General features: G+C 67.3%; 32 protein-coding genes and 1 pseudogene. 5 read left to right on the top strand and 28 right to left on the bottom strand.

Going from position 1 to position 43,423, the window contains the following annotated elements:
* The 13 genes from ALA01S_RS19040 to ALA01S_RS18980 form a co-directional block, all read right to left on the bottom strand.
* A partial coding sequence (locus tag ALA01S_RS19040) for a nucleotide sugar dehydrogenase (RefSeq protein WP_157119119.1) occupies positions 1-600 on the bottom strand: 600 nt, incomplete at its 3' end.
* Positions 601-664: 64 nt separating this feature from the next.
* Positions 665-1,978 (bottom strand): nucleotide sugar dehydrogenase, encoded by a 1,314-nt coding sequence (locus ALA01S_RS19035; RefSeq protein WP_066339593.1) that lies wholly within the window; start codon positions 1,976-1,978, stop codon positions 665-667.
* Positions 1,979-2,059: 81 nt separating this feature from the next.
* Positions 2,060-3,997, bottom strand: a complete 1,938-nt coding sequence (locus ALA01S_RS19030; protein WP_066339587.1) for an XrtA/PEP-CTERM system amidotransferase — start codon at positions 3,995-3,997, stop codon at positions 2,060-2,062.
* Positions 3,998-4,002: 5 nt separating this feature from the next.
* Positions 4,003-5,277, bottom strand: a complete 1,275-nt coding sequence (locus tag ALA01S_RS19025; protein ID WP_238455858.1) for a TIGR03088 family PEP-CTERM/XrtA system glycosyltransferase — start codon at positions 5,275-5,277, stop codon at positions 4,003-4,005.
* Positions 5,278-5,496: 219 nt separating this feature from the next.
* Complete coding sequence (locus ALA01S_RS19020) at positions 5,497-6,588, bottom strand: GNAT family N-acetyltransferase (protein WP_066339581.1); 1,092 nt, start codon at positions 6,586-6,588, stop codon at positions 5,497-5,499.
* 91 nt (positions 6,589-6,679) lie between these two features.
* A complete protein-coding gene (gene xrtA, locus ALA01S_RS19015; RefSeq protein ID WP_066339579.1) occupies positions 6,680-8,251 on the bottom strand; it encodes an exosortase A in 1,572 nt (523 codons plus the stop codon).
* A 56-nt stretch (positions 8,252-8,307) separates the two neighbouring features.
* Entirely contained in the window at positions 8,308-9,345 is a 1,038-nt protein-coding gene (locus tag ALA01S_RS19010; RefSeq protein WP_066339578.1) for a FemAB family XrtA/PEP-CTERM system-associated protein, read from the bottom strand.
* Complete coding sequence (locus ALA01S_RS19005; RefSeq protein WP_066339606.1) at positions 9,342-10,199, bottom strand: XrtA system polysaccharide deacetylase; 858 nt, start codon at positions 10,197-10,199, stop codon at positions 9,342-9,344. The genes ALA01S_RS19010 and ALA01S_RS19005 overlap by 4 nt, the downstream gene beginning before the upstream one ends.
* 33 nt (positions 10,200-10,232) lie before the next feature.
* Positions 10,233-11,285 (bottom strand): XrtA/PEP-CTERM system-associated ATPase, encoded by a 1,053-nt coding sequence (locus ALA01S_RS19000; RefSeq protein ID WP_066339575.1) that lies wholly within the window; start codon positions 11,283-11,285, stop codon positions 10,233-10,235.
* A gap of 5 nt (positions 11,286-11,290) precedes the next feature.
* Positions 11,291-12,877, bottom strand: coding sequence for a TIGR03016 family PEP-CTERM system-associated outer membrane protein (locus ALA01S_RS18995; protein ID WP_084267718.1), 1,587 nt, complete (start codon positions 12,875-12,877; stop codon positions 11,291-11,293).
* Between the two features lie 30 nt (positions 12,878-12,907).
* Positions 12,908-14,098 carry an XrtA-associated tyrosine autokinase gene (locus ALA01S_RS18990; protein WP_307189681.1) on the bottom strand — a complete coding sequence of 397 codons (1,191 nt, stop codon included), beginning with the start codon at positions 14,096-14,098 and terminating at the stop codon, positions 12,908-12,910.
* A 4-nt stretch (positions 14,099-14,102) separates the two neighbouring features.
* A complete protein-coding gene (locus ALA01S_RS18985; RefSeq protein WP_066339572.1) occupies positions 14,103-15,680 on the bottom strand; it encodes an XrtA system polysaccharide chain length determinant in 1,578 nt (525 codons plus the stop codon).
* Positions 15,681-15,758: 78 nt separating this feature from the next.
* Entirely contained in the window at positions 15,759-16,385 is a 627-nt protein-coding gene (locus ALA01S_RS18980; protein WP_066339570.1) for an XrtA/PEP-CTERM system exopolysaccharide export protein, read from the bottom strand.
* A 404-nt stretch (positions 16,386-16,789) separates the two neighbouring features.
* Here ALA01S_RS18980 and ALA01S_RS18975 point away from each other — a divergent pair, with 404 nt between their 5' ends.
* The gene (locus ALA01S_RS18975) at positions 16,790-17,797 is read left to right on the top strand and encodes an NAD-dependent epimerase (RefSeq protein WP_066339561.1); all 1,008 of its coding nucleotides are present in this window, start codon (positions 16,790-16,792) and stop codon (positions 17,795-17,797) included.
* Between the two features lie 204 nt (positions 17,798-18,001).
* On the opposite strand, the gene prsR is transcribed toward ALA01S_RS18975, so the two are convergent.
* The 13 genes from prsR to ALA01S_RS18910 all read right to left on the bottom strand — a co-directional run bounded on the left by prsR (position 18,002) and on the right by ALA01S_RS18910 (position 34,099).
* Positions 18,002-19,366: a PEP-CTERM-box response regulator transcription factor gene (prsR, locus tag ALA01S_RS18970; protein ID WP_066339554.1), complete on the bottom strand. Its 1,365-nt coding sequence runs from the start codon at positions 19,364-19,366 to the stop codon at positions 18,002-18,004.
* The gene (prsK, locus tag ALA01S_RS18965; protein WP_066339552.1) at positions 19,363-21,435 is read right to left on the bottom strand and encodes an XrtA/PEP-CTERM system histidine kinase PrsK; all 2,073 of its coding nucleotides are present in this window, start codon (positions 21,433-21,435) and stop codon (positions 19,363-19,365) included. Before prsK ends, prsR begins: the two co-directional genes overlap by 4 nt.
* A 55-nt stretch (positions 21,436-21,490) precedes the next feature.
* Positions 21,491-22,840 carry a TIGR03013 family XrtA/PEP-CTERM system glycosyltransferase gene (locus ALA01S_RS18960; protein WP_259375531.1) on the bottom strand — a complete coding sequence of 450 codons (1,350 nt, stop codon included), beginning with the start codon at positions 22,838-22,840 and terminating at the stop codon, positions 21,491-21,493.
* A gap of 810 nt (positions 22,841-23,650) precedes the next feature.
* Positions 23,651-25,147, bottom strand: coding sequence for a nitrogen regulation protein NR(I) (ntrC, locus tag ALA01S_RS18955; protein WP_066339548.1), 1,497 nt, complete (start codon positions 25,145-25,147; stop codon positions 23,651-23,653).
* Between the two features lie 25 nt (positions 25,148-25,172).
* Positions 25,173-26,252 carry a nitrogen regulation protein NR(II) gene (gene glnL, locus ALA01S_RS18950; RefSeq protein ID WP_066339546.1) on the bottom strand — a complete coding sequence of 360 codons (1,080 nt, stop codon included), beginning with the start codon at positions 26,250-26,252 and terminating at the stop codon, positions 25,173-25,175.
* Positions 26,249-26,803 carry a hypothetical protein gene (locus ALA01S_RS18945; protein WP_066339545.1) on the bottom strand — a complete coding sequence of 185 codons (555 nt, stop codon included), beginning with the start codon at positions 26,801-26,803 and terminating at the stop codon, positions 26,249-26,251. Before ALA01S_RS18945 ends, glnL begins: the two co-directional genes overlap by 4 nt.
* 119 nt (positions 26,804-26,922) lie before the next feature.
* The gene (gene glnA, locus ALA01S_RS18940; RefSeq protein ID WP_066339543.1) at positions 26,923-28,338 is read right to left on the bottom strand and encodes a type I glutamate--ammonia ligase; all 1,416 of its coding nucleotides are present in this window, start codon (positions 28,336-28,338) and stop codon (positions 26,923-26,925) included.
* 245 nt (positions 28,339-28,583) lie between these two features.
* Positions 28,584-29,378 carry a competence/damage-inducible protein A gene (locus ALA01S_RS18935; RefSeq protein WP_066339541.1) on the bottom strand — a complete coding sequence of 265 codons (795 nt, stop codon included), beginning with the start codon at positions 29,376-29,378 and terminating at the stop codon, positions 28,584-28,586.
* Positions 29,375-30,283, bottom strand: a complete 909-nt coding sequence (locus ALA01S_RS18930) for an EI24 domain-containing protein (protein ID WP_084267716.1) — start codon at positions 30,281-30,283, stop codon at positions 29,375-29,377. Before ALA01S_RS18930 ends, ALA01S_RS18935 begins: the two co-directional genes overlap by 4 nt.
* Before the next feature lie 80 nt (positions 30,284-30,363).
* On the bottom strand, positions 30,364-31,308 hold the full coding sequence (locus ALA01S_RS18925) for a sterol desaturase family protein (RefSeq protein WP_066339539.1): 945 nt from the start codon (positions 31,306-31,308) through the stop codon (positions 30,364-30,366).
* A 22-nt stretch (positions 31,309-31,330) separates the two neighbouring features.
* Positions 31,331-32,110 carry a polysaccharide deacetylase family protein gene (locus ALA01S_RS18920; protein ID WP_066339537.1) on the bottom strand — a complete coding sequence of 260 codons (780 nt, stop codon included), beginning with the start codon at positions 32,108-32,110 and terminating at the stop codon, positions 31,331-31,333.
* Positions 32,094-33,113, bottom strand: a complete 1,020-nt coding sequence (locus ALA01S_RS18915) for a YncE family protein (RefSeq protein WP_084267715.1) — start codon at positions 33,111-33,113, stop codon at positions 32,094-32,096. Before ALA01S_RS18915 ends, ALA01S_RS18920 begins: the two co-directional genes overlap by 17 nt.
* A gap of 161 nt (positions 33,114-33,274) precedes the next feature.
* The gene (locus ALA01S_RS18910; RefSeq protein WP_066339534.1) at positions 33,275-34,099 is read right to left on the bottom strand and encodes a TIGR00266 family protein; all 825 of its coding nucleotides are present in this window, start codon (positions 34,097-34,099) and stop codon (positions 33,275-33,277) included.
* Positions 34,100-34,285: 186 nt separating this feature from the next.
* Here ALA01S_RS18910 and ALA01S_RS18905 point away from each other — a divergent pair, with 186 nt between their 5' ends.
* The 3 genes from ALA01S_RS18905 to ALA01S_RS18895 all read left to right on the top strand — a co-directional run bounded on the left by ALA01S_RS18905 (position 34,286) and on the right by ALA01S_RS18895 (position 37,964).
* On the top strand, positions 34,286-35,503 hold the full coding sequence (locus ALA01S_RS18905; RefSeq protein WP_066339528.1) for a diguanylate cyclase domain-containing protein: 1,218 nt from the start codon (positions 34,286-34,288) through the stop codon (positions 35,501-35,503).
* An 86-nt stretch (positions 35,504-35,589) separates the two neighbouring features.
* Positions 35,590-36,594, top strand: coding sequence for a metal-dependent hydrolase (locus ALA01S_RS18900; protein WP_066339522.1), 1,005 nt, complete (start codon positions 35,590-35,592; stop codon positions 36,592-36,594).
* A 185-nt stretch (positions 36,595-36,779) separates the two neighbouring features.
* The gene (locus tag ALA01S_RS18895; protein WP_066339519.1) at positions 36,780-37,964 is read left to right on the top strand and encodes an acetyl-CoA C-acyltransferase family protein; all 1,185 of its coding nucleotides are present in this window, start codon (positions 36,780-36,782) and stop codon (positions 37,962-37,964) included.
* Positions 37,965-38,089: 125 nt separating this feature from the next.
* Here ALA01S_RS18895 and ALA01S_RS18890 read toward each other — a convergent pair whose 3' ends face one another.
* Positions 38,090-39,028, bottom strand: coding sequence for a sigma-70 family RNA polymerase sigma factor (locus ALA01S_RS18890; RefSeq protein WP_066339516.1), 939 nt, complete (start codon positions 39,026-39,028; stop codon positions 38,090-38,092).
* Positions 39,029-39,074: 46 nt separating this feature from the next.
* On the bottom strand, positions 39,075-43,010 hold the full coding sequence (locus ALA01S_RS18885) for a response regulator (RefSeq protein WP_066339511.1): 3,936 nt from the start codon (positions 43,008-43,010) through the stop codon (positions 39,075-39,077).
* 213 nt (positions 43,011-43,223) lie between these two features.
* Between ALA01S_RS18885 and ALA01S_RS18880 the strand changes: the two are divergent.
* Positions 43,224-43,423, top strand: a pseudogene (locus ALA01S_RS18880) (energy transducer TonB); the annotation flags it as partial.

Raw genomic sequence — 43,423 nt, 5'->3', positions numbered from 1 at the left:
GAGCTGCAGCCGCTCGTGGTTGCGCGTGAACGAGGCGTACAGCGCGCGCATGAGCAGCACGGCGCGCTCGTCGTCGGCACCCACGATGATGCGGTCCGGCCGCATGAAGTCGCCCACCGCCGCGCCTTCCTTGAGGAACTCGGGGTTGGACACCACGGCGTAGGCCACGTCCACGCCGCGGCGCGCCAGCTCCTGGGCCACGGCCTCGCGCACGCGGTCGGCCGTGCCCACGGGCACCGTGCTCTTGTCCACGATGACCTTGTAGTCCGTCATGTGCGCGCCGATGCTGCGTGCCGCGGACAGCACGTGCTGCAGGTCGGCCGAGCCGTCCTCGCCCGGGGGCGTGCCCACGCCGATGAACTGCAGCGTGCCATGCGCCACCGCCTGGGCCACGTCGGTGGTGAACTGCAAGCGGCCCATGGCCGCGTTGCGCTGCACGATGGCCTCCAGCCCCGGCTCGTGAATCGGGATGCCGCCGTCCTGGAGCACGCGAATCTTGCGCTCGTCCACATCCAGGCACACCACGTGGTTGCCCATTTCCGCCAGGCAGGCGCCCGTGACCAGGCCCACGTAGCCCGTACCGATGACAGTGACCTTCATTGATTGCTTTCCTTGATGATTCTTCGCGCCCGGCACCACCGTGCCGGGCCTGGGCGGCAGCGGCTTACCAGCAAAGCCCTTCGTAGGCCGGGCCGACGGCGCGCAAGGCCTCGTAGCCCGCAAGATCGATCACGCGGCGAGCACCGGCATGCGCCAGGATGGCCTGGCGCGCCTCGGGGTCGGCATGGCCCACCACGATCACGTCCGCGCCCTCCATCGCCTCCTCGGCGGAGTTGCGCAGCAGGTGTTCCAGGTGCGGCACCTCGCGCTCGATGTATTCCTTGTTCTTGCCCAGCAGCCGCGCCAGCTGCACGTTGGGGTCGAGGATGGCCAGCGGGAAGCCCTTGCCTATGAGCCGCTCGGCCAGCACCACCAGCGGCGAGTCGCGCATGTCGTCGGTGCCGGGCTTGAAGGCCAAGCCGAACAGCGCCACGCGGCAGCGGCCCTTGGCGGCGATCACGTCGAAGGCACGGCCGATGTGGGCGTCGTTGCTGTCGAGCAGACCGGCCATGGTGGGCACGGCCACGTCGGCCTGGCGCGCCAGCGTCAGGAAGCCCTTGACCTCCTTGGGCAGGCACGAGCCGCCGAAGGCAAAGCCCGGCTTGAGATAAGCCGGCGAGATGTTGAGCTGCCTGTCCTGGCAGAAGATGCGCATGACCTCGCGCGAGTCCACCTCCAGTGCCTTGAGCACGGCGCCGGCCTCGTTGGCGAACACGATCTTGAGCGCATGGAACACGTTGCAGAGGTACTTGACGGCCTCGGCCACGCGCACGCTGGTGCGCACGAACTCGCCGGGCACACCGGCGTAGAGCTGCTCCATGGCCACGTAGCCCGCCTCGTCCAGGCTGCCCACCACGGTCTGCGGCGGCTGGTTGAAGTCCTTGACCGAGGAGCCCTCGCGCAGGAACTCGGGGTTGAACACCAGCGACAGCCGGTCACCCACCTCGCGTCCGGCGGCCTTGGTCAGGATGGGCAGCAGCCGCTGCTCGGTCGTGCCCGGCGGCAGCGTGCTGCGCAGCACCAGGGTGTGGGCGCCGGGCTTGTCGCGCAGCACCTCGCCGATGTCGCGCACCACCGCCTCCACCGCGCTCAGGTCAGGCACGAAGTTGGGCAGCGCGGGCGTGGCCACGGAGATCAGCGACATCTCGGAGTTCATCACCGCGTGCACCATGTCGTCGGTGGCGCGCAGCCGGCCGGCGGCCACGTTGGCTTCGATGAGCTCGTTGATGCCCTCCTCCACCACCGGAGAACGCCCCTCGTTGATGAGCCGGACCTTGGTCGGGTTGGTGTCAACGCCGATCACTTCGTGACCCATTGCCGACAGGCAGCCGCACGAGACGGCGCCGACATAACCCAGGCCAAAAACGGAAATCTTCATGTGTGCTCTTTCGATGACGGGTGTCCCGCTGGGGTGAACACGTATTGCAATACGACAGGTATTAAAGCTGCGTGACGGGTCTCAAGCCGGCGCCAAGTCGAGGCCGCGAACCTCGCTGGCGGCACCGACGCCGGCCACGTTGCGCAGGAAGGCGTCGAACATCAGCAGCGTCCACAGCGCGCGGCTGTGATCGCCGGCCCCGGACTCGTGCTGCGCAATGAGCTGGCCGATCGCGCGGGCATTGAACCAGCCCGTGGCAGCCATGGCGCCGCCCAGCAGCGAGTCGCGCACGCGCTGGCGCAGCGGGCCGCGCAGCCAGCGCGCCAGCGGCACCGAGAAGCCCATCTTGGGCCGGTACAGCACGTCGTGCGGCAGCCGCGGCTCCAGGGCCTTCTTGAAGAAGTGCTTGCCTTCCTGGCCGCTGATCTTGAGCGCCGAGGGCAGCGAGGCGCACCACTCCACGAGCTCGTGGTCCATCAGCGGCTCGCGCACCTCCAGCCCATGCGCCATGCTGGCGCGGTCAACCTTGGTGTTGATGTCGTCGATCAGCCAGGTCTTGAGGTCGATGTACTGGATGAGCGCCAGCGGGTCGTCCGTGCCGGCCTTGCGCGCGTGGCGCTCGAACACCGCCTCGGCCGAGTAGCCGCCGAGCTCGCGCTTGAGCGCGTCGCTGAAGATCTGGTCGCGCTGCGGCTGGCGCAACTGCGCGAGGCTGTGGAAGTAGGCCTGCACGGCGCTGCGCGACATGCCTTCGAACGTGGTCTTGGCGCGCAGCACGCGCGGCGCCCAGTCGGCCTTGGGATACATGCGCGCCAGCAGGCCGAACATGGGCCCGCGCAAGCCCTGGGGCAAGGCGCGGCGCATGCGCTCTTCCATCAGGTGCATGCGGTAGCGGCGGTAGCCGCCAAAGGTCTCGTCGCCGCCGTCGCCCGACAGCGCGACTTTCACGTGGGTGCGCGCCAGCTGGCAGACGCGGTAGGTGGGAATGGCGGAAGAATCGGCGTAGGGCTCGTCGTACAGCCGGGCCAGCGTGTCCACGAGGCCAAAGTCCTCGCTGTCCACCATGTCCACATGGTGGTTGGTGTGGTAGCGCTCGGCAACCATCCTGGCGAACTCGGCCTCGTTGTAGGCCGGGTCCGCGAACGCCATGGAGCAGGTGTTGACCGGCGACTGCGACAGCCCGGCCATGTGCGCCACCACCGCGCTGGAGTCCACGCCGCCGGAAAGAAAGGCGCCCAAGGGCACGTCGGCAATCATGCGCAGCCGCACCGACTCCTTGAGCCGCGCATCGAGCTCGGCACAGGCCTCCTCCAGGCCCACGCGCCGCTGCAGCGTGAAGCGCAGGTCCCAGTAGGGCTTGGGCGCGGGCAACGGCTGGCCGCGACGCAGCAGCAGCGTGTGCCCGGCTTCGAGCTTGCGGGCCTGGCGGAAGATGCAGCGCGGCTCGGCGACGTAGCCCAGCGCAAAGTACTCCTCGACCGCCAGCGGGTCCAGCTCACGCCTGAGCCCGCCGTGCGCCAGCAGCGTCTTGAGCTCCGAGCCGAAGACCAGCGTGCCATCGTCCAGCAGCGCGTAAAACAGCGGCTTGACGCCCAAGCGGTCGCGCGCGATGAAGAAGCTCTGCTGGTTGCGGTCCCACAGCGCGAAGGCAAACATGCCGCGAAAGCGCTGCACGCACTCCGCCCCCCAGGACTCCCAGGCATGCACGATCACCTCGGTGTCGCTGTGCGTGCGAAACACATGGCCCAGCGCCTGCAACTCGGGCACCAGCTCCTGGTAGTTGTAGATCTCGCCGTTGAAGACCACGACCACCGAACCGTCCTCGTTGAACAGCGGCTGCTGCCCCGTGGCCAGGTCGATGATGGACAGGCGCCGGTGCCCCAGCCCCACCCCGGGCTCCAGATGCAGATCGCCTGCATCGGGGCCGCGGTGAAACTGGGCATCGTTCATGCGCTGCAGCGTCGCGCGCTCGAAGTTGCGCACGCCACGAGTGTCAAAAAGGCCGGTGATGCCGCACATGTCGTTCAGTTGCTCCGAGCTCGGTGCCGGTCGTAAAGGCGCTGGTAGTCCGCCACCATGGCCTGCTGGCCGTAATCCTTCTCCACGCGCAGCCGCCCGGTGCGCCCCATGCGCCGCGCCTGCCCGGGGTCGCCGGCCACGCGCGCCAGCGCGCTGCCCAGGGCCTGTGGGTCGTTGGGCGGCACGGTTTCACCGGTGACGCCGTTGGCGATGAGCTCGGGGTTGGCGCCCACGGCGGTGACCACGGCGGGCAGCCCGCTGGCCATGGCTTCAAGCAGCGTGTAGGAAAGCCCTTCGGCCTTGGACGGCAGGGTGAAGCAGTGCAGGCCCCGCATCACCTCCGGCACGTCGCTGCGCTCACCGGGCAGCCAGGCCAGGTCGGCCAGCCCAAGCTCCTGCAGCAGCGCCTGCGCCTGCGCGCGCAGCGGGCCATCGCCCACCATCACCAGCCGCATGCGCTCGCGCAGCGCCGGTTGCTCGCGCAGCGCGTGGGCAAAGGCCCGCACGAGGTTGAGCTGGTCCTTGACCTCCTGCATGCGGCCCACGGTGCCCACCAGCCAATGCCGCTGGGCCGAGAAGGGACAGCCCGGGATCGGCGTGGGCTGCTCGCCTTCCACCGGATGGAAGCGCACGGTGTCGACGGCGTTGTGTATCAGGCTCACGCGGCCTTGCGGCACGCGCACCTTCTCCACCAGGTAGCGCTGGATGTCAGAGGCCACCGCGACGAAGTGGGAGACGAAGGGACGGTACAGGCGGCGCACCTTTTGATAGCGCGGATTGCTGCCGTGAAGGTCCGACACGTCCCAGCCATGCTCGCTGTGAATGCGCAAGGGCACGCCGGCGGCCCAGGCGGGCACCGCGCACTCCAGCGCGGCAATGTTGTTGGTGTGCACGACGGCTGGGCGCAGCTCGCGGAAAAGACGGTACATGCGCGGATACAGGCCAATGGCATGGCCCGGTCCCTTTTGAAGCGCGATGAACGACACGTCCTTGCGCTGCACACGGCGGCTGAAATCCGTGACCGCCGTCAACGACAGCACGGCATGCCGGTAAGCCTGCAGCGGCATGTGGTTGATGAGGTTCACGATCCCGTTTTCCAGGCCCCCGGTGTCAAAGCGGTAGACCACGTGCAACACCAGCGGCCGCACAGCGCCTTGTGGCCGCAGATCCGTCCGCTCAAGGGCGTGCACGTCGGTCACGTCCGTCACCCGTGCGCCCCTTTGCTCCAGCCCAAGCAGCCCGTTGCGGTCTTTGCCATCACCAAACTCGACTTTCTCCACGCCACTGCGGCACCCGGTCACCAGCCAGCGGAAACGCGCCCAAGCACGCCCCCTCCAAAGCCACGCGCAGCGCAACCACTCAGCGCCCACGCACACTTGAAAGCTGGAATTCTAATTTGTAACACCCATGAAACAGACCCGAGCATTGCACCGGAGAAATAGGAAGGCGTGAACGATTGCGCCGGCAACCGGGCCAATAAGTAACCAAGTTGACACAATTCAGGCGTGAAAAGGTGCTGGCGGCTGTTTTCTGCCGCGAAGCTTGAGCAGCCATGGGCGCAACAGCGTCGTCAAACCCTCCCGCGCCGCACCCACCAAGCCGGGCACCGTGTGCAGGTTGTAGGCGCGCAGCCCCCGCCGCTCCCGGCGATGGCTCATCCAGTGGCGCTTGTAAGGGTCGTCGCCCATGAGGTAGTCCACCTCCGCGACGCCATCGATTTCCAGCACATGCCGCATCAAGCGCGCGGTCAGCACCGTGCCGGAGCCCAGCGCCTTGAAGGCTTCGTCGTAAGCAAGCTTGTAGATGGCTGCTTTGCCGTGGGCGACTATCCACACTTGTGCCGCGATGGGTTGCCCCTCCAGCCAGACCACGCCCAAGCGCAGCCACTCCTGCCGGGCGCAGCAGCGTATGAGCTCCTGCATGAAACCGGGATGAGGCTCGGCCTGTTTCCAGCTGGCGGCATAGACCTGCTCGTAGGCCCGCAGGGCCGCTGCCAGCCGCTCGCCACCGCAGACGATCTCGATCTGGGCGCCGGCTTTGAGCAGGCGCTTTTCACTGCGGCGCAACGTGTTGCGCAGCTCGCCGGGCCGCTGCGCGAGGTAGCCGGCCCAGTCCGAGCTCACCTGCAGGTACCAGTTGCCGAAGGCCAGGAAATCCCAACGTCCCCAACCGGCCAGACGCAGCGCGTCCTGCATGAGGCTCCAGGCGCGCGAGCCGGGATCCATGGGGGCGAAATGCAGGCTGTGTACCGGCGCGTGCCAACGCGCCACATGGCGCAGCAGCTCGGCCAGCAGCTCCGGGGTGAGGGCCGAATCCAGCGCCGGCGCCCAAAGCGCGCTGTAGTAGTTGGCCAGCGACTGCACGCGTCCTCGCGGCACGGCGGGCTGCCCATGCCGTGCGGCCAGCACAGGCAGTACCGCCACCGCACGCCCCGCCTGCCGCAGCACATGGAAATGCGCCAGCGCCCCCAGCTCAGGCAAGCTGGCAACGAAGTTGGCATACCAGGCCGCACCCAGCTCCACGCCCGCGTGTTCGGCCTGCGCCAGCAGTGCCAGGGCATCGGGCGCAAGCTCGTCCGGACGGCGCACCACCAGGACGTCCGTCAGGAGGGCTGCCGGCGATGACGGCTGGAGCCGTTGCCGAACCGTCTGCTGGGCTTGGCCTGCCGGGCCCGGCCCTGGGTCAGCTGCGCTCACCATGGCGCGCCTGGCGCAGCCCGGCCAGCAGCGCGTCCAAGTGGTCGCGGACGAAATCCTGCAGCGTTTGCGTCGCCTGATCCGCCGAGATGCGCTCCGTGTACACCATGATGGCCGCGCCATCGCCACCACGACCGGCCAGGCGGTTGAGCGCCAGCAAGGCCTTGGCCCAGGCTTCGCTTGCGGTGAGCTCCCCGTTGACCCAATAGAGCTGCCACACCAGCACGCGGCCGCTGTTCTGGTCGTCCAAAGCAGCGCTCACATGGCGCAGCTCGGCGGTACGCCAGGCGATGGAGCGGCCGCCCACCTGCGTCGTCTGGCTGCCGCGCTGTACTTGGGCCCAGGGGCCGTCCTTCCCTTGCCCCAAGGCATTGGCCGAGCTCACGAGCTTGCTGTCAGGCGTTTCGGCGGCGTAGTAGGCCAACTGCAGGCCGACATGCCGCCCATCGCGCACGAAGTTGCGCTCCAGCCGCAGGGTCGGGTTGACGTAAAGGTTTTGCCAGTCGGCCGGCGCTTGCGTGGTCGAAGCCCACCCCTGGGCCGGCGCCACCAGGGCTGTTGCGCCTGACAGGCTGGGCGCCGCGACATCCTGCACCCGGGCCAACAGTCCATGGGGCAGCGCCAGCACGGCCAGCACACCTGCGACCGCCACTGACAGGCTGACCCCCACATCACCGGCGGACTGCGCGGGCGGCGCCGGATCGCTGGCCTCCAGCGCATGCTCCGGCTGCGACCAGAACGCGCCTATGGAGAGCATCAGCAGGATGACGATGCCAAAGAAAAGCCAGCCGTAGACCAGGTGATCGGCACCCGTGGCGATCTCGTTGCCGCTGAGATGCCCAACCAGCACGATCAGGTACGCCCTCATCCAATTGGCCAGGATGGGCACCACGATGGAAACGCCCACGAACACGCAGCGCCGCAGCGTGGACGTGTAGTTCAGGTACGCAAACAGCACGCCCACCATCAGGGAAGCCATCAGGTAGCGAATGCCGCTGCATGCCGTTTCGACCGACCAGTGGCCGCTGGGGATGGTGAACTGCAAGCCGTCACGCAGCACCGGGATGCCCGACAGCTGCAATGCCTTCACGGTGAAGTCCGCCGTTCCGTCCATGAGCAGCGGGATGAGGAATTCGCCGAACGGTACGCAAAAATACAGGAACAGCAGCGGGAAGCGAATGTCGCGCGCCACCTGCCATCCCAGCACCGCAGGCACGCTGAGCACCACCAGCGTGACCAGCGCGAACTGCGTCAGCGCATTGACCGCAGCCAGGTATCCGAGCAGCCATGCCAGCGCCACGGCGGCCATGGGCGCGAGCAGCCATGGCACCGGCTTGGGCAACATCGTCGCCAGCCGCGCGCGCCGCCTCCAGATCAGCCACAAGGCAATCGGAGGCACGGTGAAGGCATGTGTGAACGTCTCCGAGCGCAGCCAGATCCCCACCATGCCCAGAGCCGTATCGCGGTAAAGCCACAGCAGCGCAGCCAGCACCGCAGCCAGCGCCAACAGCGCGCGCAGCCAACGCTTGCGCTCAGGCAGCGAAAACACGGCGCTCATAGTCGTTGCTCCGACAACGACCTGCGCAGGGCCTGGAACCACAGTACGAGCACGGCTCACCCCAGGCTGCGCACCACGAGCGGCCCAAGCCGGTTGGCCAGCGCGATGGGCATGCGGCGCCAAGCTTCAATGAACAGCTTGTACTTGGCGTTGGAAGGATTGTTCTGCGGCACCGAATCGCGCTTGTAGAGACGGTATTCGTAGTGCAGCGGCGTGGGCTCGAAACCCCAGTTCTTCTTGAAGGCAAAAGAGCCCGTGCCCTGCTTGCTGCGCCCGTAGTCGAAAACCTTGGCGCCGCGCGCCAACGCATGGCGCATGAGCTCCCAGTACTTGAAGTCGTTGGCAGCCAGATCGCGCGCGGCAACGGCATCGCCTGCGTAGTACGGGAGGATTTCGTCGCGAAAGTAGAAGCTCAGCACGCCGCTCAATGGTTGCCCATCCGGGCCATTGACGGCCATGAGCTCCAGTGCATCGCCGAACTCGGCCTGCAGCAGCTGAAAGTAGCGGCGAGGCAACGCCGGGGTGCCATGGCGGTGGACGTTGTCGGCGTAGAGTCCGAAGAAGCGGCCTACGTCCCGGTGCACCTCGCTGGTCAGGCCGTTCTTGATGCCCTTGCGCACCATGGCCCGCTGCTTGCGCGGAATGGCCAGCATGTTGGCCTCCTCGTCTTCCAGCAGTTCCTTGCGGAAAGTGACGTAGAGGTCCTGCGCCGGCCAGTCGGGATGCCGCTGCGACGTGTGGCGAAGCTCCAGGTGTTGCACGCCCAGCTTGCGGCCCAGCTGGTCGGCATGCTCCTCAAGCGCCTGTGCAGCGTCGTTGCTGGTGGCGGCCACGCCGCCGTACACGGCAAAGGGCAAGCTGGTGAGCGAGCTGCCGAACAGCCAGCTGCGCACATGCGCCAGGGGCAGCACGCCCTCGATGGCGCCGGCCCGCCGCGCGAGAAGAAAATGCGTCTGGTGGCCGAACGCCTCTTGCAGCACGCGTTGCCACCCGGCGCGATGAAAAAACGTGGCCTGAGGACAGGCAAAGACGAACTCGTCCCATTGCGCCGCGGCGCGCTTGTCGCCTGCGGCGAGCAATTCGATTTGAATCATGCGTTGAGGGAGCCCGTGCCCAGAAAAATGCGGTCCATGCGGCCCCAATGAAAATCAGCCAGCAGCCGCTCCAGCCGAGACTCCATGCGCTGCAGGTTCAAGTAATGGCGAAAGCGCGCCTTGGCGCCCACGCCGTCCACGCGAGGCTGATCGGGATCTATTTCCCACGGATGAAAATAGAAGATCGCAGACTGGCGCTCGGCCTCGTTGACATGCCTCAACATCCGGCGCGAGACGCCGTAAGGCAGCAGCCGGAAATAACCGCCCCCGCTGCACGGCAGGTTGCGCGAGAGCAGGCGCAGCGTGGTGGGCGGCACCTCCATGAAGCCACGCGTGGTGGCGTCGAACGCAAAGCGCGGGGCCTCGGGCATGCCGTAATGGTCGTGCACGATGGGATAGACGCTGGAGCTGTAGCGGTAGCCTGCGCGCTCGAGTTCGTCAAAGGCCCAGGGATTGGCGCGCCCTATCGAAAAGCTTGGCGCCCGGTACCCCAACACCGGCACGCCCCCGAGGTCCTCCAGCAGCGCCTTGGCACGGCGAACGTCCTCGAAAAACGCCTGCGGCGTGAGATCGCTGGCACGCTGGTGGTCCCAGCCATGGCTGGCAAGCTCATGGCCGCCAGCCACGATGGCTTGCACGAGATGCGGATAGCGCTGCGCAATCCAGCCCAGCGTGAAGAACGTCGCATGCACCTTGCGCCGCCGCAGCATGTCCAGAATGCGCTCGACGTTGCGCTCGACTCGGCATTCGCGCAGCTCCCATTCACTGCGCGGAATGTGCGGAGCAAATGCCGAGACCTGGAAATAGTCCTCGACATCGATGGTGAAGGCGTTGGTAACAGGGGCTTGTCGCATGTTGTTGTTGGCCCAATGACGCACAGGCTGGTTTCAGTCCTGGTTTTCCTCAGGCTTGCCGGCATTGCGCTGCTCGCCCTCTCCCAATAGTCGCTGCAGCAAAGTCAGCGTCTGCAAATTGATGTGCTCCAGGCGCAGCAGACTTTGCTCAAGCCGCTGCAACCTTTCGCCATGCTGCAACGCGATCAGCCGAGCAACCTCTTCTGACATCGGCTGAACGGCGCCAAACTGAAGCCCTGTCGCCATCCCCGCAGGCGTGCTGCCAGGCAACGCGGCTTCGCTGGCGAATTCCGCCACGACTTGTTCGATGTCCTTGAGCGTCAAGCGCGTGCTGCCCGAGAGGTATCCCAGCAACAGCAGCCTGTCGCACAGCGCATTGATGCGCCGCGGAATTCCGGCACCGGCCTGATGCACGGCCTCGATGACACCAGACTCGAACTCAGGCACACCGGGAGCAGCACCGGCGCAGCGCAGCCGGTGTTCGATGTAGTGTTGCGCGTCTTCCAAATCCAGCGGGCCGATGTGGCAGGTGGCGGCCACGCGCTGGCGAAACTGCTCCATCTCCGGGCGCTGCAGGATCTGCCGGAACTCGGGCTGCCCAAGCAGGAAACTCTGCAGCAGCGACTGATTGCCAAGCTGGTAGTTGGAGAGCATGCGCAGCTCTTCCACCGCGCGCATCGACAGGTTCTGGGCCTCGTCCACGATCAGCAAGCAGCGTTTGCCTTCCTGCGCCATGCTCAGCAGGAACGCCTCCAGCGCAATGAGCAGCTCCGACTTGGGCACGTCCTTGACGCGCAGGCCAAAAGCCGCGCCCACCATGCGCAGCGTGTCTTCGGCATCGAGCTGCGTCGTCACGAGCTGGCCAACCACCACGTTGCTCTGGTTCAGCCCCTCCAGCAATCCTCGCAGCACCGTGGTCTTGCCGGCACCGATTTCACCAGTGATGACGATGAAACCTTCGTTGCGCAGCACACCATAGTCAAGATAGGCCTTGGCACGCCGGTGTTGCTTGCTGGCGAAATAGAAAGCAGGGTCGGGATTGAGCTGGAATGGCTTGCAAGTCAGCCCAAAGAATGCTTCGTACATGATGGTCAGAACGTCATCGCAAACGTGCACACCAGCGCCGACTCGGTGTATGGCTGCGAACTGCCTTTAGAGCTTGCCCGTCGGGCCAGCAGGGAAAAACTGGTACGGGGGCCCAGCTTGGTCGAAAGCTGGGCCGTCATCGAGCGCAGCTTGCTGCTGTTCACGTCGCCAATGCTGCGCCGCTGGGTCAGCCCCAGCGTGAGCGTAGACAAAGGCGTGAGCCTGTGGGCCAGCGACATCGACAAGCCACGCTGCCGGATGCCGCTGTTGACCGAGAAGGGATCGCCGAAGACCTCTCGATTGTCCACTCGCCGGCCCGTGGTTTGCTGCAGTGAAACAGTGAATGTGTCACGCACGCCCGTCCAGCCATAGGTCATTTGCTGCGCCCGCTGCAGCGTCACCGACGAGCTCAGGAACGCAGGAAGCAGGTTGGTCGCGTCGGTTGCGGAATACCCGTTATCACGAAGCACCTGCAACACCTTGGCTTCACGCGCGCTGGCATCGGGCTCACTGGAGGTGTAGAGCTGATCGAAAAAATCATAGACCGTGCTGTGCCCCACCGTGAGCGGTTGCCCCAATCCGTAGGAAATCGTTCTCGTGTCGCTATAGCTCACCAAGGAGCGGGCCATGCGATGGGAGAAGCGGAGTGTGTGGGCATTGCCGAAGAACCGCTTCTCCGTTTCCGCAAACAAATTCGTGCGCTCGCTGGGGGCCCAGCCCGCGCGAAGACCGTAAGTTGCCCGCCCCTGCATGTCCTCGCTGGCGACGTCGCTGGACTCGTAACCCGCAATGACACCAGCAAACACATCCTGAGCGAACCGCCAGTCCACCACGCCACGAGCAATGTCGTTCGCAGTACGGCGGCCAAGGCTGAAGTCCTGCACGTTGTGCGAGAGCTGTGCCGTCCAACTCGTTGTGGTCCGCTGTTGCGCGGCGTTGCCAACCTGCAACCGCCATTGCGTGGACGAAGAATCGGAAGAGGACGCGGAGACGCTGTGCGTGGCGCGATGCGACACGCTCGCATCCCAGTTAGCCAAGTCGCCCAGGCGCCCTTCCACGCGAGGAGCCAGCTGTACGGTCCTGACTTCCGAACGGTTGCTGCGTCCCAGCTGGCTGTCCTCGGAGTCGACCCCGAGCGGATTGACGGCTTGCTGCATGATCGATGCCTTCGCATCTATATACGCGCGCCGCTCCAACAGTTCCGCGCTTGCGTTGGCGCTTAACTGGTGGTTCAAGCTGTTGGAGCCACTGGTGCGGGCGTAGGCCACCCCTGCAAGGGCATAGTTCAAAAAGCCCTGCACTCTGCCGGAGTGGCTGCTGACGTACAACCCGGGCGAAATGCGCGTTATGGCATCGCTGTCCCCGCCGCTTTTCAACGCCACGTTGCTGGTGATCGTCTGCCCCAAAGTCAGCTTGGCCTCGACGAAAGTCGTGGGCTGAGAAGCGGAAGTCTGCTCCAGCTGCGGCACCGGCGACGGCTGCACGACACCGGATGCAGGCTGGGCAAGCTGTTGTGCGCACAACGGCATGCTCGCTGCGGCCAGACACCCAAGCACAGGCAAGGCCGCTCGGCGATGCGCAAAGGATTTCATCGCCGTGCGCTCCGCGGTGAAACACAGGTCTCAGGCCGCCTGATCACCATGCTCCTGACCATATCCGTAGCCATACCCATACTTGTATCCTGTTGCGTAGGCATCCAGCTTGGTGCCGCGCGCCTGATTAAGCAGCAGCAACTTCACAGGACAAAACTCAATGGTTGCAAGCGCGGTTTGCACATCGGACTGGCTGGTCTGGCCTGCCTGCACCACAATGATGACCTGCCCCATATGGCTGGCCAGAGCACGCGCCTCTGTGGTCAGCAGCAACGGAGGCGAGTCAAAGATGATGACGCGATCGTCGTAACGCTGCGCCACTTCCTGCAGCAGCGCATGCATGCCATCGCTGGCCAGCACCTCGGTGGCGCGGTCGTGCAGCGTACCGGCGGACAGCAGCGTGAGCTTGTCCACGTTGGTGCGCAGCAGCACCTCCGGCATGGTGGCACGCCCTTCGAGCACATCCAGCAGCCCGGGCCCCGGAGCCAGGCCCAGCGTCTTGAGCACGGATGGTCGGCCAACGTCCGCGTCCACCAGCATCACGGTCGTGTCCAGCTCCGCAGCGATGCTCAGCGCCAAATTCACCGCGGTAAAGGTCTTGCCCTCGCCTGGCAGCGCGCTGGTCACCATGATGCGGTTGCCATGCGCAACGGGGGCAGCACCTTTGCCCAGCGCATTGGCGATCAGTGGGCGCTTGATCACTCGGTACTGGTCCGCGATGCGCGATCGCGGCGACCCAGGCGTCACAAAGTTGAGAGCCGCCAAGCGTTGCAGATCCAGCTCCACGCGACGCGATGTGGCTTGCACCAAGCGAGAAGCAGCGCCTGCAGTGGCCGCCGGCATGGCCGTTGCCGCAATGGCGGACGGCACAGACCGTTCTTCGTGAAAAAAACCACCCTGCGCCTTGACAGCAGATGCGGCTTCAGATGCAGCGTGTGAAGAAGGAAAAACCGCAGCAGGAATGGCTGGAAGTTCGGGCAGTTGAACTTCGGGAAACTCATGCACCGGCGGAAATTCCGGCATAGGCGGAAATTCTGGTGCAGCAGTGAAACCCGGGAAATCGATGGGCTGCAATGACGCATTGCCGGCGTCACTGGTCGGCACCACGCCTGCAATGGGATCCTGTACAGCGGGAAGTGCCGTGGTCTGCCCCGGATCGGCCGCGCCAGCATTTCGCAATTGCGCCAAGCGTGCAGCGGCTTGTTCTATCAAACTGCTCATGGCCTCATTTCATGGTTTTCAACGCTGTAGCGGCCATGACCAGCAGCATCACCCCCACCAGCGCACCCAGAGCCCCGAGGAAACGCAAACGGTCCAGCCGCTCCTGACGCTGTTGCGTCTCCGTCATCACCAGCGTCACAACGCCGAGCAATGGCAATCCCAGCTTGTTGCGCAATTCACCACCTTGGTAAAATACAGGGCGCAGCTGGCTCATCGCCAAAGAGATGACCACACCCAGCACCAATCCGGCTACCAGCACCACCGGAAGCAAAAGCAGCCGATTGGGGGCGGCAGGCTTGGGCGGCACACGCGGCGGGTCTATCAGCCGGAACTCGGCCACGCCTGCATCCTCCAATTGACCGGACATGGTGGCGGACTCGCGCCGTGTGACCAGTCCCTCGTAGTTCTTCTTGTGGATGTCGTAATCGCGGTTGAGCTGCGCAGCCTCTGCCTCCAGGGCCGGGGCCGTCTTCATTTGCTCACGGGCCACGGCATAGCGGGCGGTGAACTCGGCCACGCGAGCACGCAGTGTGGCGACCTGCACCTCCGACGAGGCCAAAAGCTTTGAAAGCTCCAATGCCGCGGGACTGGCATTGCTGCCTGTGGCAACTATGGCGCTGCCGGAAGCAGCTGCCGATCGGCGCAGGTCATCCACCTCGCGCCGCTTCTGTTCCTCAAGATCCTTGAGAAGCCGCCGCGTGGAAAGCACCTCCGGATGCTGATCCGTGAAGCGCTGCAGCAACTCGTCGAGGTGGCGCCGCTGCGCTTCCAAACGTGCGTCGATCTCCGGCGTTGCCAACGCCAGCGCGGCGCTGTCCACGGAAGCCGAAGCGCTGCCGCTGGCCGCAACGACCGACTTGCCGGCCAGTTGTGCTCGAGCGGTGTCTCGCGCAGTTTCGGCTTCACGCAACTCCAGTTTGGCTTGCTCAAGCAAGCCGCTCAGTTCGGTCAAGCGGTTGGCACTGTCTTTGCCAGAGCTGGTCTGCAATTCGATATTGCGCAGCCTGAATTCCTTGAGCCTGGTTTCAGCCTCCTCCAGCTTGGCGCGATATGCCTTGATCTGTTCGTCCAGGAAAAGCTTGGCCGAGTTGGTGTCTTTGCGGCTCGCGCCCAAACTGGATTCCACAAAAATCGAAACCAGCGACTGAATCACACGGCGGGCTTTTTCCGGATTGGAATCCAGATAGCTGAGCTGGTAGAAGTTGTCGCGGCCTACAGCTTTGATGGAGAGCTTATTGGTCAGAGATTCAATCAGCGCCTCCTGCTCGGGGATGGAGGCATCTTTGAGGTCGAGATTGGCCATGTGGATGAGCTTCTCCACATTGGGGCGGCTGATGAGGGTGCGACTGAGCATTTGCAGCTGCTGATCCACGTTGGGCTGCACGGCCAAACCCAACATCAGCGGGCGCAGGATGGATTGCGTGTCAACGTAGATGCGCGCCGAAGCTTCGTAACGATCGGGAAGGCGCCACACCACGGTGGCACCGACCACCGCAACCACCCAGGCCACAACCAGCCCGTGCCAGCGGAAGCGCCACATGCCGCGCGAGAAAGCAGACAGCTGCTCAAGCAGCTCTTCCATCAAGATTCCTTTAAGTACACCAAGCGGGACCCGGCATCGTGGTCCCGCGGCCGCCAGCAGCCTCGCAACAGGCAGCCGTCAGAAATAGCTCTGGGGAATGATGAGGATGTCGCCCGGACGCATTTCGACGTTAGCGGAGATGTCTCCGCGGTTGAGCAGGTCCTTCAATCGCACCGAGTACTGCTTGTTGCCTTCGGCCGTGCGCAGAATGGTGGCACTGTTGCCGGCAGCAAAGTCGGTGAGCCCACCCACGGCGATCATCACATCCAGCAGCGTCATTTTCTGCTTGTATGGCAGGAATTGCGGCTTGGCGGCCTGCCCCACGACGCGCACTTGTTCACTGTAGGGCCCAACAAAATTTGTGACGATGACCGTCACAACCGGATCACGCACGTACTTGGCCAACGCCTGTTCGATTTCACGGGCCAGTTGCTGCGGATTTTTTCCCTGTGCCACCAGTTCGTCCACCAGCGGCGTGGCGATCTTGCCATCCGGACGCACCGGCACGGGCATGGAGAGCTCGGGGTTGCGCGACACAATGATGTTGATGGTGTCGCCCGGCCCAATGAGGTAGGAATAGTCGTCAGTGCCGGCTGTCGCGGGCGCCGGCGGAAAGTCCGGCTGGCTCGCACAGGCACCCAACATAGCCAGCACGGCAGCCATGATCACTGCGCGACCGGACCGGACGCATTGCTTGCGCTTCATTGTTACCCCTCCCACCAGCACCAGAAACCAGCCAAGACTCTGGATGGTCCGGCATGCCGCCGCCACCCGTGTTGCACGACGTCCACCTCTCGGAAGGGACTGCCGGCTCTTCGTACAATTTTGCAGGATTTATCAGTCACAAGTGCTCGAACGGCTTACGCAATGCCCTGAATGAGGGACATCTCTGAGGCAAGCTGGCAACTTTGCACACTGGCACCGAGCAAAAATGAAACGTTCAAGCTCACAGGTGATGAGTAAGACAAGAGTCAAGCCTCCTGAAGACAACGGCTTGCACAATGCGAAATCTCATTTTCGTGATGAACGTATCAGCCATACAACGTGAATTTGGTGGATTGCTGAAAACGGGTCCAAGCCTTTTTGCATATTCAATTTGAAGGGAAGTTATGAAGGTCTTGCTTACAGGCGCCGCGGGATTTATCGGTATGGCAACAGCATTGCGCTTACTGGAGCGCGGCGATCAAGTCGTAGGCATTGACAACCTCAACGACTACTACGACGTCAATCTCAAGCAGGCGCGCCTGCAGCGTTTGCAACCCCACGCCAATTTCCGCTTCTCCAAGCTTGACATCGCTGACCGCGGCGGCATGGAGGCGCTTTTCAAGAACGAAGCGTTTGAAGGCGTGATTCACTTAGCGGCGCAGGCAGGCGTTCGGTATTCATTGATCAATCCTCACGCCTACGCCGACAGCAACCTGTTGGGCTTCATGAACGTGCTGGAGGGCTGCCGCCACGGGCAAGTGCGGCATCTGGTCTATGCCTCAAGCTCCAGCGTGTACGGTGGCAATGTGCGCATGCCTTTTTCGGAATCCGACGGCGTGGACCACCCGGTAAGCCTGTATGCGGCCACCAAGAAAGCCAATGAGCTGATGGCGCATACCTACAGCCATCTCTACGGGCTTCCCACCACGGGCCTGCGCTTCTTCACGGTTTATGGCCCATGGGGACGGCCCGACATGGCCTTGTTTCTCTTCACCAAGGCCATCCTGGAGAACCGCCCCATCGACGTGTTCAACCATGGCCAGATGAGGCGTGACTTCACCTACATCGACGACATTGTCGAGGGTGTGATCCGGGTGCTGGACCGCCCTGCCACGTCAGACCCGGACTTCAATCCCCAAGCCCCCCATCCCGGCCGCAGTCGCGCCCCCTATCGCGTCTTCAACATTGGCAACCATGAGCCGGTGCCGTTGCTGGAATTCATCGGATGCGTGGAGGAAGCCCTCGGACGCCAGGCCGACAAGCGGCTGCTGCCCATGCAGGATGGCGACGTGCCGGCCACTTTTGCCAACGTCGATGCGCTCAACGACTGGGTGGAATTCGCCCCGCGCACGGGCATCCGTGAGGGCGTTGCCCGCTTTGTGCACTGGTATCGCGAGCATTACGGCGTCTAGATGAAGACGGCGGCCCGGGTGCCTCTGTGCATAAGGGGGCCGTGTTCCCAGGCGCGAGGCAGCGGCGCGGCCGCCCCCTCACCGCCCCCTCACCGCCCCGTCACCGCCCCGTCACCGCAGCCGGCCATGACCGGCATGTGCCGGGCAAAGCAAAAACGGCCTGAGCCTGCGGACGGCCTGCTCATGCGGACGGCGGATTGCGCATCAGCGCGCGACCTTGATGGACAGCCGCCCCAACAAGTCGTAGAGGGTCGGCCGGCTCACGCCCAACAGCTCCGCGGCCTTGGCCAGGTTGCCGTCGCTGCGCGCCAGCGCCATCACCACGGCCGTGCGCTCTGCACGGTCGCGCACGGTGCGCAAGTCCAGCGTGTCGGCCTCGTCGGCTTCGTCGCGACCCTGGCTGGTCAAGCCGAGATCGTCCACCGCGACGAGCTGCCCGTCGGCCATGATGGCCGCGCGGCGCACCACGTTGATGAGCTCGCGCACGTTGCCCGGCCAGGCATGGGCCTCGATGGCGTGCAGCGCCTCCTCGGTGAAGCGCAGCGAGCGGCGCTGCTCTTCGCTGAAGCGGCGCAGGAAGGCATGGGCCAGCAGCACCGCGTCGCCACGGCGCTGGCGCAGCGGCGGGATCTGGACGACGATCTCCGACAGCCGGTAGTACAGGTCCTCGCGAAAGCGCCCTTCCCGTATGAGTGCCTGCAGATCCTGGTGCGTCGCGCAGACGATGCGCGTGTCAATGGGAATCTCCTGGCGGCCGCCCAGGCGCTCTATCGTGCGCTGCTGCAGGAAGCGCAGCAGCTTGGCCTGCAGCGGCAGCGGCAGGTCACCTATCTCGTCGAGCATCAGCGTGCCGCCGTGAGCCGTTTCTATGCGGCCGACGGTGGTCTTGGTGGCGCCGGTGAAGGCGCCACGCTCGAAACCGAAGAGCTCGCTCTCCAGCAGGGCTTCGGGAATGGCGGCGCAGTTGATGGCCACGAAGCGGCCGTTGCGCCTGGAGGCTGCGTGCACGGCCTGCGCCAGCACCTCCTTGCCCGTGCCGCTTTCGCCCAGCAGCATCACCGACGCGCTGCTGGGAGCCACCTTTTCTATCGTGCGGCAGATGCGCAGCAGCCCCTCGTCACGTGTGATCACGCTTTGCGTGGCCTCGCCCTGGTTGAGCGCGCGCAGCCGCGTGTTTTCGGCCTGCAGCGCGTAGAGCCGATAGGCCCGCTCCACGATGAGACCCAGCACGTCAGGGTCGAAAGGTTTTTCCAAAAAATCGTAGGCACCCAGTTCCACCGCGCGCAGCGCATTGGAACGCCCGTTCTGCCCCGTGATCACGATGACCTTGACCAGCGGATCGAGCTCCAGCAACTGCTCCAGCAGCTTGAAGCCCTCGGACACCGAATCCGGATCCGGCGGCAGGCCCAGGTCCATGGTCACCACCGCCGGACGGTGGCGGCGGCTTTGGCGCAGCGCGGTTTCGCGGTCGGCAGCCTCCACGCTGGCGTAAGCGTCCAGTGACCACTTGATCTGTTTTTGCAGTGCGAGATCGTCCTCGACGATCAACAGCGGGGTATTCGTCGTCATGCCACACCAGCCATGAACGCGTCGGCGGGACGCTCGGTTTCAATCAACGGAATCAGCATCGTGATCACCGTACCCTTGCCGGGCTCGCTGTGCACCGAAATGCTTCCGCCCAACTCTTTGAGGTATTGCGCGCTTTCATAAGCTCCTATGCCCATGCCGCCGGCCTTGGTCGTGTTGAAGGGCTTGAACAGGCGGTTGGCCACGAAGTCGGCGGACATGCCGCAGCCGTCGTCACCCACGGTGATCCTGGCCTGCCCCACACACCGTTCCACGCGCAGCCACACGCGCTTGTCCGTGGGCGTGGCATCCAGCGCGTTTTGCACCGCATGGCCCACCACGCGCTCCAGGCGCTGCTCGTGGCCGCGAGCCTGCACCGGCTGCACGACCTCGACGTCCAGCATCCGGCCGTGCGACTGCGCCGCGGCCTGCAGCCGCTGCGCCAGCGCGGCCAGATCAACCCCGTAGCGCCCATGCGCGGGCGCCTCGCCCTCGCGCAACTGCAGCATGAGCTGGCGCATCTTCTCCAACGCGTTGTCCACCGTGGCCAGCATGTCTTGCTGGAACTCAGGGTTGTGCTGCAGCCGCTTGGCGTTCTTCATCATCAGCGACAACTGCGTCACGATGTTCTTGAGGTCATGCACCACGAAGGCCGACATGCGGTTGAAGGCCTCGAACTTGCGTGCCTCGAGCAGCGCCTCTGACGCACGCATGCGCGCGATAAAGATGCCAGCCTGGCGCCCAGCCGTCTTGAGCAGGTCGCGCACTTCCCAGTTGAGCGGCAACGGCGTGCGCGGCCGCGCCAGTACCACGAAGCCGGTGAGCTCCTGCGCCGCCGGCAGCGGCACCACAACCCAGGCCGATGCATCCGCCGCCAGCCAGGACGGCGGGGCGAGACCGTCATAGCGCTCGGGGCACTGGAGAAGCTCGTGCACATCCACCAGCCAGTCGCGCTCGCGCATGAAGTTGACGAAGGCGGACCCCGCCGCTTCGCGCTCCTGCACGCGGGTGCTGTTCCAGTAGGCCGCGGGGAAGTAATGCGTGCCGTCGGACGCAGCCATCCACAACGTGCCGGCGGGGCTCTCCACCATGTCGCCCAATCCCCGGATGACGTGGGAGCCTATGTCGCCGCTGTCGGGATGAGCCGACAGCGCCGCCGTGAAACGCAGCCATTCCGTGCGGTAGTCGTAGTGGTAGCGAAAGAAGTGCTTGCTGACGAAAACCCGCAGCCGAGCGCGCATCGCGCCTGAACCCACGAGCAGGGCCAAAGCTGCCAGCGCCGCCACACCGAAGGCCACCTGCAGCGCCTGACCCCAATCACCGCCGAATTCCCGCAGGTAGTAGCCAATGGCGGAGATGACGAGCAGGTAGCCGCCCACCAGCAGCAGCGTCAGCGTATGGAACACCATGCTGTGCGAGAGCTGCAGGGCCCGCGGCCGCAGCGCTTGGCGTCGCAGCGCCACGGCCAGCGCCGGCACGGCCAACGAGTGCACGGCCGCACGCACCACCAGCGTGTGCGGCTCCGGCTGTCCAAACAGAACGCCGTGGGAATGCAGGTACAGGTCGAACAGGTACACGCAGCCCAAGCCAATGCAAACGGGTTTGACGCTCCAGCGCCTGTCCTGGTCCACATTGCGGTAGAGCTGTTCCAACAGCAGCAGGCCCAGCACCGGCAGGCCGAGCGCCACCGAGGAGCTCAGATAAGGCAAAGGCCATCCGACCAGGGCCAGCACCGGCAGCGCCACGGCCGTCCACACCAGCGTGCGCGCAGACCCGCGCAGCCAGCGCTGGGGCTGCAGCAGCAACAGCACCAACTGGAACCAGGCGCCGTAGCGCCACGCGTCCAATGCCAGCGCGGCGGCGATCCAGCCCGGCTCGCCGCGCAGTTGCGTGATCAGCGCAACGACCGCCCAAGCCGCAGTACACAGCAAGGCAAAGCGCAGCGCCCGCGCAATGGGTGTGCCCCGCTCGGAGGCCGCGCTCACCAGGACCAGCCGCAGGCCCAGCCACAGGTGCAGCACTGCCGCCAGGGCGTAGCTGGCGATCGCGGCCTGGCCAAAAGTCACTACCACCTGGGCTCGACTCCGAGTTGTCGCGTGCGCGCAAGGCCCGCCCGGCCCCCGGGCGTCAGCGTGCGCCCTTGCCGGTAAGCACCACGCCCACGGTCTCGAACAGGACGAGCAGGTCCAGCGTCAGCGTGTGGTTCTTGACGTAGTAGAGGTCGTACTGGAGCTTTTGCAGCGAATCCTCCACCGTCGCGCCGTAGGGATAGCGCACCTGCGCCCAACCGGTGACGCCGGGCTTGATGCTGTGGCGCAGGCCGTAGTAGGGCAGCTCGCGCGCGAGCTGCTCGACGAAGAAGGGACGTTCGGGACGCGGGCCGACGATGCTCATGTCGCCCAACAGGATGTTGAAGATCTGGGGCAGTTCGTCGATGCGCAGCCGCCGGATGATGCGTCCGATGCGCGTGACGCGGTCGTCCTTGGCCGTGGCCCAACGCGGCCGCCCGTCCTTCTCGGCATCGGTGCGCATGCTGCGGAACTTGATGACGTCAAAGCAGCGCCCGTTGAGGCCCACGCGCTCTTGCTTGTAGAGCACCGGCCCGGGGCTTTCCAGCTTGATCAGCAGCGCCGTGATCAGCATGACCGGGGCCGACACCAGCAGCAGCAGCGCCGCGCTCAGCAGATCGCACAGCCGCTTGACGCCCATGCGCAGCCGGCCCTGGTTGAAGCCGGTGCCGAACACCAGCAGTGCAGGCTCCAGGCAGTCCACGCGCAGCTGGCCCAGGGTCTTTTCGAAATGGCTGGAGACGTCCAGCACGCGTATGCCTTGGGTACGGCAGGCCAGCAGCTGGTCCATGGGCATGCCGCCACCGCGCCGCTCGCTGGGCGCCACGATCACCTCGTGGACCTTCAGGCGCTGCGCCAGTTGGGCCAGCGGCTCATGCGTGGAAAGCAGTTGCTGCGCAGGCACGCCAAGGGCACCTTCGTTGACCGTGGGGTAGTAGCCCACGAGCTCCACCGAGGCTTCAGCTTCCTTGATCGTGCGGCCCACGTTGGCGGCCCGCTCACCGGCGCCGAGCACGAGCACCCTGGTCCTCAGCCGTGCGGGCCAAAGGGCATGCGCCGCATACACCCGGTGCGCCACCACCACCGCCGTTCCCAGCAAGGCCGCCGTGGGCAGCGCCGCAGCGGGCACCAGGCTGTTGGGCATGAGATGCGCGATCAGAAAAGCCAGCGGAAGCACCAGCAGCACGCACACCAGCGCACGCACACATGACTGGCCCAGCGAACGTTTGTGTGCAGGCTCATAGAAGCCGGAAGCCGTGGCGATGACGCAAAGGAAAGCGGCCAGCGACATGCCCTGCGCCGCCATGCCGGGCATGGTCAACACCAACGCCTCGCTTGCCTGGCTCATGCCGAAAAGAACCACGACAAGGGTAAGCGCCGCGAAATCGAACCCAACCTGATAAAGCACTCGCTGGTGCACGTGGTGCTTGTAGACGCTGATCACCTTCCCCCCTCACCGCCCCTTAGGGCGGAAATTCCTCTTGCGCCACCAGGGCCCAAGCCATCTGCCGCAGATGACGCCGCGGATCTCGCCGCTTCGCTCTCCTGTGCAAGAGCACGCCATCAGGTCATCGAACGCACCTTTTCCGTCAAGGGTCCAAGTCACCGCGGCGGCCGGTATTTGTAGCTATTTGCTACTAGCACAGAGCCATGAATCAAGTAGAAATATATTATGCAATATCCCGACTTTTATTAATTTCAATTATGCATGTGATTATTTGCACAGAAACTCCTTGATATACCTCATTGATCACGAACCTTCTGACGGGCACGGCGTTTATATACACAATTCCTTACAAAAGTCCGCAATGGAGCACGGCGTGCGCTCGCACGGCTCAGTGCATGGGACGGGTGAGGCACCTACGCGCCAGGGCTGGGACCGTTCGGCCCAAGACTGGGCATGAAGGGTTGAGACAGCCTTGCCTTCCAGAGCCAGCGGCTTCAGACCAGCCACCCGTGGTCAGCGCCGCCGACGTTGACAACCAGGCCACCGACGGACACGGGCCAGCCATGCCGGGAATACATGCGGCCCGCCGCTCTCTATGAACATGAGGCGGCCTCCGTAAAGTTGCTTGCTCCGCTGGCGGCAATCATGGGGATTGCCGCCTGGGGGTGCAACGGCGCGAAGTCAAGCAAAGCCGCGCTGCGTGCGATGCATCACTGCACGCGCCGGGCCGGGGATGGCCCGGGGACGCCGGCGGGGTGCCGGCGCAACGCTTCAGTCGTCCAGGCCGAGATCCTGGATCTTGCGCGTGATGGTGTTACGCCCAATACCGAGCTTGTGCGCGGCCTCTATGCGGCGCCCGCGCGTGAGTTCCAGCGCGGTGTGGATCAGGCGGCCCTCGAACTGCCGGGTCAGCGTGTCCCACACTTCCGGCGAGCCCGCTTCGAGCATGCCCCGGGCCTGGCGCTCCAGATCGCGCAGCCAATCGGCTTCCAGCGTGGTCGCGACCACGGCTGCAACGCCGGCCGCCGGCACGCCGGACTCGGCCGCCAGAACCGGCTCGGCAAGCGGCGCGCTCGGCACACTGGGTGCCGGCGCTTCCTGGGCCGACAGCACGCTGCCGCCCATGAGCTCAGGCGGCAAGTCCTTGGGCTCGATCACTTGGGCCGGCGCCATCACGGTGAGCCAATGGCAGATGTTCTCCAACTGGCGCACGTTGCCGGGAAAGTCGAAGGCCGCCAGGCGCTGCAGTGCCGCGTCGGTGATTCGCTTGGGCTCCACGCCCAGCTCGCGCGCGCTCTTGGAGAGGAAGTAGCGTGCCAGCGACGGCACGTCCTCGCGCCGCTCGCGCAGGGGCGGCAGCCGCAGCCGGATGACGTTGAGGCGGTGGAACAAGTCCTCGCGGAACACGCCTTCCTTGACACGCTGCTCCAGGTTCTGGTGCGTGGCGGCGATCACGCGCACGTTGCTCTTGAGCGGCTGGTGGCCGCCCACGCGGTAGAACTGCCCGTCGGAGAGCACGCGCAGCAGCCGCGTCTGCAGATCGAAGGGCATGTCGCCGATTTCGTCCAGGAACAGCGTGCCGCCGTCAGCCTGCTCGAAGCGGCCGCGGCGCATGCTCTGCGCGCCGGTGAAGGCGCCGCGCTCGTGGCCGAAAAGCTCTGACTCCAGCAAGTCCTTGGGGATGGCCGCGGTGTTGATGGCCACGAAGGGCCCGTTGCCGCGTGGGCTGTGCTTGTGCAGCGCACGCGCAACGAGTTCCTTGCCCGACCCGCTCTCGCCGGTGATGAGCACCGTGACGTTGCTTTGGGAGAGGCGGCCGATGGCGCGGAACACGTCCTGCATCGCCGGCGCCTGGCCCAGCATCTCGGGCATCTGCGCCATGCGCTCGCCCTGCACCTGCTCGCGCAGGCTTTCCTCGACGGCGCGGCGTATGAGCTCCACCGCCTTGGTCACATCGAAGGGTTTGGGCAAGTACTCGAAGGCACCGCCCTGGAAGGCAGAGACGGCGCTGTCCAAGTCGGAATACGCCGTCATCACGATCACCGGCAGGCCCGGCAGGCGCTGCTTGACCTTGGCCAGCAGGTCCAGGCCGGAGCCGCCGGGCATGCGGATGTCGCTCACCAGGACTTGTGGCTCGTCGTCGTCCAGCGCGGCGAGCACGTCGCGCGGGCTGCCGAAGCTGCGGACCTGGAACTGCTCGCGCGCCAGCGCCTTTTCGAGCACGAAGCGTATGGATTGATCGTCGTCTACGACCCAGATCGGTTTCATGCTTGGGCGCTTACCTCGTGGTGTGTCAGGGCAAAGGGATGAGGATCTTGAAAATCGTCTGGCCCGGCGTGCTGTCGCATTCGATGGTGCCCTGGTGCTGTTGCACGAAGGTCTGCGCCAGCGTCAGTCCCAAGCCGGATCCGCCTTCGCGTCCCGACACCAGCGGGTAGAAGATGCGATCGCGAATCGAGTCGGGGACACCCGGACCGTTGTCCTCGATATGCAATTCCAATGCCAGTCTGTACCGCGTCTTGCCTATGGTGACCTGGCGCGTCACGCGCGTGCGCAGCACGATGCAGGCGTCGCCCTCGGCAATGCGCTGCGTGAGCGCCTGCGCCGCGTTGTGGGCGATGTTGAGCACGGCCTGTATGAGCTGCTCGCGGTCGCCGCGGAACTCGGGAATGGAGGTGTCGTAGTCGCGCTGCACGGCCAGCCCGCGCGGGAACTCGGCCAGGATCAGCGCCCTCACCCGCTCGCACACCTCGTGGATGTTGACGTCGCCCACCACGTGCGGCTTGCGGTGCGGCGCCAGCAGCCGGTCCACCAGCGCCTGCAGCCGGTCGGCCTCCTGGACGATAACCTGCGTGTACTCGGTCAGCTCCTTGGACTGCAGCTCCATCTGCAGCAGTTGCGCCGCGCCGCGGATGCCGCCCAAGGGGTTCTTGATCTCGTGTGCGAGGTTGCGGATGAGCTCCTTGTTGGCCTGCGCCTGGTCCAGCGCGCGCTCCTCGCGGTCCTGGCGGGTCTGCTGCTCGATCTCGATCATCTCGACGAGCACGCGATCCGCGCTGTCGGTCTGGTTGACGATGACATGCACCGGCAGCGCCTCGGGCTGCATGCCCGGCAGCCGCTTGAGCATGGCGTCGAAGCGGCCGCTGGCGTAGTCGTTGCGCGCCACGGCGGCCAGCGTCTCCTGCAGCTGGCGCGGCAGCACGAACCACTGCGGCAGGTGCCCGCCCACCAGGCTGCGGCGCGACAGGCCGATCTGGTCCTCGAAGGCCGAGTTGACGAACAGGCACTGCCCCTGCGGCGAGACCACGGCCACCAGCGTGGCGAGCAGGTCGAAGTTGTCGAAGTTGGATTTGGTGGAGCGGGAAGGCTTCATGGGCGGGAAAGGCGGGCCAGTTCGCGCTGCAGCGCGGCGATGTCGGCGCTGCTGCGCTCTATGGAGGCCTTGAGTGCGGCCACGCGGTCGAGGTAGCGCTGGTTGTTGCGCTCGTGCCCCAAGCGCTCAGGCTGGCCATCGTTGTATTCGGCCAGCAGTTGCTGCAGCCGCGTCTGCTCGCGCTGCAACTCGGCCTGCAGGATGGCGCGCGCGTCGTTGTCGCGCTCGCGCTGCTGCGGCGCCGTCACGCGCTCGGCGGGCCGCGCCACCACCGGGGCCGTCCCTGATGCGGCCGCGGCCGTGGCCGATGCCACACCGGTGGCCGGCGGTGTGGCCCTGGAGGCCGCATGCGGCCGCGTGCCGGAAATGGTCACGGGCGAAGCATCCACGGCCTGGCAGCCGCGCGCGCGCGCCTGCTGGGCGCTGATGGCATCGGTGTAGAGAATGGGCGGTCCCGGGCAGCGGTAGACCGTGGTGCTGCCCTGGGCCTGCGCCGCCGCGCCGCTCAACAGCAGCGCCGCGTGCAGCAGGGCCCGGCTGGTGTGCTTCATGCGCAAGGCTCCGTGGAAGGCAGCCCGATTTTCGCAAAGGCCGGTGGGGCCGCCCCCATAAACAAAAAGGGACGGCCCAGAGGACCGTCCCTTTCGCACACGTCAGGACCCTTGAGGGATCACAGGGCGTAGTACATGTCGAACTCGACCGGGTGCGTGGCCATGCGGAAGCGGGTGACTTCCTGCATCTTCAGATCGATGTAGGCGTCGATGTAGGAGTCGGTGAACACGCCGCCCTTGGTCAGGAAGGCGCGATCCTTGTCCAGAGCTTCCAGGGCCTGGTCCAGGCTGTGGCAGACGGTCGGGATCTTCGCGTCCTCTTCCGGCGGCAGGTGGTACAGGTCCTTGGTGGCAGCTTCGCCCGGGTGGATCTTGTTTTCCACGCCGTCCAGGCCGGCCATCAGCAGCGCGGCAAAGCCCAGGTACGGGTTCATCAGGGGATCGGGGAAGCGGGCTTCCACGCGACGGCCCTTCGGATTGGCCACGTAGGGGATACGGATCGAGGCCGAGCGGTTCTTGGCCGAGTAGGCCAGCTTCACCGGGGCTTCGAAGCCAGGCACCAGGCGCTTGTAGCTGTTGGTGCCGGGGTTGGTGATGGCGTTCAGGGCACGGGCGTGCTTGATGATGCCGCCGATGTAGTACAGGGCGAAGTCGGACAGGCCCGCGTAGCCGTCGCCGGCGAACAGGTTCTTGCCGTCCTTCCACACCGACTGGTGCACGTGCATGCCGCTGCCGTTGTCGCCAACGATGGGCTTGGGCATGAACGTGGCGGTCTTGCCGTAGGCGGCCGCGACGTTGTGGATCACGTACTTCTGCAGCTGCACCCAGTCAGCGCGCTCGATCAGCGTGCTGAACTTGGTGCCGATTTCCATCTGGCCGGCGGTGGCCACTTCGTGGTGGTGCACTTCGACCGGAATGCCCAGCTGCTCCAGCAGCAGGCACATTTCCGAGCGCAGGTCCTGGCCGGAATCGACCGGGGGCACGGGGAAGTAGCCGCCCTTGACGGAGGGACGGAAACCGGAGTTGCCGTGCTCGTATTCCTTGCCGGTGTTCCAGGCGGCTTCTTCGCTCTCGATCTTGGAGAAGCAGCCGGACATGTCGATGTTCCAGCGCACGCTGTCGAACACGAAGAATTCCGGCTCCGGACCGAAGTAGGCGGTGTCGCCCAGGCCGGAAGCGCGCATGTAGGCTTCAGCGCGCTTGGCCAGCGAGCGCGGATCGCGCTCGTAGGGCTTGCCGTCGGCCGGATCGATGACGTCGCAGGTCAGGATCAGCGTCGGCTCTTCGAAGAACGGGTCGATGTTGGCCGTGTTGGCATCCGGCATCAGCAGCATGTCGGAGGCTTCGATGCCCTTCCAGCCAGCGATGGACGAGCCGTCAAAGGCGTGGCCCGACTGGAACTTGTCTTCATCGAAATGGGAGACGGGCACCGAAACGTGCTGCTCCTTGCCGCGGGTGTCGGTGAAGCGGAAGTCGACGAATTTGACTTCGTTCTCCTTCACCATCTTCATCACGTCGGCGACAGTCTTGGACATCAATTTCTCCTAGCGGATGTGCTGTGCGAGTGGGTCAATAACTGCTAGATCGAACAAAAGCCCGGTGCGAGACCGGGCCTTTGCTTGAGCACTGGAATCTAGCAGAAAGCATGCCGATTTCAGCGATCTTCGCCCTGTGCTGCGTCAAGCCGGGGCAGGCACTCGTGAAAGTGGCCATGATCCTGCTCAACTACGCCCCATTTCGATGCATTTTGACGCACCGAAATGGTGAAATGAAATTCCTGCTAGCGCACCAACTCGGGGCCCAACTTGGCTTGCAGCTTTGCCAGGCCCGCGCGGAGTTCGTCGAACGCGGCGTCCACCACCGCCGCAGGGCCCTTGACGCCCAGCTCCACGTGGCGGCCCCACTGGGGGTGGTCCACGCTGGGCAGGCTGAAGACGCGCACGCGCTCATGCGTGGCCTCCACCGCTTCCATCAGCGGCGTGAGCACCGCCTCCATCGCGCCCATGACGATGACGGAGCGCTCGCGCTGGCGCTGCGTGCCGTGCAGCGCCGCGTAGCGCGTGTCCAGCACCGCCTCCATCATCGGGTGCGCCATCACCGGAAAGCCGGGCAGGAAGTGCACCTCGCCCACGCTGAAGCCCGGAATGCGGTTGTAGGGGTTGGCGATGATCTGCGCCCCGCGCGGGAACATCCCCATGTTGAGCCGCTGCAGGTTGTCCGGGCTGTCCGGGTCGAAGGCCACGCCCTTCTCGGCCGCCATCTCCCGCATGCGCTGCGTGATGAGCTCCCTGGCCTGCGGATGCAGCTCCAGCGGCACCCCCAGCGCCGCGGCGGCAGCCTGGCGCGTGTGGTCGTCGGGCGTCGCGCCTATGCCCCCGCAACTGAACACGGCGTCGCCGCTGCTCAGGGCTTGGCGCAGGACGTCCGTGATGCGCTCGCGCTCGTCGCCCACGTAGCGCGCCCAAGCAAGCTGCAGCCCGCGCGCGGACAGCAGCTCCACGGCCTTGGCCATGTGCTTGTCCTGGCGCTTGCCGGAGAGGATTTCGTCGCCGATGACGATGAGGCCGAAGTTCATGCGTGCGGTTCCCGGGGCAGTTGAAGCGGCGAAGGCGTGACAGACAACGGCATGTCGATGATCTCGCCCCCTGGCGGAGGCGACGGCGCCGCCGCAGCCGCCTCCTGCGCGCGCAGCCGCTGCAGCGCCGCCAGCGAGAAGTGGGCGAACCACAGCGAGGAGAAGGCGAACACCAGCGTGTACAGCCACACCGACACCACCACCAGCAGCGGCGCCAGGATGAGCACCGTCGCACCGAAGGCCCACAGCAGCGAGGGCGCCGCGCTCAAGTAGCCGCTGATCACGCCCATGGCCAGCAGCGGCCAGCGCTGCTCGCGCAGGATGCGCCGGCGCTCCTCCTTGCTGGCGTGGTCCGAGAGCACGTCGAAGGCCACGAGCTGGTAGGTCAGCCAGCCCCACACCAGCGGCGGCAGCACCAGCACCAGCGGCGGAATCAGCCACAGCGGCACCGACAGCACCAGAACGAACAGCGCCAGCAGCGAGCAGCCCAGCGCCCACAACACGCTGAGCATGAAGCTCGCGCCGTGGCGGCGCTGCAGCGCGGGGAAACGCCGCCGCGCCACCAGGTTGGTGAGCGCCGGCGTGGACAGCGTGGACACCAGCAGCAGCGACACCACCACCAGCACCGGCACCGCCAGCGCCACCACCAGCAGCGGCGCGATCACCGCGCGCAGGCCCTGCCCGCCCATGGAGTCCAGCCAGCCCAGCACCGCCGCGGTGAGCGACCAGCGCTCCAGCAGCTCCCGCACGCCGTCCACGGCGCCTTCCCAGTACAGCCAGCCCAGGCCCAGCGCCAGCGCCGCCGCGATGAGCAGCGGTGCCAGCGTGAGCACCACCACACGCGGGTGCAGGCAATAGGCCGCGGCGCGCCAGAACGCGTCCAGCAGCTCCCTCAGCGGACGCATGGCAGTCCTTTCCAGGGCAAAGGGGCCGCGGCGGCCCCCAGGTTCAACATTGAAGACGGATGCGCCGTGCCCCGCCGCGCTCAGGCCCGTCCGACCAGGCGCTTGAAACCCAGCCACTGCTGGGCCCAGAAGCCGCGGCCCCAGTCGCGCCCGTCGGCTGGCAGCCCGGTGGGCACGTAGCGCTCGCCGAAGTTGGCCGTGCCAAAGAGGCGGTCCCAGATGGGGAACAGCACCGAGAAATTGTCGCCGCCCGGACGGCCGTGGCCGTCGTCGACTTCACCGTCGCCGGTGCGGTGGTGCCAGCGGTGGTAGCGCGGGCTCACCACCCAGCGCTCCAGCGGACCGTAGGACAGGCGCACGTTGGCGTGCGACATGCTCTCCAGCAACTGCGTGAAGGCCACCACGGCCACGAACTGCCCCGGCGCAATGCCCACCAGCAGGCCCACGATGACCAGCGCGCTGTCGCGGATCACGTCGTCCAGCAGGTGGTTGCGGTTGTCGCTCCACATCGTGAGCTGCTGCTGGCTGTGGTGCAGCCCGTGCAGCGCCCACCACCACTTCCAGCGGTGCTGGCCGCGGTGCAGCAGGTAGTCCACGAAGTCGAAGAGCAGCAAGTACATCGCGAAGCTCACCAGCGCGATGTCGGTGACGCCGGGCCACAGCGCGTCGAGCTGGAAGGTGGGCATGCCCTCCACGCGCAGCCAGCCGATCAGGTCGTTCCACAGCGGGTCCAGCGTGAAGAACAGCACCACGCGGAACAGGCCCAGGCGATGGATGAGCGTGTAGACCACGTCCACCCGCACCGCGGCGCGGTCGCGCACCGGCTCCACCGGGCGCCACTGCTCCAGCAGCCGCATGAGGCTGAGCATGAGCGCCAGCTGCACCAGGCCCACCATCAGCCAGCCGGTGGCGACGAAGGCGTCTTCCATGATGCTGGCCAGGCCAAGCTCGAACAGCGCGGGCTGCACGAGCTGCTCGAACAGCCACTGCTGCACCTGGCCGAAGAGATCAAAAAACCATTGCATGGGGAAAAGCGAAAAAAGCGGGTCAACGTCCCGCGGCCAGCGCCGCGTACTGCGGATGATCGCGCAGCGTGGCGAAGCAAAAGCCGCGCTGCTTGAGGCCTTCTATCAGCGGCTCCAGCACCGCCGGCGCCCACGGGTCCTGGCGCGACCAGATGCCCAGGTGCGCCAGCAGGATGTCGCCGCCGCGAATGTCGCGCAGCGCCTTGGCCAGCAGCTTGTCGTTGGGGAACTTGCCGCTGTCGAGCTCGTCGCCCAGGAAGCCGGCCGGCGCCCAGCCCACGTGCGTGAAGCCGCAGCGCTGCGCCGCGGCCAGCAGCGCCGGCGAGGTCTTGCCGCCCGGCGCGCGGAACAGCGGCAGCATCTTGTGCCCCGTCATGGCCTCGAAGCGGCGCGCGGGCTTCTTCAATTCCTCGCAATAGGCCGCCTCGTCCAGCGTGAGGCGCTGGCCGGACTGCGCCCCGGCCGTGGGCTGCATGCGAAAGGCCGCGCCCTGGTCGCCGCGCCAGATCACGTGGTCCCAGGTGTGGGAGCCGAAGGCGTGGCCCTCGGCGGCACGCTCGCGCCACCAGGGCGCCCAGTGCTCGTCCAGGCTGCTGCCGCCTTCGAGCGTGCGCTCGTCGGCCAGGAAGAACGTGACCTTCACGTGCTGGCGCTGCAGCACCTGCGCCACCAGCGGCGCCACGCCCATGTGGCCGGTGTCGAAGGTCAGGTACACCGGCTTGTCGCAGGCCGGTGCCGCGGCTGCCGCACCAGCGGCCGCGATCAACAAGGGGAGGCCGAGTCGCTTAACGGCGCGAAGCATGGTCCAGGGTCCAGATGCCGTGCGGCGACCGGCCCACGGCCACCTGCTGCACGATCTGCTTGGTCTCGGTGTCGATGACGGTCACCTTGCGCGCCCAGCGCGAGGACACCAGCAGCGTCTTGCCGTCGGACAGCAGCTCCATGCAGTCCGGGCCGCCCGGTGCCGGGAAGGTCGTCACCACCGACAGCGCCTGCGTGTCGATCATGCTGATGGTGTTGGCCACGCGGTTGGAGACGAAGAGGTGCTTGCCGTCGCCGCGCGTGCGGAAGGCGTGCGCGCCCTTGCCCGTGGCGATGCGCTTGACGAGCTTGGGCTGCGCCCCGCTCACGTCATAGGCCTCCACGAACTCGTCGCCGGTCAGGCCCACCAGCAGCGTGCGGTCGTCGGGCGTCAGGTACACGTCCGCCGGCATCTTGCCCACGGGAATGCGCCAGCGCGGCGCTTGCGTGTGCAGGTCGATGGCGATGAGCTCGTCGCTGTCCTGCAGCGAGCCGTACACCACGCTGGACTTGGTATCTATCGTGATGTGGCTGGGCGTCTTGCCCGCGGGAATCCGCTTGGCCAGCTGCAGCGGCTGCGCCGCGTTGGTGGGCTCCCAGCGGTAGAGGTCGATGTGGTCCAGCCGGTTGCCGGCGGTGACGAACCACTTCATGTCCGGCGAGAAGCGCAGTTGATAGGGGTCGCTGATGTTGTTGATGGTGCGCTGCACCTGCGCCGTCTTCGGGTCGATGAAGGTCAGCGAGTCGCCCACCGCGTTGGCCACGATGATGGATTTCTCGTCCGGCGTCATGTAGAGGTGGTGCGGTTCCTTGCCGGTGGGAATGAGCGCCTTGGGGCTCATGGTGGCGCGATCCAGCACGCTCACGTTGGCATCCAGCGAATTCAGGACGAACACCGGCGGCAGCGCACCTTGGGCCGATGCCTGCTGGGCCGCCGCCCACGACGTGGCCGCCAGCAGGAACACACCGGCGCCGGTACGCGCCACCTTGGAAAACAGCTTCATGGGATGCACACCACACCGATTGCAGAGGGCCGCAAGTGTAGTCACGCCCCCCTGCCCCGGGCACAGGCCGGGGCGTTCGGATGTTGACGTCCGTCACACCGATTGAAGGCAAGCCGGGCGTGGCGTGCGCCGGTTCCACAACACCCCCGCGCGGCGCCGGGTCAATCGTCGCCGTTGTCGCCGCCGAAGAGGCCGCCCAACAGCCCGCCGGCCGCAGCGAAGGGCAGCACCGACCCCTCCTCGCGCCCGCCGCCGCCCGTCTGAGGCGCCGCGGCGAACACGCGCGAGGCCAGGCGCGAGAACGGCAGGCTCTGCAGCCACACCGTGCCCGGGCCGGTGACGCGGGCGAAGAACAGGCCCTCGCCGCCGAACAGCGCCGTCTTGACCTTGCCCACGTACTGGATCTCGAAATTGACGTTGGGCGTCATGGCCACCACGCAGCCCGTGTCTATGAGCAGCGTCTGCCCGGGCTGCAGCTCGCGGCGCACCACGGTGCCGCCGGCGTGGACGAAGGCCAGGCCGTCGCCGTCCAGCCTTTGCATGATGAAGCCCTCCCCGCCGAAGAAGCCCACCGAGAGCTTTTGCTGCAGGTACACGCCCAGCGAGACGCCGCGCGCGGCGCACAGGAACGAATCCTTCTGGCAGATCAGCGTGCCGCCGAGCTGGCGCAGGTCCATGGGCAGGATCTTGCCCGGGTAAGGCGCGGCAAAGGCCACGCGCTGCTTGGCGCTGGCCTGGTTGGTGTAGACGGTGGTGAACAGCGACTCGCCGGTGACGAGCCGCTTGCCAGCGCCCAGCAGCTTGCCAAACAGCCCGCCGCCGCCCTGGCGCGAGCCGTCGCCGAAGACCGTGTCCATGGCGACGCCGCCGTCCATGAACATGAGGCTCCCGGCCTCGCCCACTGCGGCCTCGCCGGGATCGAGCTCGATCTCGACGAACTGCATCTCCGCGCCCCTGATCTCGTAATCAACGACGTCCATGGCCATGGTGCGTAACCCCTCTAAATGGAAAAGCGCCGGGATGGTACCCAACCCCCCCGGGCACCGGCCCTGCTGTATCCAGGCGTCAGCCGCCCCGCCCGTGTGTCGCAAGCGGTTGCAGGGCGGGTGGCGGCTAAACCGACAGTGCGGCTGCGTGCGCGCCTTGGTGGCCGCAGGCAACGCTGGAAAAACATGCGACCTGACTTACCGACCCTGCTGCTGGCCGATCTGGTGCTTACCGCCGGCGTGGCCATTTTGATGGCGGCTTGGGGACTGCTGCGCACCGTGCCGCGCGGCCATTGGGGCTGGGTCGCCGCCCCAGCGCTGGCCGCCGCCGGGGCGGGGCTGCAACTGGTGGCCGGGCGGGGCTCGCTGCTCTCCGGCCTGGGCCTGTGGCTGCTGTGCCTGTGGCCGCTGGCGGCGCTGCAGGGGCTGCGCCGCTTCGACGCGCGCGCCCGGCTGCCCGGCAGCTCACGCGCCGACGCGCTGCTGGCAGGCCTGGCGGCCCTCTGGGCCCTGGGCCTGGAGTTCGAGGAGGGCCCGCACCGCGACGCCCACGCCGCCGTGCTGGCCGCGATGCTGCAGGCCAGCGTGGCGGCGGTGCTGGCGCGCTCGCAGGTGCGGCGGCTGAGCATGGTGCTGCGCGTATCGGCCCTCACGCTGGGTGCCGGCGCGCTGTTGCAGGGCGGCGCCGCCTGGCTGGCGCTGCGCGGCCAGTCGCCCTGGGTGGGCCCGGCGGCACTGCTGCTCAACGCCCTGCTGGCCGTGGCCGCCAGCGGCGTGGCGCCGCTGCTGGCCCAGGAGCGCGCGGAAAACGCGCTGCGCGAGACACGGCGGCGGCTGCGGCTGCTGGGCCGCAGCGAGCTCATGGCCCCGGGCAGCGCGCACTTCGACGTGCTCGCGCGCCGGGTGCTGCGCCGAGAGACGCGCGCCGCGGCGGTACTGGTGTTCGACATCGACGCCCCCGAGCGCGCCGGCCAGGAGCTCATGCGCGCGCGCCGCCGCGTGGTGGCGCACGCCGTGCACGCCACGCTGCGCGGCCACGACCTGGCCGGCCGCCACGGCGAGGCTTTTGTCCTGCTGCTGCCCGGCACCTCGCTGCGCAACGCCATGGCGGCGGCCACGCGCATCGCCGAACGGGTGCGGGCGCTGTCGCTGCTGGAAGAGACGGTCGACGAGGTCAGCCTGAGCTTCGGCGTGGGCGAGCTGCGCAGCGGCGAGGCCCTGGCGCAAGGCCTGCATCGCGCGCGCGCGGCGCTGGACGAGGCGCAGCGCCAGGGCGCGGGCCGCGCCGTGGGAGCGGCCGCCGGCGGCAAGGAGCCGCTGTTCGTGGAAAGCCGCCGCCTTGGGCCGCGCCCGGCCCAGACCATGGCGGCACCGGCGCCGCAGGGAGCACAGGCCGGGGGGTGAGGCAGAGGCGGCGCGGGGCGGTCGCGCCTTCCCAGTCAGCCCCGGGCCGCGATGCCTGCGCCAGCACGCTGGCAGCATGGCGCCCCATGGACTCCCTTACCCACCTCGCCCTGGGTGCCGCCGTCGGCGTGGCCTTCATGGGCCGCCGCGTCGCGCCCTGGAAAGCCGCCCTCTGGGGCGCCGCCTGCAACACGCTGCCGGACCTGGACGTGTTCATCGACCACGGCGACGCCGTGCGCAACATGGTCCTGCACCGCGGCCACAGCCATTCCCTCTTCTGGCTCACGCTGCTGGCGCCGCTGCTGGCCCTCGGCGCGCAGCGCCTCATGGGCGGCTCCTTCCGGCGCTGGTGGCTCACCACCTGGCTGGCCCTCGTCACCCACCCGCTGCTGGACCTCATGACCGTCTACGGCACGCGGCTGCTGCTGCCCTTCGACGACAGGCCCCACGCCATGGGCTCCGTCTTCATCATCGACCCGCTCGTCACCCTGCCGCTGCTCGCCGGCCTGGCCGTCGCGCTGCTGCGCCGCCGCCCGCAGGCCCTGCGCTGGAACGCCGCGGGCCTGGCCCTGGCCGTGGCCTACGTCGGCTGGAGCGCCCTGGCGCAGCAGCAGGTGCGCGACGCGGCGACCGCCGCCGCCCACGCCCAGGGCCTGGCGCCGCAGCGCGTGCTGGTGACGCCCGCGCCGCTGACCACGCTGCTGTGGCGCGTGGTGCTGGTGCAGGACGGCCACTACCATGAGGGTTTCAAGTCGCTGCTGGACGGCGACGCCCCCATGGCTTTCGAGCGCTTCGACCGCGGCGCCGAGCTTTCGCCGCTGCTGATGCCCGTGGAAGCCGCGCAGCAGGTACGCGCCTTCAGCCAGGGCTTCTACAAGCTCGCGCGCGCGGGCGACGAGCTGCTGATCACCGACTTGCGCATGGGCCAGGAACCCTTCTACGCCTTCACCTTCGCCGTGGCCCGCCGGGATGCCGACGGCCAGGTGCGCCCGCAAGCCCCCGTGCAGCTCAGCGCCCGCGTGGACGCCGCCCGCGGCCTGGCCTGGCTGCTGCCACGCATGTTGGGCCACCCGCTGCCGCCGCCGCGCTGAACGGCGGCCCCAGGCCCGCAGCCGCCAGGGGCGGCGGCGCGACAAAGGCCGCGGGAGGCCCGCTAAAGGGCACGTCGTGGTACGTCATGTGACGACTCAGGGCAAGCCCTGACGACTCCGGATTTGTCAGCTTGATGTGGGTTCCGCCGCCTACCGTGAACAAGTCCACACAAGGAGACACCCCCATGACGCAAGAAGTGTTTGTTCTCTCGGCCATGCGCACCGCCATCGGCACCTTCGGCGGCACGCTGAAGGACGTGCCGCTGGCCGACCTGGCCACCACCGCCGTCAAGGCCGCGCTGGAAAAAAGCGGCGTTGACGCTGCCCGCATCGGCCACTTGGCCATGGGCAACGTCATTCCCACCGAGGCGCGCGACGCCTACCTCAGCCGCGTGGCCGCCATCAACGCCGGCTGCCCCAACGAGACGCCGGCGTTCAACGTCAACCGCCTGTGCGGCTCCGGGCTGCAGGCCATCGTCAACGCCTCGCAGTCCATCATGCTGGGCGACTGCGACTTCGCCATCGGCGCCGGCGCCGAGCACATGAGCCGTGGCCCCTACCTGATGCCCTCGGCCCGCTGGGGGCAGCGCATGGGCGACGCGCAGATGCAGGACTACATGCTGGGCATCCTGCACGACCCGTTCGGCCGCATCCACATGGGCGTGACCGCCGAGAACGTGGCTGACCGCTTCGGCATCACCCGCGACGAGATGGACGCCCTGGCCGTCGAGAGCCACCGCCGCGCCGCCGCCGCCACGGCCGAAGGCCGCTTCAAGGGCCAGATCGCCCCGGTGCTGATCGCCTCGCGCAAGGGCACGGTGAGCTTCGAGGTGGACGAGCACATCAAGGCCGACACCACGCTGGAGACGCTGGCCAAGATGAAGCCCGCCTTCCGCAAGGAAAACGGCCGCGTCACCGCGGGCAATGCGTCGGGCATCAACGACGGCGCCGGGGCCCTGGTGCTGGCCAGCGGCAACGCGGTGCAGGCCAATGGCCTCAGGCCCATCGCCCGCCTGGTGGCCTACGCCCACGCCGGCGTGGAGCCGGAAATCATGGGCATCGGCCCCGTGCCGGCCTCCAAGATCGCGCTGCAGCGCGCGGGGCTGAAGGTGGCTGACCTGGACGTGATCGAGTCCAACGAAGCCTTCGCCGCCCAAGCCTGCGCCGTGGCCAAGCAACTCGACCTGGACCCCGCCAAGGTCAACCCCAACGGCTCCGGCATCTCGCTGGGCCACCCGGTGGGCGGCACGGGCGCCATCATCGCCACCAAGGCGCTGCACGAGCTGCAGCGCATCCAGGGCCGCTACGCACTGGTGACCATGTGCATCGGCGGCGGCCAGGGTATCGCCGCCATCTTCGAGCGCTGCTGACGCCAAGCGCGGCGCCCCGCCCGCGCGAGGCGCCCGTCTGAAAACACCAAGGGCCCGCATGCGGGCCCTTGGTATTTGTCGGCGGCGGCGCCTGGTGGCCGGCCGCGGGCGGGACATCCAGCCGGTCAGCCCCAGCGCGTGGTGCTGCTGACGGAGATGCGGTTGTCGCCGTCGCGGTCGCCGAACTGCTCCTTGGGCTTGGTCAGCACGTTCTCGATGAGGGTGCCCCACGGCCCGTCGGTGGGCAGTGCTTCCAGTTCCTTCTCGCGCTCGGCCACCAGCTCGTCGAAATGCTTGGTCGCGATGTTGGGCGCGCGGTCGGCCGCACGGAGCTGGCTGTGGCCGAAGTGCGTGGAAATGCGCTGCAGCACCGACTTGTAGAGCTGCGACACGCGCGAGGGCGTGACCTTGAGCGAAGCGGCCAGCTCCACCGGCGTCATGCCCACGCCCAAATACGAGTCGATCACCTGCCGGTCGCGATCCGGCAACTGCGCGAAGAACTTCTCCAGGTGGCGCATCACGATGCTGGTGTCCACGCGGGCCTCCACCTCTTCCTTCTCGGTGGCGGGGTGGAATTCGTAGTGCGGCTGCTCGTCGAACTCCGAGTCCGGCCCGCTGCTGCTGCGGGTGCGGCCGGCCTGGTCCAGCATTTCCAGCGCGGAAATCTCGTCCACCGAGAGGCCGCAGACCTTGCTGATCTGCGCCAGCGTGGCCTCGCCGCCGTTGGTGGCGCGCCAGCGCTCGCGCGCGATCTGGATGATCTTGACCTTGCGGCGCTGGCCGCGGCCCAGGTGGTCCATCTGGCGCAGCTCGTCGAGCATCGCGCCCTTGACGCGCATGCGCGCATAGCGGACGAAAGCCTCCTTGGCCTCCTCGGTGTCGCGGTCACCTTCCCACTCGAAACTCAGCGCCGCCTGCGCCACCGCAATGAGGCCGACCTGGATGAGGTCGGCCTTCTCCACGTTGGCTGGAAGGTGACGTACCAGCGCCTGGGCCTGCTTGCGCACCCAGGATTCGTTACGGGCGATCAGTGCCGAGGGGACGCCATGCATAGGAAGGACCATGGTTGGATTTTAGGCTGCCCGCCTAGGCGGGGACTTGCACAGGCTTTCACGCTTTTGCCTTATCCAGCCACCGTTGCAGCGTCGAGTAAAGCAGCACGGGGTTGACGGGCTTGGCGATGTAGTCGTTCATGCCTGCGGCCATGCAGGCGGCGCGGTCCTCGGCGAAGGCGTTGGCCGTCATGGCCAGGATGGGCACCTGCGCCACGTCCGGCCGCGCGCGAATGGCGCGCGCGGCCTCCAGACCGTCCATCACCGGCATCTGCATGTCCATGAGGATGAGCGCGTAGCCGTCGTGGCGCCGCGCCATGGCCAGCGCCTCGGCGCCGTCGCCGGCGCAGTCCACCTCGAAGCCCGCATAGCGAAGCAGCTCGGTGGCCAGCTCGCGGTTGACGGGGTTGTCCTCCACCAGCAGCACGCGCAGCCCGGCGTAGCGCGCGCGCAGCGCCGCCGCGCTCACCGCGGGCGACGCCGGCGCAGCCGCCACGGCGGCCGCCCCTGCGGAGGGCCCGGAGGACGACGGGGCCGGCGCCCCATTGCCCGGCATCGCCCCGGGTATGGAGGCTGGCAGCCCCTGGGCCAGCGCCGGCAGCTCGGCCGCCGACGGCGCCAGCGGCAACTGCACCAGCCGGTCCAGCAGCGTGGAGGCGGTCACGGGCTTGGTGAGCACGGCGCTGAAGCCCGCGCGCTGCGCGGCGGTCTCGACCGCGTCGGAGTCGTGCGCGGTCACCAGCAGGCTGGGCGGCAGCTCGGCGCCCAAGCCGCGCAGGCGCTGCAGCGTCTGCAGCCCGTCCATGCCGGGCATCTGCCAGTCGATGAGCAGCAGCTCGTAGGGCTCATTGCGCAGGCTGGCGCTTTGCACGGCCTGCAGCGCCTGCTCGCCGGAAGACGCCAGGTCCACCGTGAGGCCCATGACGCGCAGGAGCTGCTCCATGGCCTCGCGCGCCTCGGCCAGGTCGTCCACCAGCAGCACGCGCCGGCCCCGCAGGCCCGGCGGCGGCAGCGGCGCGGGCGCGCCCCGGGCCACGCGCAGCGGCAGCGTGAACCAGAAGCGGCTGCCCTGCCCCGGCACGCTGTCCACACCGATGTCGCCGCCCATGAGCTGCACCAGGCGCCGCGTGATGGCCAGGCCCAAGCCCGTGCCGCCGAAACGCCGCGTGGTGGAGCTGTCGGCCTGCTCGAAGGCGTTGAAGAGCTGCGCCTGCTGCGCCGCCGTGATGCCCATGCCCGTGTCGCGCACCTCGAAGCGGGCCAGCACCGCGTCGCCGTCCAGGCCGAGCTGCTCGGCGCGCAGCAGCACCATGCCCTGCTCGGTGAACTTCACGGCGTTGCTCAGCAGGTTGACCAGCGCCTGCGACAGCCGCGTCGGGTCGCCGTGCAGCGCCGCGGGCAGCCCGGCGCTGTCCACCACCAGCTCCAGGTCCTTCTGGCGGGCGCGGCCGGCCACGAGGTCGAAGCTGCGCGCCAGCAGCTCGTCCAGGCGGAAGTCGACGCACTCCAGCTCCAGCTTGCCGGCTTCTATCTTGGAGAGGTCCAGCACGTCGTTGATGACGCTGAGCAGGTGCTGCGCGGCGTCCTCCATCTTGGCCAGGCGCTCGGCCTGCGCGGGCGTGGGCTGGTCGCGGCGCAGCAGGTGCGTGAGGCCGATGACGGCGTTGAGCGGCGTGCGGATTTCGTGGCTCATGTTGGCCAGGAAGGCGCTCTTGGCGCGGTTGGCGCTCTCGGCCTCCTCGGCGCGTTGCGCCAGCCGCGCGTGCAGGGCCTGGATTTCGGCCTCGCGCGCCTTGCGCTCGCGGTTGTCGAACATGGTGGCGCGGGTGCGCAGCAGCCGGCCCTGGGCGTCGAGCTCGGCGGCCACGTCCACCACCACGGGCAGCAGGCTGCCGTCCTTGCGCACGAAGTCGTACTCCAGCCCGCGCAGCATGCCCAGCCGCTCCAGTTGCGCGCGGTACTGCGCGAAGAGGGGCCGCTGCGAGGGCGTGAGCAGGTCCGGCAGGCGCAGCCGGTTGACGACTTCCGTGCGCTCGTAGCCCAGCATGGCCAGCTCGGTGTCGTTGACGGCGATGAAGAAGCCCTCGGCGTCGGTGGAGTGGTAGCCGCAGGGCGCGCGGTTGTAGAGCGTGGCCACCTCCTCGGCCTGCACGCGCAGCGCGAGGTTCAAGTCTTCCAGTTGGCGGGTGCGCTCGACCACGCGGCGCTCCAGCAGGTCGCGGTGCTGGGCCAGCTCGGCGGCCTTGCGGCGCAGCGCGGTGACGTCCTCGAACACCAGCAGCAGCTCGTGCTTGCGTCCATCGGGGTGCTGTATGGGCACCAGGCGCACGCGCAGGTCGTGCGCCTGGCCAGTGCGGCCGTTCAGGTGCAGCTCGCCCGTCCAGGGCTCGCCGGCCTCCAGGGCGGGCCACAGCGCATCGGCCACCTCGCCCAGCCCGGCCTCGCGCAGGCCCTGGCCCTCGAAGCTGTCCACGGGGGCGCCTGCGATGGCGGCCCAGCCCTCGTTGGCGTAGCGCACCACGCCGCGGCGGTCGATGATGAGGATGGCGTTCGGGCTCTGCTCCACCGCCAGCGACAGGCGGCGCAGCCTGTCCTGCGTGGCGTGCAGCTCGGAGATGTCGCGCGAGACGCCGAAGATGCCCACCACGCGGCCCTGGCCGTCGCGCAGCGGGCCCTTGGTGGAGAGGTAGATGTGCGGACCGCGCGCGGTGCGGAACTGCGTGACGCGGGTGGTGGTGGCGTCGTCGGCCAGCACCTGGCGGTCGAGGGCCTGGATGCGGGCGGCGTCCTCGGAGGGCATGAGCGCCGTGTCGTCCTGCCCAATCACTTCCTCGGCCGGGCGGCCCAGCGCGCGCAGCGCCTCGCGGTTGCAGAAGAGGTAGCGGCCCTGCAGGTCCTTGGCGTAGATGGGGTCGGTGGAGGCCTCGGAGATGGCCTCCAGCAGCGCCAGGGCGCGCAGCCGCTCCTGCTGCTCGGCGGCCAGGCGCTGCGACTCCTCCAGCATGCGGCGCTGGCGCTGCAGGTACAGCGCGGCGGCCGCAGCGGCCAGCAGCGCGGCGGCAGCGGCGGCGATGCTCACGGCCAGGCGCTGCGTGGGCGCCAGGGCCTCGCTGCGGTCCATCTTGGCCACCAGCACCCAGTCGGTGCCGGGCACGGGGCGCCAGGCGGCCAGCACCGGCACGCCGCGGAAGTCCTGGCGCTCGGTCGTCGCGCCGGGTGCCGGCGTGCCCTGGCGCAGCACGTCGCCCATCAGCCAGCCGGGCTGCGCCAGCGGGCGGCGCAGGGTCAGGGCGGCCTGCGCGTCGGCGCGCAGCGGGCTCAGCGCCTCGACCTGCTCGCCCGCGCGGTGCCACATCACCGTCTCGGCCGTTTCGGTGGGCACGGGCCAGCGGGCGAGCTGCGGGAAGAGCTCGGTGGCCGGGTCCATGCGGAACACCAGCAGCGCCTGGGGCTGCGCATCGCCGCTGTAGAGCAGCGGCATGACCATGTCCAGCCGCAGCGCATGGGCCTGGTCTTGGGTGCGGTACAGGCCGCTGTGTTCGGCCTGCCCGCTGGCCAGCGCGCGTTGGATGGCCTCGCGCAGCGGCGGCGGCGCCTCGGCTTCGGCCGGCCCGCCTTGCAGCAGCACGCGGCCCTGCGGATCCACCACCAGCACGTCGCGGGAGGCGATGACGTTGCGAAAGCCGTGCACGCGCTCCTGGAAGATGCTGCGTGCGCTCTCGCTGCCGTCGTCGTGCCACTGGCGGAACAGATCGCCCAAGGGCTGGCTGCTGCCCAGGTAGCGCGCGGCGCGGCGCGCGTCCTCCAGCCATTTCACGACCTGCGTGGCGCGCAGCTCGGCCACGGCTTCGAGGCGGGCGCATTCGCGCAGCTCGTCCTGCTGGTAGAGGGTGCGCACGCCCAGGAAGGTCAGCAGCGCGGCCAGCACGGCCAGCAGCAGCAACGGGCCCCACAGGCCGGTGCGCAGGCTTCGGGAAATGGCGGCGCCCGTCATTGGGGCGCCTCGGCTTGTACTTCTTTCGGTAATTTTCCCGGGTTCATCAGGGTTTCACTGGGATAGGCCTGACCATCATGCGCGACGCGGCGGACGCGCAGCAAACCCGCTGCCCAGACCCTGCCACGGGGCAAGCTATAGTCGCGCGCTTTGGCCGCGCCCCGTGGCGCGCACCCGTCTCACCCGATACGGCCTTTTCCAGCCGCACGCCCCGTGGATTTCGCCAGCCAGCAACGCAACCCCGCACGCCACCTCCTGGGCATCGCGGCCGTGGTGCTGATGCATGTGCTACTGGGCTGGGCGCTGTACTCCGGCCTCGCGCGCAAGGTGGTGGAAGTCGTCCAGGCCCCCGTGATGGCCGTGCTGCTGGACGAGCCGAAACCGGTTCCGCCCCCTCCACCGCCCCCGCCGCC

It is taken from the genome of Azohydromonas lata NBRC 102462 (genome assembly GCF_001571085.1).
GTDB lineage: Bacteria > Pseudomonadota > Gammaproteobacteria > Burkholderiales > Burkholderiaceae_C > Azohydromonas > Azohydromonas lata.
The sequence above is the reverse complement of the archived record's forward strand: the minus strand, read 5'-3'. Positions and strand labels throughout refer to the sequence as shown.

Excerpts from the sequence above, each read along its gene's own strand:
- ALA01S_RS19035 (WP_066339593.1), bottom strand. The coding sequence starts at position 1,978 with ATGAAGATTTCCGTTTTTGGCCTGGGTTATGTCGGCGCCGTCTCGTGC.
- ALA01S_RS19030 (WP_066339587.1), bottom strand. The coding sequence starts at position 3,997 with ATGTGCGGCATCACCGGCCTTTTTGACACTCGTGGCGTGCGCAACTTC.
- xrtA (WP_066339579.1), bottom strand. The coding sequence starts at position 8,251 with ATGAGCGCCGTGTTTTCGCTGCCTGAGCGCAAGCGTTGGCTGCGCGCG.
- ALA01S_RS19010 (WP_066339578.1), bottom strand. The coding sequence starts at position 9,345 with ATGATTCAAATCGAATTGCTCGCCGCAGGCGACAAGCGCGCCGCGGCG.
- ALA01S_RS19005 (WP_066339606.1), bottom strand. The coding sequence starts at position 10,199 with ATGCGACAAGCCCCTGTTACCAACGCCTTCACCATCGATGTCGAGGAC.
- ALA01S_RS19000 (WP_066339575.1), bottom strand. The coding sequence starts at position 11,285 with ATGTACGAAGCATTCTTTGGGCTGACTTGCAAGCCATTCCAGCTCAAT.
- ALA01S_RS18995 (WP_084267718.1), bottom strand. The coding sequence starts at position 12,877 with ATGAAATCCTTTGCGCATCGCCGAGCGGCCTTGCCTGTGCTTGGGTGT.
- ALA01S_RS18990 (WP_307189681.1), bottom strand. The coding sequence starts at position 14,098 with ATGAGCAGTTTGATAGAACAAGCCGCTGCACGCTTGGCGCAATTGCGA.
- ALA01S_RS18985 (WP_066339572.1), bottom strand. The coding sequence starts at position 15,680 with ATGGAAGAGCTGCTTGAGCAGCTGTCTGCTTTCTCGCGCGGCATGTGG.
- ALA01S_RS18980 (WP_066339570.1), bottom strand. The coding sequence starts at position 16,385 with ATGAAGCGCAAGCAATGCGTCCGGTCCGGTCGCGCAGTGATCATGGCT.
- ALA01S_RS18975 (WP_066339561.1), top strand. The coding sequence starts at position 16,790 with ATGAAGGTCTTGCTTACAGGCGCCGCGGGATTTATCGGTATGGCAACA.
- prsR (WP_066339554.1), bottom strand. The coding sequence starts at position 19,366 with ATGACGACGAATACCCCGCTGTTGATCGTCGAGGACGATCTCGCACTG.
- ntrC (WP_066339548.1), bottom strand. The coding sequence starts at position 25,147 with ATGAAACCGATCTGGGTCGTAGACGACGATCAATCCATACGCTTCGTG.
- glnL (WP_066339546.1), bottom strand. The coding sequence starts at position 26,252 with ATGAAGCCTTCCCGCTCCACCAAATCCAACTTCGACAACTTCGACCTG.
- ALA01S_RS18945 (WP_066339545.1), bottom strand. The coding sequence starts at position 26,803 with ATGAAGCACACCAGCCGGGCCCTGCTGCACGCGGCGCTGCTGTTGAGC.
- glnA (WP_066339543.1), bottom strand. The coding sequence starts at position 28,338 with ATGTCCAAGACTGTCGCCGACGTGATGAAGATGGTGAAGGAGAACGAA.
- ALA01S_RS18935 (WP_066339541.1), bottom strand. The coding sequence starts at position 29,378 with ATGAACTTCGGCCTCATCGTCATCGGCGACGAAATCCTCTCCGGCAAG.
- ALA01S_RS18930 (WP_084267716.1), bottom strand. The coding sequence starts at position 30,283 with ATGCGTCCGCTGAGGGAGCTGCTGGACGCGTTCTGGCGCGCCGCGGCC.
- ALA01S_RS18925 (WP_066339539.1), bottom strand. The coding sequence starts at position 31,308 with ATGCAATGGTTTTTTGATCTCTTCGGCCAGGTGCAGCAGTGGCTGTTC.
- ALA01S_RS18920 (WP_066339537.1), bottom strand. The coding sequence starts at position 32,110 with ATGCTTCGCGCCGTTAAGCGACTCGGCCTCCCCTTGTTGATCGCGGCC.
- ALA01S_RS18915 (WP_084267715.1), bottom strand. The coding sequence starts at position 33,113 with ATGAAGCTGTTTTCCAAGGTGGCGCGTACCGGCGCCGGTGTGTTCCTG.
- ALA01S_RS18910 (WP_066339534.1), bottom strand. The coding sequence starts at position 34,099 with ATGGCCATGGACGTCGTTGATTACGAGATCAGGGGCGCGGAGATGCAG.
- ALA01S_RS18905 (WP_066339528.1), top strand. The coding sequence starts at position 34,286 with ATGCGACCTGACTTACCGACCCTGCTGCTGGCCGATCTGGTGCTTACC.
- ALA01S_RS18900 (WP_066339522.1), top strand. The coding sequence starts at position 35,590 with ATGGACTCCCTTACCCACCTCGCCCTGGGTGCCGCCGTCGGCGTGGCC.
- ALA01S_RS18895 (WP_066339519.1), top strand. The coding sequence starts at position 36,780 with ATGACGCAAGAAGTGTTTGTTCTCTCGGCCATGCGCACCGCCATCGGC.
- ALA01S_RS18890 (WP_066339516.1), bottom strand. The coding sequence starts at position 39,028 with ATGGTCCTTCCTATGCATGGCGTCCCCTCGGCACTGATCGCCCGTAAC.
- ALA01S_RS18885 (WP_066339511.1), bottom strand. The coding sequence starts at position 43,010 with ATGACGGGCGCCGCCATTTCCCGAAGCCTGCGCACCGGCCTGTGGGGC.